This window comes from Massilia sp. CFBP9012 (assembly GCF_034045115.1).
In the GTDB taxonomy this organism is placed as follows: Bacteria; Pseudomonadota; Gammaproteobacteria; order Burkholderiales; family Burkholderiaceae_D; genus Telluria.
Window position 1 is genome coordinate 55,533 of the sequence record NZ_JAXCWM010000013.1, and the last position, 55,070, is coordinate 110,602.

Below are 55,070 nucleotides of genomic sequence, written 5' to 3' on the forward strand. Positions count from 1 at the left end.
CCTTCACGATCGAACTGCCGCTGCTGCGCGCCGCTTCCGGCGCGCCCGCGGCCGCGCCGCAGGAGGCTGCGGACAGCCACGAATCCGGCGGCATGCGCGTGCTGCTGGTGGACGACAACGTCGACGCCATGGAGATGATGGGCTTCCTGCTGGCCGAGATGGGCTACCAGCCGGTCACCACGGCCGACGCCAGCGAGCTCGAGGCGCTGGCGCTGCGCCACAAGCCGCAGGTGATCGTGCTCGACATCGGCCTGCCGGGCATGGACGGCTACCAGGTCGCGCGCCGCATCAAGGGCAATCCTGACCTGGCGCACATCCGCCTGGTGGCGCACACCGGCTACGGCTCGCCCGAAGACCGGCGCCGCGCGCAGGAAGCGGGTTTCGACGCGCACCTGGTCAAGCCGGCCGAGTTGTCCGATCTGGAAGCGGCGCTGCGGGGCTGATCGGCCCGTTGCGCGGGCGTTTGCCGCGCCGCTCGCACGTCGTTATCTCCACTGGAGATAACAACTTCCCGCGCCGCTTGCACGTCGTTCCCGCGAAGGCGGGAACCCAAGTGTGCTCGCGACGACGCTGCGCGCGACTTATCGACTACGCAGATTGACTTAGGTTCCCGCCTCCGCGGGAACGACGTGGTGGGCCGATCGCACGTGGTGGTTCGATCACGCCAGCAAGGCCACCGCCTTCACCTGCGCCCACAACGCAAGGCCCGGTTCCACCGCCAGCTCGCGCCGCGAGCGCTCGGTAATGCGCGCCAGCAGCGCGGTCTCGCCGACCTTCAAACGCACCAGCACCTGGCCCGGCGCCGCCGCCGGACCCACGGCATCGACGACGGCCGGCAGGATGTTGGTGATGCTGCTGCCGCGCGGGCGCTCGAGCGCCAGGCTGACGTCGCGCGCGTGGATGCGGCAGCGTACGCGGCTCTTGACGTCGGCGTCGCGCCGGCCGACCAGCAGCACGCCGCCGGGAAACGCCAGGTGCGACAGGCCGTCGTCATCTTGTTCGGCGAGCACGGTCTCGATCATCACGCCGGCGTCGTCCACGAAATTCGCCGCCAGGTCGAGCCGCGCGAGGGTGTCGGCCAGCGGACCGCTGGCCAGTACGCGTCCCTGTTCCAGCACCACCAGGTAGTCGGCCAGCCGCGCCACCTCGTCGGCCGAGTGGCTGACGTAGACCACCGGCAGCGCCAGCTCATCGTGCAGGCGCTCGAGATAGGGCAGGATTTCCTGCTTGCGCTTCATGTCGAGCGCGGCCAGCGGTTCGTCCATCAGCAGCAGGCGCGGCGAAGCGAGCAGGGTGCGCGCGATCGCGGCGCGCTGGCGTTCGCCGCCCGACAGCGTCGCCGGGCGCTGGTCCAGCAGGTGGCTGATGCCCAGTAACTCGGTCACGGGCCCGATCTCGAAGCGGCGCGCACCCGGCGGCAGGCGCTTGAGGCCGAATTCCAGGTTGGCGCGCACGTCGAGATGGTCGAACAGGCTCGCCTCCTGGAACACGTAGCCGATGCCGCGCCGGTGGGTCGGCACGTACACGCCGCGCGCATCGTCCTGCCAGGTTTCGTCGCCCACGGCGATGACGGCGCCGGGCGCCCGTTCGAGTCCGGCCAGGATGCGCAGCAGCGTGGTCTTGCCCGAGCCGGAATGGCCGAACAAGGCGCTCACGCCGTGGTCCGGCAGGTCGAGATCGGTGTCGAGGGCGAATGCGCCCCGATCGAGTCTTACCTTGATGCGTATGCCGCTCATCGGCGTGTCCCCCTGACCGATTGTGGATACAGCGTGTACAGCACCAGCAGCACCACGAACGAGAACACCAGCATGCCGCCGGCCAGCCAGTGGGCTTGCGCGTACTCCATCGCTTCCACGTGGTCGTAGATCTGGGTCGAGACCACGCGTGTCTTGTCGGGGATGTTCCCGCCGATCATGAGCACCACGCCGAACTCGCCGATGGTGTGGGCGAAGCCGAGGATGGCGCCGGTGACGAAGCCGGGCCGCGCCAGCGGTACCACCACCGACCAGAAGGTGTCCCAGGGACTGGCGCGCAGGGTGGCCGCCACTTCCAGCGGCCGCGTGCCGACCGCCTCGAAGGCGTTCTGCAGCGGCTGCACCACGAAGGGCAGCGAATAGAAGACCGAACCGATCACGAGACCCGTGAAGGTGAACGACAGCGTGCCCAGGCCCAGCGCCATGGTCAGCTGGCCGAGCGGGCCATTGGGCCCCATCGCCAGCAGCAGGTAGAAGCCGATCACGGTCGGCGGCAGCACCAGCGGCAGGGCCACCACCGCCCCGACCGCGTGCCGCAGGCGGGACTGGGTACGCGCCAGCCACCAGGCCAGCGGCGTGCCGAACACCAGCAACAGCAGGGTGACGACCGTGGCCAGCCTGAAGGTCAGCCAGATCGCGGCGAAGTCGGACGAATCGAGCACCCTCAGACTTCGTAGCCGAAGGTGCGGATCAGCGCTTTCGCCTTGTCGGTGCGCAGGTATTGCAGCAGCGCCTGGGCCGCCGGGTTCTTCGCGCCCTTGGCCAGCAGTGCGGCATCCTGGCGGATCGGTTCATGCATGGTGGCCGGGACGATCCAGCCCGAGCCCGAATTGAACTTGCCGTCGCGCCAGACCTGGGCCTGGGCCACGAAGCCCAGTTCGGCGTTGCCCGTACTGGCGAACTGCCAGGCCTGGGCGATGTTCTCGCCCTGGACGATGCGCGCCTGCACGGTCTCGTACAGGCCGAGCTTTTGCAGGGTGGCGACGGCGGCGGCGCCATACGGCGCGGTCTTCGGGTTGGCGATCGACAGATGCTTGTAGCTGCCGGTCTTGAGCACGTTGCCGTTGGCATCGACGACCCCATCCTTCGCCGACCACAGCACCAGGCGGCCGGTGGCATAGGTGAAGCGGCTGCCGGCCACGACATGGCCTTCAGTTTCCAGTCTGGCCGGGGTTTCGTCGTCGGCCGCCAGCAGCACCTCGAACGGCGCGCCGTTGCGGATCTGGGCGTAGAACTTGCCGGTGGCGCCAGTGGCGACGACGGCCTTGTGGCCGGTGTCGCGCTGGAACTGTGCCGCCAGTTTTTCCATCGGGCCGGCGAAATTGGCGGCGACCGCGACTTGCACCTCGTCGGCGTGCGCGGTCCCTGCGATGGTCAGTACGGCGAGCAGGCTGGCAAGGCGTTTCATGTGCTTTCTCCGGATAGGGATGGGACATCGTGGTAGCCTGCCGTATTGATGAGCAAGCGCTATGTATTAAAGTATATAACGAAACTTCGGACGGCAACAGATGAGTACGGAAGACAAGAGCATCGCCCTCGAGGGCAAGGTCTGGATGACGGTGGGCGGCGAGAACCTCGGCGGCGGCAACCGGGTCGAACTGCTGGCGGCGATCGGGCAGCTCGGCTCCATCACGGGCGCCGCCAAGGCGGTCGGCCTGAGCTACAAGGCGGCCTGGGATGCGATCGACACGATGAACAATCTCGCCGGTCAGGCGCTGGTGGAGCGCGTTACTGGCGGCAAGGGAGGCGGCGGCACGCGGCTCACGGCGCGTGGCCAGCAGCTGGTGGACAATTTCAGGACGATCGAACAGGTGCACAATGATTTTCTCGAACGACTCAACCGCCAGGCCGGCGACGTGGCCGACGACCTGGCACTCTTTACGAGGTTCAAGATGAGGACCAGTGCACGCAACCAGTTCTTCGGCACGGTGGCCCGGGTGGCGCGCGGCGCCGTCAACGACGAAGTCGAGCTCGAGATCGCGGGCGGGCAGACGATCGTCGCCATCGTCACGCGCGAAAGCGCCGAAAACCTCGGGCTGGCGCCGGGACGGCAGGCCTTTGCGCTGATCAAATCGTCGTCGGTGATCGTGATGACGGCCGGCGAAGGCGCGCGGCTGTCGGCGCGCAATCAACTGCAGGGCCAGGTCACGCGGCTGATGCGCGGGGCGGTCAACTCCGAAGTGGTGATCGAACTGGCGGGCGGCGGCAGCGTGGCGGCCACCATCACCAATGAAAGCGCTGATGCGCTCGAACTGGCCGAGGGCGTGGCGGCGACCGCGCTGTTCAAGGCGTCGAGCGTGATCCTGGGCGTGCCCGAGTAGGGGCGGCTACTGGCCGCACAGGTGCTGTACCGCGACCAGCCGCGGCGGCGGATCGCAGCGGCACAGGCACAGGTCGCCGTCAAGGGCATATTGCCGGCCGTCGTGGCGCGCCGGCAGGCGCGGGCCGTCGAGGCCGATGATGCCCGTCGTTCCGCAGACGGGGCAGGACACCTGGTCGCCTTCGAGCGCGACCTTGACGCCATCGAGCGCCAGCAGCGAACTGGCCGAGGTCACGGTGCCGCCGGCCGTCGTCGATGCGCCGAGCGTGATGTAGTAGCGCGTTGCCATGTCCTACTCCCTGTATGCAAGGATGCAGCATAAGGATGGACCGGGAAGCTGGTTTTGACAACTCATAAAAAAGCCCCGCCAAGGTCGCGGGGCTTTCAGGCAAGAATCTGCGGCCAGCTTACTTGTCCGTCACCTTGAAGTCGCCATACGGCTTGAGCTGCTCCTCGAGCTTGGACGGATCGCCGACCACCACGATCGACTGGTTATCCGGAGCGAAATACTTCTTCGCCACGGTGCGCACCTGTTCCGGCGTGACCTTCTGGATTTTCGGCACGTATTCGCCCAGGAATTCCGGCGGCAGGCCGACCAGCCAGTTGGCTGCCAGGGTGCTGGCGACCGAGCGCTGCAGCTGGTTGCTGAGCAGGTAGCCGCCCGCGACGTAGCGCTTGTTCATGTCCATCTCTTTGGCCGGCACCAGCTCGCTACCCAGACGCTTGTATTCCTTGAAGTACTCTTCCAGCGAAGCGCCGGTGACTTCGTTGCGCACGTCGGCGCCGCCCACCATCATGCCGCCCGCGCGGCTCATGCGCGCGCCGGCCGAAGCGCCGTAGGTATAGCCTTTTTCTTCGCGCAGATTGGTGTTGATGCGGCTCGAGAAACCGCCGCCCAGGATGGTGCTGGTCAGGCGCAGCGGGATCTGGTCGGCCGCGCTGGCCGCGATGCCGGGGCTGCCCAGGCGCAGGGTCGACTGCACGCTGCCGTCGCGCTTGAGCAGGATGCGGGCCGGCTTCACGCCGGTCGCCGCCGCCGGGGTGTCGGGCAGGGCTGGGCCGCTGGCCTTCCAGTCGCCGAAGGCGGCCTTGGCGAGCTTCATCGCCTCGGCCTCGGTGATGCGGCCGGTGACCACCAGCAGCGCGTGGTCGGGACGGAAGCGTTTCGCGTGCTCGGCGCGCAGCATCCCGGCGCTGACGGCATTGATCGATTCGACCGTCGGGTCGGTGCGGCCATAAGGGTGGTCGGCATACACCGCCTTCTTGATCGCGCGCTCGGCGCGAAAAGCCGGCTGGGTCTCGGACACGCGCAGCGACTGCAGCGCATTGGCCTTGGCCAGCGTCACTTCGTTCTCGGGGAAGGACGGCTGGCGCACGATCTCGGCCATCAGGTTCAGCATGCCGCTCGCCTGCGACGCCAGGGCGTTGCCCGAGACGATGATGCCGTCGGCGGCCGGGCTGGCCGCCACTTCGCCGCCCATGCCCTGGGCCGCTTCGGCGATCGCGCGCGAATCGCGCTTGGCCGTGCCTTCGTTGAGCATGCCGGCCAGCATGGCGGCAAAGCCGCTCTGGCTCGGCGCGTCGGCCGCGAAGCCGGCGCCGCGCAGCGCCAGCACGTAGTCCACGCGCGGTAATCCCTCGCGCGGCACGACCCACACGGTCAGGCCGTTGGACAGGGTCTGTTTGGCGATCTTGGGCGCCGGGATCGATTTTTCCTGGCCGTAGGCAGGCATGCCGGACGGCGTCCTGACGTCGGCGGAATGGGCCGCCGGCGCGAATGCGAGCGAGACGGCGAGAGGTAAGGTCAACTTCAGCATCAGTTTGTTCATGATGCGCTCCTTATTTGGTGTTGGTGACGGCCGAAGCGGTCTTGGCCGCCTCGATCATGGCGGCCGGCTTGCGGTCGATGACGGTGCGGTTGGCCGGCACCAGGTAGGTCTTGACCGCGCGCTGGATGTCGTTCGAGGTCACGCCCTCGATCCAGCCCGGGATCTTGTTGACCACATTGGCGTCGCCCCACAAGACCTGCAGCTTGGCCATCGTGTCGGCGCGGTTGACGAAGCTTTCCAGCTTGTTGTTCCAGTCGGCCAGCATGCGCGTCTTCACACGCTTGAGTGTCGCCTCGTCGACGCCGTCCTTCGCAATCTTCGCGATCTCTTCGTCCATCGCCTTGAGCACGGCGTCGGCGCTGCTGTCCGGCTTGTACAGCGCGAACACGGTCATCAGGGTCGGGCCGTTGTATTCCCAGGGGCTGGTCAGGCCGAACATGGTGTCGACGTTGAGGGCGATCTCGCGGCCCTTCACCAGGCCCTGGTAGAACAGCGAGGCGTCGCCGCCGCCCAGCAGCTCGGCCAGCACCGCGATCGGCGCCTGGTCGCGGCTGCCGCGTTCCGGCACCTTCCAGGCCGCCGCGATGGCTGGCACCTGGGCCAGGGCGTCGCTTTGCTCCAGCCGTTTTTCGGCGGTGCCCAGCGGCTCCGAGAAATCGGTGCCCTTCGGCACCGGGCGCGCCGCGATGCCGCCGAAGTATTTCTGGGCCAGCGCGAAGCCCTGCTGCGGCGTGATGTCGCCGGCGATCGCCAGCACCGCGTTGTTGGGGCCGTAGTAGTCGCGGTGGAAGGCGCGCACATCGTCCAGGCTGGCGTTTTCCAGGTCTTCGAAGCTGCCGTAGCCGTCGTGGTTGTTCTCCCATTTCTGGAAGGCGTGCTGGCTGATGTCGATCCACATGAAGCCGCCGTAGGGCTGGTTCTTGACGTTGACGCGGATCTCTTCCTTGACCACGTCCTGCTGGTTCTTCAGCGTGGTGGGGTTGAAATCGAGCGTCTTCATGCGGTCGGCTTCGAGCCACAGGATCGGCTCCAGGCTCGAGGCCGGGGCGGTCTCGATGTAGTTGGTGAAGTCGGGGCGGGTCGAACCGTTGTTCCAGCCGCCGCCCGCGGTGATGGTGGTGTCGAACACGCCCTTCGGCGCGTTCGGCGTGCCCTGGAACATCAGGTGTTCGAACAGGTGGGCGAAGCCGGTGCGGTTACGGGGCTCGAGGCGCATGCCGACGTGGTAGACCACCGAGACGCCGACGGTCGGCGAGCTGCGGTCTTCCGACACGATGACGGTCAGTCCGTTGTCGAGTTTCTTGGTATTGACCGGCAGGGTCCACTGGTCGCTCGGGGCCGCGAAGGCCGACATCGACAGGGTGAGCCCGGCCATCAGGACAGGTAATTGGCGCATGCGCATGGGGACCTCATGATGAATGATGGAGCGATGGCGCCAGGGCGCCACCGGCGGCTCATCTTAGCGCAATGGCATGTTGATAAGTGGTCTTTTTATTGTGCCATCGCACGGCTTATGCCTGTCCATGCCGATCTCATGCAGATGGCATCCATCCCCGGCGTGTGCATTTCGGGAGGCGATTCGTGCAGTTCGTCGCATGGGCCATCGACGCGCTTGGCTTTCAGGCTATAGTTGCAACATGACAAGTCCTGGCGCAATGCCGGCGCAAGAATTTACTGGAGAGAATGGATGAACCACCTGATCAAGCTGGGCGCAGCAATTGCCGTGCCGTGCGTCTTGTTCTGTGCGGCGATCGGCGTCGCCGAAGCCGCGCCGGAGATGAGCACCGAGACCCGCCCGATCGATGCGCGGGTGGTGCGCGTCAAGCTTGAAGGGCTGGGCGACCTCAAGATTCGGCAGGGGGCGACCCCGGCCCTGGTGCTCACGGGCGACGCGCGCCTGCTGTCGCGGACCACGACCTCGCAGAAAGGGGATACCCTGAACATCGAGACCGAGGGCCGCAATTCCGGCTTCAGCTTCGGCCGTTCGTCCGGCCTGCAGGCCGAACTGGTGCTGCCGAATCTGCAGGCGGTGTCGTCGGAAAGCCTTGGTTCCACCACCGTAAGCGGCTTTGCCGGCGAAACGCTGAACATCAACCTCGATGGTGCCGGCTCGATGTATGTATCATCGTCGGAATACCGCACCATCAAGGCCAGCCTGGGCGGCGTCGGCAACCTCAAGATCCAGGGGGTAAATAGCGAGCACGTCGACCTGAGCCTGGGCGGCGCCGGCTATGTGACCCTGAGCGGGCGCAGCAAGAACCTCAGGGCCGAGCTCGGCGGATTGGGCGGGCTGGACGCCCAGGCTTGCGCGGTCGACTCGGTCACGCTGGACTTGTCGGGCCTGGGCAACGCCACCGTCAACGCCCAGCGCAGTGTCAACGTCGCGCTGTCAGGCATGGGATCGGTGACGGTGTTCGGCAAGCCGGCCAATCGCAAGGTCGCCCTCGATGGCCTGGGCAAGGTCAACTGGAAATAACGATCCAGATTCTGTGCACGAGACATGAAAAAAATACTCCTTGTGACGCTGCTTGCCGTCGGCCTGCAATTGGGCCCGCAGTCGAGCGCCCGGGCCGGCTTTGCGGAGGGCGCGAGCGCCTACAACGCCCGCAACTATGCACTGGCACTGAAAGAAATCAATCCGCTGGCCAAGGCCGGTAATGCCGACGCCCAGCATCTGCTGGGCCTGATGTACTACATGGGCCGCGGCGTCACGCGCGACTACAAGCAGGCCTTCGCCTGGCACCTGAAGGCGGCCGGGCAGGGCAAGGCCGACGCCCAGTACGTGGTGGGCGCCATGTATTACACCGGCAACGCCGTGCCGCAAGACCAGAAGCATGCGGTGAGCTGGTTCCGCAAGGCGGCCGAGCAGGGCAATCCCGACGCCCAGCACGCGCTCGGGCTGATGTACCGCTACAGCGTGGCCGGCGTGCCGCAGGATGCGGTGCTGGCCTATATGCTGTACAACCTGGCCGCGGCCGGCGGCCACCGCAACGCGGTCGAACAGCGCGCCGCGATCGGCAAGAAAATGACGCCGGAACAGGTTGAAGAAGCGCAGGCCCTGGCGCGCACCTGGAAGGTGGGGACGGCCTTGCCGACCGCGTCGAAGACCGGCGCCAATCCGTAGGCGTTCAGCGGCGCGGCAGCGTCAGCGGCATCGCCTCGCCCAGCGCCTGGTAACCACGGTCGTTCGGGTGCAGGTGGTAGCCGCTGTCATAGGCCGGCAATAGCCGGCTGGGGCGCGCCGGGTCGCGCAGCACGCGGTCGGCGTCGAATACCGCGTCGAACTCGCCGCTGCTGCGGATCCAGGCGTTCACGGCCTGGCGCAGGGTTTCCTTCTCGTCCGAGTGCAGCGCCGCGCCTTCGAACGGCGCCAGCGTGCCGCCGATCACCGCGATGCGTGCGGCGCGGGCGCGCGCGATCAGCTGTCGATAGCCGGCCACCAAGTCGTCCAGTGTGACCGGATTGGCCGCCGAACTGTGGCCGATATCCTCGATGCCGATCATCAGCACCAACTGGCGCACGCCGCTCGTGGCCAGCACGTCGCGCTCGAAGCGCGCCAGGGCGCTGCGTCCGGCCAGCGGCTTGGCGGGGTCGTCGCCGAGCAGGCGGTTGCTGGCGATGCCGCGGTTGATCACAGCAGGGCGCGCAGCGGCGTCGCGACCGGTCTGCAGGCGCCGCACCAGCACGTCGGTCCAGCGCCGGTTGGCGTCCATCGTGCTGCGCGTGCCGTCGGTGAGGGCGTCGCCCAGCACCACGATGGCGCCATTCACGCCGTCGACTTCCAGCGCGGTCAGGAAAGGCCAGGCCGTGATCGTGCGCTGCACCGGCAGGCTGGCGCTGGCGGTATGGTCGCCGCTTGGCGAGACATAGCCGGTCTGGCGCGCCTGGACGTGCACGGTGGCCGCCGGCACCGCGCCAGGCAGGTACAGGCTGACGGCCACGCTCGCGAGCGGCGGCAGGTTCAGTTCGACCGGGTCGGACAGCGCTGGCGCGCCGGCCGGGATCGTCACGCCGGCGCGCCCGCCAAAGGTCAGGGCGCGGTCGGTGCCGGGCGCCAGGTCCGAACCCTGGGCGCGCAGGCCGATGCGCGCCGCGCCGATCCGCAGCGGCGTCGACCCCAGTTCGTTCGACAGGCGGATGCGCACGCGGTTGCCGCCCACGCTGGACTGGACGATCAGGCGCAGGGTCTGGTTGTTGAAGGCGTACAGGCTGGCGTCCGGCGGCGGTCCGGCCGGCGCCGCGCCCCAGTTCGCGGTCCAGTGGCTGTTGTCCCATGCTTGTGCCACGGCCGGCTGGCCGACCAGGGTGATGGCCGCGGCCAGCATGGCGCTGGCCAGCAGCAGGCGGCGCAGTGCGGGTGTGACATGGTGTGACGAGAAACTGAGCTGTGGCAACAACCAGCGCGCGGCCGCGGCCAGGGCGGACAGGAAACGGTTCATGTGCAGCTCCTTGGACGCTCATGCGATAAGCATGAGCTCGTAATTACAATCTAACGGCGATACGGGATGTGGAAAAGATGGCAAGCCGCCGGATCGTTGTGCAATATCGAAGCCCACTTTGATTGCGATTCCAATAAGAAAATTCTAGCCATCTAAAGTTTGCCGTAAGCGATCTGGCGAACTGAGCGGAGCGCCGATGCGGTCCAGCATGGTGCTTGGACACATCGATGAGGAGATGACGATGGCGGATGTTGAATTGACGATGACGACCCAGGTGCCGGTGTCTACCCAGGAAGCCTGGGCCTGGTCGACCTCGCTCCAGAGCGTGCGCGCCGAGATGCGGCCCTTGCTGAAGCTCGTCTTTCCGAAAGGGATGACGGATATCGGTGCCAATACGATGCTCGGCAAGTCGCTGGGCCGCTGCCAGTTCCTGCTGTTCGGCTTGTTTCCGGTCGATATGTCGAAGTTGACGTTTACCGAGATCGTGCCGGGCCATCGCTTTGTCGAGCAGTCGCAACTGCTTTCGATGCACGCCTGGCGGCATGAGCGCGTGATCACGCCGGCTGCCGACGGCCGCGGCGCCCTGATTACCGACCATCTCGCTTTCTCGCCCCGGTTCGCTACCCCGGTGGTGCGCGCCATGGTCAGGCTGCTGTTCGCGCACCGTCACAAGATGCTGGCGCGTGCGCTGGGCGCCCAAAGCCAGGAAATTGCCCGAAACAGCGATGGAAGGGCGCGTCGGGACAGGTCCGCGTGGTAGGCTTCGGCTTCGACTCACGCGCGCGCGCCTGTCAATACAGTGGCTATGGCGCGGCGACCATTTGGAGCATGTAGTATGTTGATTGCCACTCACGGCGGCAAATTCCACGCGGATGATGCGTGGGCGGTCGCCGTCCTGAAGGTGTTGTTCCCCGAGGCGGACATCGTCCGCACCCGCGAACAGGCCAGGATCGATGCCGCCGACTTCGCGATCGACGTCGGCGGGGTCTGGGACCCGGCCACCGGCCGCTTCGACCACCACCAGAAGGAATTCGACGCCACCCGCGTGTCCGGCGTGCCGTATGCCAGCGCCGGCCTGGTCTGGCGCGATTATGGCGCGCGCTGCGTCGCCGCCCTGGCCGAGCGCCAGACCGGCGAGCGGCTGACGGACGACACGGCCCAGCAGATCGCCTACGCGATCGATGCCGACATCGTGCAATATCTCGACCTGTCGGACGTCGGCGTGGCCAAGAATGCGCCGGGCAGCTACGGCTTGTCGGCGGTGGTGTCCGGCTTCAATCCCGGCTGGCTCGACGAGCAGCGCCTGGGCTATGGCGAGGCGGTGGAAGTCTACCGCATGGGCCAGTTCATGCGCGCGGTCGAGTTCCTGACCGACATCATGGGCAACGCCGTGCGCTACCGCGTCGGCGCGATGCTGGCCGTGACCCAGGTGCGCCAGGCCGAGGTGCTCGAGGACGGCAAGCTCCTGTTCCTGAAGAATGCCGCGCTGCCCTGGAGCAGTGTGGTGCGCAAGGAGATGCCGAAGATCCTGTTCGTCATCAGTCACAGCCTGACCGAGCAGCGCTACATGCTGCACACGGTGTCGGTCGACACCGAGAGCTTCGACGCCAGGGCCGACCTGCCGGAAGCCTGGGCCGGCCTGCGCGAAGCCGAGCTGGCGGCGGTCACCGGCGTCGAGGACGCCGTGTTCTGCCACACCGGCCGCTTCATCGCCGCCGCCCGCAGCTATGCCGGCGCGCTCACCATGGCGCGCCAGGCGCTGGCCGCGGTGGAGGCGGGCGCGTAACGCCCCGCGGCGCTTCATTTCACCCGCACCCTTCGCCCGTCGTTCCCGCGCAGGCGGGAACCCAAGGCCTCAGCGTTGCCGATACTGTTAAACGCAGCGTCAGTTCGTGCAACCTTGGGTTCCGCCTGCGCGGGAACGACGGGCGAAAAGGTAACACTGCCTTGACACGTACGATCCACACCCACACGCAGATCCGCCCCGACTCCCGTACAATTACGGTTTTGCTAACACGGGAGCAATCAACCATGCGCGCCATCGAAATCACCCAGCCCGGCAAGCCGGAAGTCCTGCAGCTGTGCGAGCGCCCGACGCCGGTCCTGAAGGCCGGCGAAGTGCTCATCAAGGTCCACGCCGCCGGTATCAACCGGCCCGATGTGCTGCAGCGCCTGGGTAAATACCCGGTGCCGCCCGGCGCCTCCGACCTGCCGGGCCTGGAAGTGGCGGGTGAGATCGTCGACGGCGACCTGGAAGGCAGTGACCTCAAAAAGGGCGATCTGGTGTGCGCGCTGGTGCAGGGGGGCGGCTATGCCGAATACTGCGCGGCGCCGCTCGAACAGTGCCTGCCGGTGCCGGAGGGCCTGAGCGCGCTGGAAGCGGCGACCTTGCCGGAAACCTATTTCACCGTGTGGAGCAATGTATTCGACCGCGCCCGCCTGTCCGAGGGCGAGAGCCTGCTGGTGCAGGGAGGCAGCTCGGGCATCGGTGTGACCGCGATCCAGTTGGCCAAAGCCCTGGGCCACCGTGTGTTCGCCACCGCCGGCAGCGCGGACAAATGCCGCGCCGTCGAAGCGCTGGGCGCCGAACGGGGCATCAATTACCGCGACGAGGATTTCGTCGCCGTGATCAAGGAACTCACGAACGGCAAAGGTGTCGACGTTATCCTGGACATGGTCGCGGGCGACTACGTGGCGCGCGAGATCGATTGCCTGGCCGACGACGGTCGCCTGGTCGTGATCGCGCTGCTGGGCGGCGCGCGCGCCAACGTCGACATGGGGCAGGTGCTGCGCCGCCGCCTGCACATCACCGGCTCGACCCTGCGGCCGCGTCCGGTGGAATTCAAGGCGGCGATCGCGCAACAGCTGCGCGAACATGCTTGGCCGCTGTTTGCCCAGGGCAAGATCAAACCGGTGATCCACCAGGTCTTCCCTCTGGAGCAGGCGGCAGAGGCCCATGCCCTGATGGAATCGAGCACCCACGTCGGCAAGATCGTGCTGCAGGTGCAGCCGGGCTGAAGGATACGAAAAGGAGCGTGCCGGCGGGGCCAGGACGGCCTCGCGGGCACGCAGTGGCGGCGGTTTCCAGGCAAAAAATCAACGAGCTGAGCAGCTCAGCCTGTGTTTGACCGCCATATGATCGACCGCTAGAATAGCGGGTTATTTGACATGGGGTAGTATGCGTCCCAAACTCGTCGTAGGTAACTGGAAGATGAACGGCAGCCGTGCAGCCAATGCACAGCTGCTGCAAGGTATTCTCGCTGGATTGACCGAGACAGGCGCCGCGAGCGCCGTCTGCGTCCCCGCTCCCTACCTCTTTCAGTGTGAACAACTTCTCGCAGGCAGTGCGATGGCCTGGGGCGCGCAAGACGTCGCGACCGAGCCGTGCGGCGCCTTCACCGGCGAAGTCTGTTCCTCGATGCTGCAGGATTTCGGTTGCCGCTACGTGATCGTCGGCCATTCCGAGCGCCGCGCCTACCATGGCGAATCGAATGCGCTGGTGGCGAGCAAGGCCAAGGCGGCGCTGGATGCAGGCCTGACCCCGATCGTGTGCGTCGGCGAAACGCTGGACCAGCGCGAGGCGGGCGCCACGCAGGACGTGGTCGGCGCCCAGCTGGATGCGGTGCTGGAAATGGTCGGCGCCGATGCCGTGCCGAAGCTGGTGCTGGCCTACGAGCCGGTATGGGCGATCGGCACCGGCAAGACGGCGACACCGGCGATGGCCCAGGAAGTGCACGCCTTCTTGCGCGAAAAACTGCGCAACTGCAACGCCGAGGCGGCGGAGGGCGTACAAATCCTTTACGGCGGCAGCATGAAGCCGGAGAATGCAGGCGATCTGATGGCGCAGCCGGATATCGATGGTGGCCTGATCGGCGGAGCTGCGTTAAAGTCGAGTGATTTTCTCGGGATTATTCAGGCCGCGTAGCCGGGCAGCATAAGATTTGGTCATAGGTATCACGAATTTTCGAATCTTTTGAAAATATAAGAAATTTAAAAACGTTGTTTTAAACTTGGAATGGAATTGCAATGATCTGGTTCAATTTGATTATCGTCGTGCAGGTTATTTCTGCCCTGAGCATTATCGGCCTGGTGCTCATGCAGCACGGCAAGGGCGCCGACATGGGCGCCGCCTTCGGTTCAGGCGCGTCGGGCAGCCTGTTCGGCGCCTCGGGTTCGTCGAACTTCCTGTCGAAATCGACTGCCGTCGCAGCCGCCATCTTCTTCGGTTCGACCCTGGCGCTGGCCTATATCGGCAACAGTGGCAGCGGCGGCGAGAGCGGTGGCGGCGTCATGGGTCGTGTGACCGTGCCGTCTAGCCAGGCGCCAGCTACCGGCATCCCTGGCGGCGCACCGGCCCAGACCGCACCGGCCGACGTGCCGACCCTGCCGGCCAACAACGCCGCACCGGCCGAAGCCATTCCAGCGACCCCGGCGCCAGCCGCGCCAGCGCCGGCCGCTCCAGCCAAGTAATGGGGTAGGGCGCGGCAACCGCGCCACACTTGTTGTTCATAAACGCGCCGTTCTACGGCGCGTTTGTGTTTTTAGGCGTAGAATGCTGCGGCGCGTGGCTAAAGTATCAAGTGGTACTTGACCCTGGAATATTGACGCGTACCGTGTTTAGCAGTGCGGTCTGTCGGCGCAAGTAATTGATGAGCCATCGATTATTCGGCGACATGATTCAAAGAATTCGCAAATATCCTTGTGATTGCGCAATTTGAGCATTGATAAGTAATGCTAAGGCAGGGTAAAATACTGGTCTCCAGCCGACGTGGTGAAATTGGTAGACACGCTATCTTGAGGGGGTAGTGGCGCAAGCTGTGCGAGTTCGAGTCTCGCCGTCGGCACCAAAATTTAGAAAGAAAGCCAGCAAGGGCGCACGAGTTTTTCCTCATGCCTGCGCTGGCTTTTTTACGAGGATCGTCGTCCGGTCCTGGTGGCAGGCTTGAAGCCAGGTTCGCACGATTCGGTGCTGCATCCCCGCAGCATTTCATTAACCGATCGTTCAGGAAGCTTCAGCTGTGAACCTCGAAAATTATCTCCCCGTTCTTCTCTTTATCCTGGTTGGCATCGGTGTCGGTGTTGCCCCGCAGGTGCTCGGCCGCCTGCTGGGGCCCCACAAGCCCGACGCTGCCAAGCTGTCCCCGTATGAATGCGGCTTCGAAGCGTTCGAAGACGCACGCATGAAGTTCGACGTCAGGTACTACCTGATCGCGATCTTGTTCATTTTGTTTGATCTGGAAACGGCATTCTTCTTCCCATGGGGCGTCTCGATGCGCGAGCTGGGTTGGACCGGTTTCATCACGATGATGGTGTTCATCGCCGAGTTCGTGGTCGGTTTCTGGTACATCTGGAAGAAAGGTGCCCTTGATTGGGAATAAGCCATGGCAATTGAAGGCGTATTAAACGAAGGTTTCATCACCACCACAGCCGACAAGCTGGTCAACTGGGCGCGCACGGGGTCGATGTTCCCGATGACGTTCGGTCTGGCCTGCTGCGCGGTCGAGATGATGCACGTGGGCGCGGCCCGCTACGACATGGACCGCTTCGGTATCGTGTTCCGTCCATCGCCACGTCAGTCCGACGTGATGATCGTCGCCGGCACCCTGTGCAACAAGATGGCGCCGGCGCTGCGCAAGGTCTATGACCAGATGGCGGAACCGCGCTGGGTGATCTCGATGGGTTCCTGTGCCAACGGCGGCGGCTACTACCACTACTCGTATTCGGTGGTGCGCGGGTGCGACCGCATCGTGCCGGTCGATGTGTACGTGCCAGGCTGCCCGCCGACTGCCGAAGCTCTGCTCTACGGCATCATGCAGCTCCAGAACAAGATCAAGCGCACCAATACCATCGCGCGCTAAAAACGGACGGCGTACTCCATGACGACAAAACTCGAGACCCTTGAACTCGCCCTGAAAAATGCATTGGGCGAGGGCGCTGCCATTTCGGCGGCGCTGGGCGAAGTGACCGTGGTGGTCAAGGCGGCTGATTACATCAAGACCATGACCACCCTGCGCGACGACGCCAGCCTGGCGTTCGAGCAGATGATCGACCTCTGCGGCGTCGACTACTCGACCTATGGCGAAGGCACCTACGAAGGTCCGCGCTTCGCGGTCGTGGTGCACCTGCTTTCCCTGGCGAAGAACTGGCGCGTCCGCGTGCGCGTGTTCTGCCCGGACGACGACATGCCGCTGGTCGAATCGATCACCGGTATCTGGCGCGCCGCCAACTGGTTCGAGCGTGAAGCGTTCGACATGTTCGGCATCCTGTTCGACGGCCACGGCGACCTGCGCCGCATCCTGACCGACTACGGCTTCATCGGCCACCCGTTCCGCAAGGACTTCCCGATCTCGGGCTATGTCGAAATGCGCTACGACCCGGAACAGAAACGCGTGATCTACCAACCCGTCACGATCGAGCCGCGCGAGAACATCCCGCGCGTGATTCGCGAAGAGACCTACGGGACGAAATAATGGCTGAGCTTAAGAACTACACCCTGAACTTTGGTCCGCAGCACCCGGCAGCGCACGGCGTGCTGCGCCTGGTGCTCGAACTCGACGGCGAGGTGATCCAGCGCGCCGACCCGCACATCGGCCTGCTGCACCGCGGTACCGAGAAGCTGGCGGAAACCCGCACCTATCTGCAGTCGGTTCCGTATATGGACCGCCTCGACTACGTGTCGATGATGTGCAACGAGCACGGCTATGTGCTGGCGATCGAAAAGCTGCTCGGCATCGAAGCGCCGATCCGCGCCCAGTACATCCGCACGATGTTCGACGAAGTCACCCGCATCCTGAATCACCTGATGTGGCTCGGCGCGCATGCGCTGGACATCGGCGCCATGGGCCCCTTCCTGTACTGCTTCCGCGACCGCGAAGACCTGTTCGACGTCTACGAGGCGGTGTCGGGCGCGCGCATGCACGCGGCCTATTATCGTCCGGGCGGCGTGTATCGCGACCTGCCGGACACCATGCCGCAGCACAAGCAATCGCCGATCCGCAGCGCCAAGGCGATCGCCGACCTGAACGAACACCGCCAGGGTTCGGTCATCGACTTCCTGGACGCGTTCACCAAGCGTTTCGACGGCTATGTCGACGAGTACGAGACCCTGCTGACCGATAACCGTATCTGGAAGCAAAGGACGGTCGGCATCGGCGTCGTGTCGCCGGAAGACGCGAAAGCCATGGGCTTCACCGGCGCCATGCTGCGCGGCTCGGGCATTGCCTGGGATCTGCGCAAGCACCAGCCTTACGCGGCCTACGACAAGGTCGAGTTCGACATCCCGGTCGGCACCAATGGCGACTCCTACGACCGCTACCTGGTGCGCGTGGAAGAAATGCGCCAGTCGAACCGCATCATCAAGCAGTGCCTGACCTGGCTGCGCGCCAATCCAGGCCCGGTGATGATCGACAATAACAAGATTGCGCCGCCGAACCGGATGGACATGAAGTCCAATATGGAATCGCTGATCCACCACTTCAAGCTGTTCACCGAAGGCTTCCACGTCCCAGAGGGCGAGGCGTATGCCGCGGTCGAGCACCCGAAGGGCGAGTTCGGCATCTATATCGTCTCCGACGGCGCCAACAAGCCATACCGCCTGAAAATCCGCACTCCGGACTATGTCCACCTGCAGAGCCTCGACGAGATGGCACGCGGCCATATGATCGCTGACGCGGTGGCCATCATCGGTACCCAGGACATCGTGTTCGGCAGTATCGACCGGTAAGAGGAAGGGCAGAGAAAAACTATGTTATCCGCGCAGTGCTATCAAAAAATCGATCGCGAGCTGGCCAAGTACCCAGCCGATCAACGCCAGTCGGCCGTGATGGCTTCGCTGGCCCACGCCCAGGTCGAACTGGGCTGGTTGTCGCCTGAAACCATGCAAGAGATTGCCGACTACATCGGCATGCCGGCCATCGCCGTGCAGGAAGTGGCGACTTTCTACAATATGTTCAACATCAAGCCGGTCGGCCAGCACAAGATCACCGTGTGCACCAACCTGCCATGCGCCCTTTCGGGCGGCGAACGCGCGGCCCAGCGCATCAAGGACGCGCTCGGCATCGACTTCCGCGACACCACTCTAGATGGCAAGTTCACGCTGATGGAAGGCGAGTGCATGGGCGCTTGCGGCGACGCACCGGTGATGCTGGTGAACAACCACCGCATGTGTTCGTTCATGAGCGACGCCAAGATCGACGCCCTGCTTGAGGACCTGAACAAATGACCAGTCTGCACGACCGTCACATCAAACCGCTGATCCTCGCCAACCTGAACGGCGAAAACTGGCACCTGGCCGACTACGTCAATCGTGGCGGCTATTCGGCGCTGCGCCGCATCATCGAAGAAAAGATCACGCCGGAACAGATCATTGCCGACATGAAGGCTTCGGGCCTGCGTGGCCGCGGCGGTGCGGGCTTCCCGACCGGCCTGAAGTGGAGCTTCATGCCGCGCCAGTTCCCGGGCCAGAAATACCTCGTCTGCAATACGGATGAGGGCGAACCGGGCACGTTCAAGGACCGCGACATCATCCGCTACAACCCGCATGCGCTGATCGAAGGCATGGCCATCGGCGCCTACGCGATGGGCATCACTGTGGGTTACAACTACATCCACGGCGAGATCTTCGAGGACTACCTGCGTTTCGAAGAAGCGCTGGAAGAAGCGCGCGCGGCCGGCTTCCTGGGCAATAACATCCTGGGTTCGGAGTTCAGCTTCCAGCTGCACGCCCACCACGGCTACGGCGCCTATATCTGCGGCGAAGAGACCGCGCTGCTCGAATCGCTGGAAGGCAAAAAAGGCCAGCCGCGCTTCAAGCCGCCTTTCCCGGCCTCGTTCGGCCTGTACGGCAAGCCGACCACGATCAACAACACCGAAACCTTCGCGGCCGTCCCGTTCATCCTGAACATCGGCGCCGAGAACTATATGGCGTTGGGCAAGCCGAACAACGGCGGCACCAAGATCTTCTCGATCTCGGGCGACGTCGAGCGTCCTGGCAACTACGAAGTCCCGCTGGGCACGCCATTCGCGACCCTGATGGAACTGGCTGGCGGCATGCGCGGCGGCAAGAAGATCAAGGCTGTCATCCCTGGCGGTTCGTCGGCGCCGGTCGTTCCTGGCGATCTGATGATGCAGACCGACCTCGACTACGATTCGATCGCGAAAGCCGGTTCGATGCTGGGTTCGGGCGCCGTCATCGTCATGGACGAGACGCGCTGCATGGTCAAGTCGCTGCTGCGCCTGTCGTACTTCTATTACGAAGAATCGTGCGGCCAGTGCACCCCGTGCCGTGAAGGCACCGGCTGGATGTACCGCATGGTCCATCGCATCGAGCACGGCCAGGGTCGTCCGGAAGACATGGATCTGCTGAACAACATCGCCGACAACATCAAGGGCCGCACCATCTGCGCGCTCGGCGATGCCGCCGCGATGCCCGTCCAGGCGATGATCAAGCACTTCCGCCAGGAATTTGAATATCACATCGAGCACAAGCACTGCCTCGTGCCCGCATACCTTTAAACCAGGTCAGGTAACGATCAAATGGTTGAAATCGAATTAGACGGCAAGAAAGTCGAAGTCCCACCGGGTTCCATGGTGATGGACGCCGCAAACAAACTCGGCACCTATATTCCGCACTTCTGCTATCACAAGAAATTGTCGATCGCAGCGAACTGCCGCATGTGCCTGGTCGAAGTGGAAAAGGCGCCGAAGCCGCTGCCAGCATGCGCCACGCCAGTGTCGCCAGGCATGATCGTGCGCAGCCACAGCGACAAGGCCGTGCAGGCCCAGAAGTCGGTGATGGAGTTCCTGCTCATTAACCACCCGCTCGATTGCCCGATCTGCGACCAGGGCGGCGAATGCCAGCTGCAGGATCTGGCCGTCGGCTACGGCAAGAGCGGCTCGCGCTACGAAGAAGAAAAACGCGTGGTGGCCCCGAAAGAAGCGGGCCCGCTGATCTCGATGGAAGAGATGTCGCGTTGCATCCAGTGCACCCGTTGCGTGCGTTTCGGCCAGGAAGTGGCCGGCGTCATGGAATTCGGCATGCTGGGCCGCGGCGAGCACTCCGAGATCACCACCTTCGTCGGCAAGACCGTCGACTCGGAAGTGTCCGGCAACATGATCGACCTGTGCCCGGTCGGCGCGCTGACCAGCAAGCCGTTCCGCTATTCGGCACGTCCTTGGGAACTGCAGCGCCGCAAATCGGTGTCGCCGCATGATTCGCTGGGCGCCAACCTGATCGTCCAGGTCAAGGGCGGCAAAGTCATGCGCGTGCTGCCGCTCGAGAACGAAGCGGTCAACGAGTGCTGGCTGTCGGATAAAGAGCGTTTCTCGTACGAGGCGCTGGACAATGCCGATCGCCTGACGAAACCGATGATCAAGCAGGACAACAAGTGGATCGAGACCGAGTGGTCGACGGCCCTTGAATATGTTGCTCACGGCCTGCGCAATATCCGCCACGAGCACGGCGCCGACACCCTCGCGGCCGTCGCCACCGCCCATTCGACGGTGGAAGAACTGTACCTGCTGAACAAGGCCTTCCGTGGCTTCGGTTCGGAGAACATCGACTTCCGCCTGCGCCAGAGCGATTTCGCGCTGGACGGCCAGGTGACCCCATGGCTGGGCATGCCGATCGCGCAACTGTCGACCCTGAAGCGCGCGCTCGTCATCGGCTCCTTCCTGCGCAAGGATCACCCGCTGGTCACCACCCGCCTGCGCGCCGCCACCAAGGCGGGCCTGCGCCTGTCGGTGCTGGGTGGCAGCGATGAAGAACTGCTGATGAAGGTCGCCCACAAGCTGGTCGCCGCACCGAGCGACTGGCTGGTCGCCCTGTCGGAAGTCGTGGTCGCCATCGCCGCCGACAAGAACATCGCCGTGCCAGCCGGTTTCGAAGGCATCGAAGCGTCGGACATCGCGAAAGCCATCGCCGCTTCGCTGGTCGTCGTCGGTGACGTCGACGTCCCAGGCGCTATCCTGCTGGGCAACGCCGCCGCACAACATCCGCAGGCTTCGCAGATCCACGCTTGCGCCCAGTGGATCGCCGAGCAGACCGGTTGCTCGTTCGGCTACCTGGTCGACGCCGCCAACACCGTCGGCGGCCACCTGGTGGGCGCTGTCTCGGGCAAGAAGGAATCGCTGTTCGCCGCGCCGAAGAAAGCCTATGTGCTGCTGAACGCGGAACCGGAACTGGATGCGGCCAACCCGCAGCAGGCCGTCGCCGCCCTGAAGGGCGCCGAGATGGTGGTCGCGATGTCGGCCTTCAAGCACGGCATGGATTACGCCGACGTGCTGCTGCCGATCGCGCCGTTCTCGGAAACCTCGGGCACCTTCGTCAACTGCGAAGGCCGTGCACAGAGCTTCAACGGCACCGTGCGTCCGCTGGGCGATGCGCGTCCGGCCTGGAAAGTGCTGCGCGTGCTGGGTAACCTCTTGGGCCTGACCGGCTTCGACTACGAGACCTCGGAAGCGATCCGCGACGAAGCCTTCGGCAAGGGCAATACCGATCTGTCGGCCAAGCTGAACAACAAGGCGAGCCTGGCGCCAACTGCGGGTTCGTATGCCCCGGCCGGCCAGCTCGAGCGCCTGACCGACGTGCCGGTGTACTTCACCGACGCGCTGGCCCGCCGTTCCGAGCCGCTGCAGCGCACCGCCGACGCGAATGCGCCGCTGGTCACGCTGTCGACGTCAGTCGCCGAATCGATCGGCGTTGCTGCCGGCGACAAGGTCAAGGTCACGCAAGGCAACGGTTCGGCCGTCCTGGTCGCCAACGTCGACAAGACCCTGCCGTCGAATGCGGTGCGTGTCGCCGCCGGCCATCCCGCCGTCGCCACGCTCGGCGCGATGTTCGGTTCCATCCAAGTTGAAAAAGCAGGGGAGGGCAAGTAATGGCAACGCCCGGTTACATCGATTCATTCAACGCCGGCGGCGCCGACCTGCTCGGCCCGGTCTGGCCCCTGGTCTGGACCATCATCAAGATCGTCGCGGTGGTCGCACCGCTGATGATCGCGATCGCCTACGCCACCCTGTGGGAACGTAAATTCATCGGCTGGATCCAGATCCGTATCGGCCCGAACCGCGTCGGTCCCGGCGGCCTGCTGCAGCCGATGGCCGATGGCCTGAAGCTCTTGATCAAGGAAATCGTGATCCCGGCCAAGGCGAACCGCAACCTGTTCATCATCGGCCCGATCATGACCATCATGCCGGCGCTGGCGGCCTGGTCGGTGGTGCCGTTCGGCCCGCAATTCGCGCTGGCCGACGTCAACGCCGGCGTGCTGCTGCTGCTGGCGATCACCTCGGTCGAAGTCTACGGCATCATCATCGCCGGCTGGGCCTCGAACTCGAAGTACTCGTTCATGGGCGCGATGCGCGCCTCGGCCCAGATGATCTCGTACGAAATCCCGATGGGCTTCGTGCTGGTGGTCGTGCTGATGGTCTCGGGCACCCTGAACCTGTCGGGCATCGTCGCCGGCCAGCAAGTGGGCATGTTCGCCGACATGGGGATCAACTTCCTGTCGTGGAACTGGCTGCCGCTGTTCCCGCTGTTCATCATCTACCTCGTGTCGGGCCTGGCCGAGTGCGGTCGTCACCCGTTCGACGTGATCGAAGGCGAATCGGAAATCGTGGCCGGCCACATGGTCGAGTACTCGGGCATGTCCTACGCGATGTTCATGCTGGCCGAGTACGGCAACATGATCCTGATCGGTACCCTGGCTTCGCTGTTCTTCATGGGCGGCTGGTCGGCGCCGTTCGCCTTCCTGGAAGTGGGCGGCACCATTGGCGGCTTCATCGGCTTCTTCTGGCTGTTCCTGAAAGCCTTCCTGTTCGTGACCTTCTTCATCTGGGTCCGCGGTACCTTCCCACGCTACCGCTACGACCAGATCATGCGCCTGGGCTGGAAAGTGTTCATCCCGCTGACCCTGATCTGGCTGGTTGTCGTTGCCGTCTGGATGCAGACGCCGTGGAATATTTGGAAGTAAGGAACGGACATGTCTCGAATGAAAGAAATCCTCGGCAGCTTGATGCTGACCGAGTTGATCAAGGGCCTTGCCCTGACCGGGAAATATGCGCTGTCGCGCAAGATCACGGTCCAGTACCCGGAAGAAAAGACTCCCATGTCGAACCGCTTCCGCGGCCTGCACGCGCTGCGTCGCTACCCCAACGGGGAAGAGCGCTGCATCGCCTGCAAGCTGTGCGAAGCAGTGTGCCCGGCCATGGCCATCACGATCGAATCGTCGCAGCGCGATGACGGCACCCGCCGCACCACGCGCTACGACATCGACCTGACCAAGTGCATCTTCTGCGGCTTCTGCGAAGAATCGTGCCCGGTCGACTCGATCGTGGAAACCAGCATCTTCGAGTATCACGGCGAAAAACGCGGCGATCTCTACTACACCAAAGAGATGCTGCTCGCCGTGGGCGACCGCTACGAAGCCGACATCGCCGCCGCCCGCGAGGCGGACGCGAAGTACCGCTAACCATAAGGGTCCTGGGTAAGTCATGACATTTACAACTGTTCTGTTCTACGTGTTTGCGGCCATCATGGTGCTGGCAAGCTTGCGCGTCATCACCGCCAAGAATCCGGTCCACGCCGCGCTGTTCCTGGTGCTGGCCTTCTTCAACGCGGCCGGCATCTGGCTGCTGCTGAAGGCCGAATTCCTCGCCATCGTGCTGGTGCTGGTCTATGTGGGCGCCGTCATGGTGCTGTTCCTCTTCGTCGTCATGATGCTCGACATTAATATCGACCGCATGCGCGAAGGCTTCTGGGGCTACCTGCCCGTGGCGGCCGGCGTCGGCGGCCTGATCGTGCTCGAGATGGGCGCTGTCCTGTGGCACGGCTACAGCAACTTCCAGCAAACGCCGGAAGCTGCCGCCCTGAACATCGGCGGCACCAAGGAGCTGGGCCTGCAGATCTACACCCGCTATATCTACGGCTTCGAAATCGCCGCCGTGGTGCTGCTGGTGGCGATCATCGCCGCCGTCGCCCTGACCCTGCGCCGCCGCAAGGACACCAAAGCCATCGACCCGGGCCAAGCGGTTCGCGTCAAGCGTAACGACCGCCTCAAGATCGTCAAGGTCGAGACGGTCAACCAGCGCGCCATCGACGCAGCGAACGTCGAGAAGGCCGCCGCCGCAGCTGCCGCAAGTGCAGCCGCTGCAGCCGCCGCCGCAGAACCGAAGGAGCCAAAATGACGTTGACGCTCGCACACTACCTGATCCTGGGCGCGATCCTGTTCGCGATCTCGGTGGTCGGTATCTTCCTGAACCGGAAGAACATCATCATCCTGCTGATGGCCATCGAACTGATGCTGCTGGCAGTGAACCTGAACTTCATCGCGTTCTCGCATTACCTGGGCGACGCGGCGGGGCAAATCTTCGTGTTCTTCATTTTGACCGTCGCGGCCGCCGAATCTGCAATCGGCCTGGCGATCCTGGTGGTCCTGTTCCGTAACCTGGACACGATCAACGTGGAAGACCTCGACAGCCTCAAAGGCTGATGAGCTCGGCTCGATAACTAATAACGAATAAGGTTCAACATGGCGGGGCAAATTTCAACCTCACTCTTACTGGCGGTGCCTCTGGCGCCGTTGGCAGGCTCGGCGATCGCCGGCCTGCTCGGTACCAAGTTCCTGGGCAATGTGGTCGGTCGCAAGGTGTCGCATACCGCGACCATCCTGGGCGTGCTGATCGCGCTGATCATCTCGGTGCAAACCCTGATGGCCACGCTCGACGGCTTCAAGCTCAATGAAGATCTCTACACCTGGATGACGGTCGGCACGCTCAAGCTGGCCGTTGGCTTCCAGATCGATACCCTGACCGCGATGATGATGTGCGTCGTGACCTCGGTGTCGCTGATGGTCCACATCTACACGATCGGCTATATGGCCGAAGACGACGGCTACAACCGCTTCTTCTCGTACATCTCGCTGTTCACCTTCGCGATGCTGATGCTGGTCATGTCCAACAACTTCCTGCAGCTGTTCTTCGGCTGGGAAGCGGTGGGCCTGGTTTCGTATCTGCTGATCGGTTTCTGGTACACCCGTCCGACCGCGATCTTCGCGAACATGAAGGCTTTCCTGGTCAACCGCGTGGGCGACTTCGGCTTCATCCTCGGTATCGGCCTGATCCTGGCCAGTGCCGGCACGATGAACTATGCGGAAGTGTTCGAGAAGGCCGACCAGCTGGCCTTGATGACCGTGCCTGGCACCGACTGGCCGCTGCTGACCGCTGCCTGTATCTGCCTGTTCATCGGCGCGATGGGTAAATCGGCGCAGTTCCCGCTGCACGTCTGGCTGCCTGACTCGATGGAAGGCCCAACCCCGATCTCGGCACTGATCCACGCCGCGACGATGGTTACCGCCGGCATCTTCATGGTGTCGCGCATGTCGCCGCTGTTCGAGCTGTCGGATGGCGCACTCTCCTTCATCATTGTCATCGGTTCGATCACCGCGCTGTTCATGGGCTTTTTGGGCATCATCCAGAACGACATCAAGCGCGTGGTCGCTTACTCGACGCTGTCGCAGCTGGGTTACATGACGATTGCGCTGGGCGTGTCGGCCTACTCGGTCGCCGCCTTCCACCTGATGACCCACGCCTTCTTCAAGGCGCTGCTGTTCCTTGGCGCGGGTTCCGTCATCATCGGCATGCACCACGACCAGGACATGCGCAATATGGGCGGCCTGCGCAAGTACATGCCGATCACCTGGATCACTTCGCTGATCGGTTCGCTGGCCCTGATCGGTACCCCATTGTTCTCGGGTTTCTACTCGAAGGATTCGATCATCGAAGCGGTGCACGCAAGCACGCTGCCGGGTTCGGGCTTCGCCAACTTCGCGGTGCTGGCCGGCGTGTTCGTCACGGCGTTCTACTCGTTCCGTATGTATTTCCTGGTGTTCCATGGCGAAGAGCGTTTTGGTAAAGCACATGCACACGATCATCATGACGATCACGCGCATACCAAAGCTGCTGCGCACGACCACGCCGATCCGCACGCGCACCATGATTCGGACGCGCACCACGAAGAAGAACATGACGACCACGGCCACCACGGCCTGGCCCCGGGCCAGAAGCCGCACGAGTCGCCATGGGTCGTGACGCTGCCGCTGATCCTGCTGGCAATCCCGTCGGTCGTCATTGGCTACCTGGCGATTGGTCCTATGTTGCACGGTACCTTCTTCGATGGCGTGATCACCGTCAATCCGGCTCACCCTGCGATGGCTGAACTGGGCGAGATGTTCCATGGCGCCGGCGCGATGGCCCTGCACGGCCTGCAGACCGCACCGTTCTGGCTGGCACTGGCAGGCGTCGTTGCCGCCTACTACTGCTATATGGTCAACCCGCGCGTGCCGGCCTGGTTCTACGCCAAGTTCAAGCCGCTGCACACCCTGCTGGACAACAAGTACTACATGGATGCGTTCAACCAGAAGGTCTTCGCTGGCGGCGCACTCGGCGTGGGCAAGGGCCTGTGGAATGTCGGCGACCGCAGCCTGATCGACGGCCTGGTCGTCAATGGCAGCGCCAAGCTGGTGGGCTGGTTCTCGACCGTCACCAAGCGCGCGCAGACCGGTTACATCTACCACTATGCGTTCGTGATGATCGTCGGCGTACTGGCAGCGATGCTGTACTTCTTCCCGTTCTGGCGCGGTTAATCACAGGCAGAGATAAAGAAAAATGATGCAGTCAACAATTTCTACGTTTCCACCGTACCTGAGCCTGGCAATCTGGCTCCCGATCCTGTTCGGCGTGCTGGTCCTGGCCATCGGCCGCGACAAGAACGCCGGGATGGTGCGCTTGATGTCGCTCGCCGGCGCCGTCGTCAGCCTGCTGCCGACGATCCCGCTGATCGCCAACTTCGACAACGCCGCTCACGGCATGCAGTTCTTTGAACAGGCAGCCTGGATCGAGCGCTTCAACATCTTCTACCGCCTCGGCGTGGACGGCCTGTCGCTGTGGTTCGTGCCGCTGACCGCCTTCATCACCATCATCGTGGTGCTGGCGGCGTGGGAAGTGATCGAAGAGCGCGTGGCCCAGTACATGGGCTCGTTCCTGATCCTGTCGGGCCTGATGATCGGCGTGTTCTGCGCGCTGGACGGCCTGCTGTTCTACTTCTTCTTCGAAGCCACGCTGATCCCGATGTTCATCATCATCGGCGTGTTCGGCGGCCCGAACCGCGTGTACGCAGCATTCAAGTTCTTCCTGTACACCTTCTTCGGTTCGCTGCTGACCCTGGTCGCGATCGTCTACCTGTACAACAAGTCGGGTTCGTTCGACATCCTGGCCTGGCATGACCTGCCGCTGACGATGAAAGAACAGATCCTGATCTTCATCGCCTTCTTCATGGCCTTCGCCGTGAAAGTGCCGATGTGGCCGGTGCACACCTGGCTGCCGGACGCCCACGTCGAAGCGCCAACCGGCGGTTCGGTCGTGCTGGCGGCGATCATGCTCAAGCTGGGCGCCTATGGTTTCCTGCGTTTCTCGCTGCCGATCACCCCGGACGCGAGTCAGTACCTGGCGCCGGTCGTCATCGGCCTGTCGCTCGTGGCCGTGATCTACATCGGCCTGGTGGCCCTGGTGCAGAAAGACATGAAGAAACTGGTCGCCTATTCGTCGATCGCGCACATGGGCTTCGTGACCCTGGGCTTCTTCATGTTCAACGACCTGGGCGTGCAGGGCGGCCTGATGCAGGCGATCTCGCACGGCTTCGTGTCGGGCGCGATGTTCCTGTGTATCGGCGTGCTGTACGACCGTGTGCACTCGCGTGAAATCGCCGACTACGGTGGCGTCGTGAACACGATGCCGAAGTTCGCCGCCTTTGTCGTGCTGTTCTCGATGGCCAATGCCGGCCTGCCGGCGACCTCGGGCTTCATCGGCGAGTTCATGGTGATCCTGGGCGCGGTCGAGTTCAACTTCTGGACCGGTGTCGCATCGGGTACCGCCCTGATCCTGGGCGCGGCCTACTCGCTGTGGATGGTCAAGCGCGTCATCTTCGGGCCAGTGGCCAACAAAAAAGTCGCCGCGTTGACCGACCTGAACGGCCGTGAGTTCGCCATCCTGTCGGTGCTGGCAATCGCCACCCTGGCGATGGGCCTGTATCCGGCGCCGATCGCCGAGACGCTGCAAGTCTCGGTCACCGACCTGCTTCAGCACGTCGCAGTCAGCAAAGTGCCTCAATAAAACGCCATGAATGAAATGAACTCGACCCTGTTATCGGCTGCCGACACCAATCTGGCGCCGGTCTATGCCGAAATCTTCCTGCTGATCGCGACGTCGGCGATCCTGCTGATCGACCTGTTCCTGAAAGAGGGCAAGCGCAACCTGACCTATGGCCTGTCGCTGCTGGCGATCGGCGGCTGCGCGATCTTCTCCTTCATGGACTTCGACTCGGGCGCGACCGTGTACACCTTCAGTGGCATGTACGTGTCGGATCCGATGTCGAACCTGCTCAAGATGTTCACCTACCTGGCCACGGCCATGACCATCGTCTACTCGCGCCAGTACGCCGGCGAGCGCGGCATGATGTCGGGCAACCTGGGCGGCGAGTTCTATACGCTCGCGCTGTTCTCTATGCTGGGCCAGATGATCATGATCTCGGGTAACAGCATGCTGTCGATCTACCTGGGCCTGGAACTGATGTCGCTGTCGCTGTACGCGCTGGTGGCGCTGCGCCGCGACCACGCGATCTCGACCGAAGCCGCGATGAAGTACTTCATCCTGGGCGCCCTGGCCTCGGGCTTCCTGCTGTATGGCATCTCGATGATCTACGGCGCGACCGGTTCGCTCGACATCACCACCATCGCGCAAGTCACTGCCGCCGAAGGCGCCAACCGCACCATCCTGGTGTTCGGCCTGGTGTTCGTCGTGGCCGGCCTGGCCTTCAAGCTGGGCGTGGTGCCGTTCCACATGTGGGTGCCGGACGTGGTGCAGGGCGCGCCGACCGCCGTGACCCTGCTGCTGGGCGGCGCGCCGAAGATCGCCACCTTCGCCATCGTGATCCGCCTGCTGGCCGAAGCGCTGCCGTCGATGGCCTTCGACTGGCAGCAGATGCTGCTGGTGGTCGCCGTGCTGTCGCTGGCCTTCGGTAACGTCACCGCGATCGCGCAGACCAATATCAAGCGCATGCTGGCTTACTCGACGATCGCCCAGATGGGCTTCGTGGTGCTGGCCCTGGTGGTCGGCAACGTCGATGGCGATACCACCAATGCCGCAGCCGCCTACAGCGCCGCGATGTACTACACCATCATCTACGTGTTGACCACGGTGGGTACCTTCGGCCTGATCATGATGCTGGCGCGCGCCGGCCATGAGGCGGAGCTGATCAGCGACTTCAAGGGTCTCGGCAAGCGCAGCCCATGGTTCGCGATCGTCGCCACGATCCTGATGTTCTCGCTGGCCGGCGTGCCGCCGATGGTGGGCTTCATCGCCAAGTACGCCGTGATCCAGGCCGTCGCCAACGCCGGCATGGTGTGGCTGGCCGTCGTGGCCGTGATGTTCTCGCTGATCGGCGCGTTCTACTACCTGCGCATCGTCAAGACCATCTGGTTCGACGAAGCAGTCGATACCGCGCCGATCGCGACCCCGGTCGATATGCGCGTGATCATGTCGCTCAACGGCGTCGCCATTTTCGTGCTGGGCGTGGTCCCTGGCGGCCTGCTGGCGATCTGCTACAGCGCCATGCAGGCGACCCTGGCGAATTAAGCCATGGATAGCTCGCTGGCCGCATTGCTGGTGATTGCCCTCGCGCTGGCGGGGGCCAATCTGCCGTTCGTGAACGAGCGCCTGTTCGGGTTCGTGCCGGTCCCGGCCGGTAAAGCGCCAGCGGGGGAGCCGCGCAACAAGGCGTTAGCGCTGCGCCTGCTCGAGCTGGTGGTCTTGTACTTGGTCGTCGGACTGGTTGCGAAGCTGCTGGAATCGCGTATCGGTTCGGTGTTCGTGCAGACCTGGGAGTTTTATGCGGTCACCGGCTGCATGTTCCTGGTGCTGGCGTTTCCGGGTTTCGTGATGCGGTATATGCGCAAGCGTCGTTAAGTTCAGCCAGTACAGCCAACCCGTCGTTCCCGCGCAGGCGGGAACCTAAGTTTTTAGCGTTATCGATACGCGAGCAACTTAGGTTCCCGCCTCCGCGGGAAGTTTTTTTGGCAGTGCCAAAAAAGACGTTTTTGGGCCAACGATATCTCGTGCGGCGCGGGTTTCGCTTATGATTCTTACCATTGCAGTCTCAACTAACTGGAGTGAAAAGTGCCGGATCTGAAAGAAACCCGCATCGACGGCGGCGTCGTCTACGACGGCCATTTTTTGAAAGTCGAGAAAGACCGCATCCGCCTGCCGGACGGCTCGGAGAGCCAGCGCGAGTTTTTCCGCCATCCCGGCGCCGTCGTGATCCTGCCGCTGCTACCCGATGGCCGCGTGCTGCTCGAGCGCCAGTTCCGCTATCCGAACGGGCAGGTCTTTATCGAATTCCCGGCCGGGAAGATCGACCCGGGCGAAGACCACCTCGAATGCGCCAAGCGCGAGCTCAGGGAAGAAACCGGCTACACGGCGGGACGCTGGCGCTTCGTCTGCACCATCCATAATGCGATCGCCTATTCGGACGAGCACCTCGAGATCTTCCTGGCCGAAGACATGACCGCGGGCGAACAGCAGCTCGACGCCGGCGAATTCCTGGAGATCTTCAGCGCCACCGTGCCCGAGCTGCTCGAGATGGTGCGCAAGGGCGAGATCACCGACGTCAAGACCATCATCGGCACCTTCTGGCTCGAGAAGATCCTGGCCGGCGACTGGACGCCTGCCTGACCATCATGCGGCCGTGTCGGAGCCTGGCCGCGCTGTCGGCCGCGTGTGCGATGGTCGCCGCCGCCCCAGCCGCAGCCCAGGCCCGCACTCCGTTCCAGGCGCAATGCGAGGACACCATCGGCGAGACGATCTCGGTGCTGTCCAGCCGCGGCGAAGGCTATCGCATCGACAACACGCGTTCCTACCATGACCTGACGCGCCTGAAAGGCAGCGTGCGCCGCGGTTCCTGGGTGCTGGGCCTGACGCACACCGAGGCGCGGGTGAGCATCAAGGTCGGCGGACGCATGTTGACGGACCGGTCCAGCGGCCATGAATGCGTGGCGCCGCGCATCGACGTCAACCTGTATTACGCGCCCATCGTGATCTATGTCAGCCGCGAATTCACGCCGGGATCGTGTTCCTACCGGGAAGTGCTGGCCCACGAGATGCGCCACCTGCAGACCTACCAGGATTTCCTGCCCAAGGCCGAAGCCATCGTCCGCACCCGGCTGGCGGCGCGCTTCGCCGGCAGGCCGCTGTATGCGCCGATCGGGCAAGCGCGATCCCTGCTCCAGCGCGAAGTGGACCGCAGCTGGATGCCCTACATTAAACGTGAGATGGAAAAGGTCGAAGTATTGCAGGCGGCCATTGATACGCCGCAGGAATACGCTCGCCTGGGCAAGGTTTGCGCAGGTGAGGTACAGTCTTTGCTTAGACAGGCAACACGAAGCAGTTCATGAACACCGAGCAAGCAAACGAAACGAACACGGCAGCGCGGCAGCATGTCGCCCTCATTCCGGCGGCCGGCGTCGGCGCCCGCATGGCGGCCGGCAGCCCCAAGCAATACCTTGCCATCGGCGCCAAGCCCATGCTGCGCCACACGGTCGACGCCTTCCTTTCCAGCCCGCTGATCGCCCACACCTATGTGGTGGTGAGCGCGGACGATCCCTTCATCGACGGCGTGCTGCCCGACGCGCGGGAGGCGGGCAAGCGCGTCACCGTGTTGCGCTGCGGCGGCGCGACCCGCATGGAATCGATCCGCAACGGCCTGCATGCGCTGGCCGACGTGCTCGGCGCACAAGACCGCGTGCTGGTCCACGACGCCGCCCGGCCGGGCCTGAACGCCGCGCTGATCGAACGCCTGATCGTTGAAACAGGCGACCATGCGGCCGGCGGCCTGCTGGCGCTGCCCGTGGTCGATACCGTCAAGCGCCGGGACGCTGGCCATGTCGCGACCGTCCCGCGCGACGGCCTGTGGCTGGCCCAGACCCCGCAGATGTTTTCCTACGCGCTGCTGTGCCGCGCACTCGACGCGGCCACCGACCCGGCCGCGATCACCGACGACGCCAGCGCCATCGAGGCGCTGGGCCTGGCCCCGAAACTGGTCGAAGGCCATCCGCGCAACCTGAAAGTCACGCTGCCATCCGACATCCGCATCGCCGAGATGTACCTGGCGCTCGATTCCACCATTTGAACGACACGAACCACACACCATGGCACTCGCATCCTACAATCCTCATCCTCCGTTTCGCATCGGCACCGGCTACGACAACCACGCGCTGGTCGAAGGCCGCAAGCTGATCGTCGGCGGCGTCACCATCCCGCATCGCCTGGGCCTGTTGGGCCATTCCGACGCCGACGTGCTGCTGCATGCGATCATCGATTCGCTGCTGGGCGCGGCCGCGCTGGGCGACATCGGCAAGCACTTCCCGGACACCGACCCGATGTTCGCCGGCGCCGATTCGCGCACCCTGCTGCGCGAAGTCGCGCACCGCGTGCTGAACTCGGGCTACACCATCGGCAATATCGACGCCACCATCATCGCCCAGCAGCCGAAGATGGCGCCGCACATCCCGCTGATGGTCTCGCGCATCGCCGAAGACCTGGGCGTGTCGCCGCAGCAGGTGAACATCAAGGCCAAGACCAACGAGAAGCTGGGCTACCTGGGCCGTGAAGAGGGCATGGCGGCGCACTCGACCGCGCTCTTGATCCGGGCCGCTACGCAGTAGTGTTGAAGCAGTATTGACTGGCTTCGGCAAAGGTCGAAAAGGCAATCTATAATTGCCTGATGACCAACGCCCATCCAACACTGTCACCGCGCGCAGCCTGGACCCTGATCCTGGTCGCCAGCGCCATCATGATGATCACGATGGGCGCGCGGCTGACCAGCGGCCTGTTCCTGTCGCCGCTGAACACCGCGACCGGGCTCGGCGTGGCCAGCATCAGCTTCGTGATGGCGGTGGCCCAGCTGATGTGGGGTGCGGCCCAGCCGGTGTTCGGCGCCGTCGCCGACAAGTACGGGCCGGGCAGGGTGATCGCCCTTGGCGGCCTGATGCTGGCGGCTGGCACTGCCGCCACGCCCTTCGTCGATTCGCAGTGGGCGCTGCTGCTCACGATGGGCTTTCTGTCGGCGGCCGGGGCCGGCGCCGGCAGCTTCTCGATCCTGATTGGCGCCACTGCCCAGCGCCTGCCCGCCGAGCGGCGCGCCTTTGCTTCGGGCTTCATCAACGCCGGCGGTTCCTTCGGCCAGTTCGTGTTCGCGCCGCTGATGGGCGCCATCATCGCCGGCGCAGGCTGGATCTGGGCCATGCTCACCATGGCCGCCGCCACCTTGCTGACCATTCCGCTGGCCTGGCCGCTGCGCGGCAGGAAAGCCGCCGCCGTCCCTGTTACTACTCCTGCCGCTGCGCCTGCAGCGCCCCTGCCGGACGCGCCCACGATCTCGCTCGGCCAGCAGCTGCGCCAAGCCATGCGCGACCGCAGTTACATCTGCCTGCACCTGGGCTTCTTCACCTGCGGCTTCCACATCGCCTTCCTGGTCACCCACCTGCCGGGAGAAGTCGCAATGTGCGGCCTGCCGGCCAGCGTCTCGGCCACGGCCCTGGCCCTGATCGGCCTGTTCAACATCGCCGGCAGCCTGGGTGCAGGGATGCTGGCCTCGCGCTACCGCATGAAGTCGCTGCTGTTCTGGATCTATGCCAGCCGCGCCGTGCTGGTGGGCATCTATCTGCTGGCGCCGAAGACCGAGTGGACCTTCTACCTGTTCGCCGCCGCGCTCGGCGCCACCTGGCTGGCCACCGTCCCGCCGACGGCCGGTCTGGTAGGCAAGCTGTTCGGGGTACGCTACCTGGCCACCTTGTTCGGCATGACCCTGCTGTCGCACCAGATCGGCGGCTTCTTCGGCGCCTGGCTGGGCGGCCTGGCCGTGGTGCACACGGGCGACTATAGCTGGATGTGGTATGCAGACATGGCGCTCGCGCTGGCGGCGGCGCTGGTGAACCTGCCGATCCGCGAAGCGGCGGTGGTGCGTTCGCCCAAGCTGGCGGGAGCCTGATCATGGCGCGCGACGCCTGGGCCTACCGCGAACTCGTCGTCGAATCGGCGCTGGATGCGCGCAGCGGCAAGCCGCGCATCCAGCCGGTGTCGGGACAGGCATTTGCGACCGATATGCGGGTGCAGTGTTCGCGCCGCCTGCTCGACACCGAACGGTATCCGATCGGCACGCGCTTTTTGCTGTCGGCGCGGATCTCTGACCGCCAGGGTGGCGAGCCTTTCCTGTATGCCTGGCATGGCGACCCGGTGACAGTCATGAGCAAGGCAAAGGTGGCGGGCTTCCTGCAGATGTACCGGCGTTTGCGGCTGTAAACGGGACAAGAAAAAGGCCGCGAATTGCAGCCTTGGATATTCAGTCGACGCTGGGAGGAGGGACGCCGACCCCGGTGGCGAGCACGAACAGGCTCAGGGCGATCCCGGTGCCGGCGATGGTCGCCAGCAGCGCTGCTGTTCGCGGCTTGGCGTTCTTGTGTGAGCGCCAGGCGGCATCGAGCAGGCCGATGCCGATCACCAGGTTCACGAACAGCATGGCGTCCATTGTCACTCCGTCGTGTGGGCCAGCATCAATCCCAATCCAGCGCGCCTTTTTTCCACTCGTAGGCCAGGCCGATGGTCAAGAGGCCCAGGAACACCATCATGGCCCAGAAGCCGGTCGAACCGATGTCGGTCACGACAACCGCCCATGGCACCAGGAAGGCGACTTCCAGGTCGAACAGGATGAACAGGATCGCGACCAGGTAGAAGCGCACGTCGAATTGCATGCGCGCATCGCCGAAGGCTTCGAAACCGCACTCGTACTGCGATAGCTTCTCGGGATCGGGACGGTGCGGGCCCAGTACGCGGCCCAGCACCTGGGGCGCGACGCCGACCAGGATGCCGATGATGATGAACATGAGTACGGGGAAGTATTCTTCGAGATTCATGGTTCTACTGCGCGGTGATGCGCGTGGGTTGATAAAGGAATGGTGCGGCCTCGACAGGCAAAGTTAGGCTCGATTCTAACCGCATATAACCCTGTTGCCAACCAGGCATTTTGCGTGCAATTACTGTGTTTACGTCGGTATTTACGCGTAACTGCCATCGATCCGCTCCGTGCGGGACGCAAACTGGTTATCATCAGGGGTTGGTAAATTGACCTCATCCAAACCCAAAGGAGCACCATGGCCTCGAAAAAAATCGCCGTCCTCGTCGGCAGCCTGCGCAAGGATTCGTACACCCGCCGCGTCGCCCACAGCCTGATCGAGTCGGCGCCGGAAGGATTCGAACTGGCGATCGTCGAGCTGCGCGACCTGCCCCTGTATAACGAGGACGACGAGACCGATCCACCCCCTGGCGTGTTCGCGGCCTTTCGCGACGCTATCGGCCAGGCCGACGGCGTCCTGTTCTGCACCCCGGAATACAACCGCTCGGTGCCGGGTGCGCTCAAGAACGCGATCGACGTCGGCTCGCGCCCCTACGGCAAGGCGGCCTTCGCCGACAAGCCCTGCGCCATCGTCAGCGTCTCGCCGGGCGCGCTGGGCGGCTTCGGCGCCAATCACCACCTGCGCCAGATGCTGCCGTTCCTGAACATGCCGACCATGCCGGCGCCGGAAGCCTATGTCGGCGGCGTCGCCAGCAAGTACGAGGGAGACAAGCTGGTCGACGAATCGTCGCGCGCCTTCTTCCAGAAATTCATGGCCGCCTTTGGCGCCTGGGTGGAGCAGCATGCCAAATAATGGTTTGCCTTCGCTGGCGCCGGTGGGACCCCGCTACGGATGATCCGCGCGACCGACAGCAAGATCGATAGCAAGTTGGTGCCGACGCCGCCGCGCGACCTGCCCACGCTGCTGGGCCGTCCGCCGGACGGCTGGCGCGCGCGCATGTTCGACGTCATCTTCGGCAACGACACGCCGGCCGGTCGTCGCTTCGACATCGTGCTGGTGATCCTGATCCTGCTCAGCATCCTGGTGGTGATCCTCGACAGCGTGCCCTCGATCTACAGCGAGTATTCCGGCGTGACCTCGGTGCTCGAATGGGGCTTCACGATCCTGTTTACAATCGAATACATCGCGCGCCTGGTGTGCATCCAGCGCCCGGTGCGCTATGCGCGCAGCTTCTACGGGATCATCGACCTGGTGTCGGTGCTGCCGACCTACCTGTCGCTGCTGCTGCCCGGCAGCCAGGTATTCCTGGACGTGCGCATCCTGCGCCTGCTGCGGGTGTTCCGCATCTTCAAGCTGACCTTGTACATCGAGGAATACACGCGCCTGGGCGAAGCCCTGGTCGCCAGCCGGCGCAAGATCATGGTGTTCCTGTCGGTGGTGCTGATGCTGATCCTGATCCTCGGCACCGTGATGTATGTGGTCGAGGGACCGGACAACGGCTTCACCAGCATCCCGATGTCGATGTACTGGGCCACGGTGACCATCACCACGGTGGGCTATGGCGACATGGTGCCGCACACGCCGGTGGGCAAGGCGATCGCCTCGTTCATGGTGCTGCTGGGCTGGGGCATCCTGGCGGTGCCGACGGGGATCGTTTCGGCCGAGATGACGTCGCAGAAGATGTCGCGCCACGCCCCGCGCGGCACGCCGCGCCAGTGCGGCGCCTGCGGCAGCGGCGACCATGATCCGCGCGCCCACTTCTGCAAGGATTGCGGCGCGCCGCTGGCGCCGGCGGAAGGGCAGTACTAGGTTACCGCACGCGCACCGCGCACCATGATGGCGAGCGGTGCACCGCGATCGCTCAGGCCATTGCGGCGTGCATCGTGTACCGAGAAGGTGCATGTATTGGTGCATGCACCGGCGTGCGCGGCGGCGCCGGACGCGCCAGCGTGACCGGCGGCGGGACGGTGGCGTCGCGCTCGAGCCAGTAATTGAACTGGCCGAAGCTGGGCTGCGCGCCGGCGTCGACATCCTGGAAGAAATCCTCGAGCATCTGGCGATAGGCGGCGCGGCGCGAAAACCCGTCGTTGCTGGCCGCATAGCGCGCGGCGGCGGCGCGGAAGATCGCGCGCATCCGCTCGTCGGCATTGGTGCCGGTGCCCGCGCCCTTGCGCGGACGCCCGCGCTTGATGCCGGCCGTGACTGCGCGGGTGCGGCCCGGCGCACCCGAATTGCCGTAGTCCGGCAGCAGGGCGTCGGGCGTCTGGCCGCGCTCCCAGTAGCGGCGCAGGTAGCGCAGGATGCTCGATTTCGACATGCCGTGGGCGGCGGCGTAGCCGGCCATCAGCGTGGCGCGCTGGCGCGGATCGTACAGCGCGTGGCGGTCGGTGTGCAGGGCGCGCACGGCTGACCAGGCCTTGGCCTGCAGGTTCAGGTAGCCCTGCGGCACCGGTTCGCGCGGCGGCGCCGCAGCGAACGGGTCGACCAGCAGGCGGCGCGCACGGCCGGATGCCAGCGCTTCTTCCAGCGCCGCCACCGGTGTCGGCTCGGGCATGGCAGCGTGGCTGCCCAGTTGATAGGTCCAGGCCAGCGCCTGCGGCTGCGCGATCCACAGCACGCGGACGGTGCGCCCGGGCGTGCCCGCGAATTCGACTACATCGTTCTGTCCAATCATCTTTACCTCCCACAAAGCCCTTGGAATCCAGGGTGTTTTCTTACATGCAAGGATCGGGCCAGGCCGAATTGTGAGGGATCCTGCACATTTGGTGCACCTCAACTGTGCAGGAGTGGGAGGGATGTAGTCTCGTTGTTCGTGCCCGGGCACGCCATTTCATCTTCGATCTCATCTGGCCACCGATGCCCAGGTCGAGCTGGCGCGCGTGACCGGGCAGCACGTGCAGAACACCACCCGCACCGCGCGCGCCGTGGTCGACGAAGTGGCGCGACCCGCGGCCGAGGAAGCCGAGCGCGGCATCCGTTGCCAGCAGAAGGCGCTGCGCACCATGACCGACCCGTTTACGCGCGCCGATGGTGCGCTGCAGCCGGCCCAGTCGCCACAGCAGGCCAGCCAGCAAGCGGCCCAGCAACCAGTCCAGGCCAGCCAGCAGGTGCGTCAGGCGGGCGCGACGCACTAGGAAGCTATCCCGGGAGGTTCAGTGGCGCAGCGGCGCGGCGCGTGACGTCGTGGCCGCCACGGCCGCGGTGCTTGCCGCGCCCGCCCGCGGCGCCAGGCCGAACAGCGGGCGCAACGGGCGCAGGCGGCGCACGGCTTCGTACAGCGCGAAGCTGCCGGTCGCGGTCAGGACCATCAGCAGCAGCGCCTCGACGCCGGGCGCCAGGTTCAGCGGTTTGAAGGCATGCGCCATGAGCACGATCAGGGTCTGGTGCGCGATATAGACCGGGAATACCGCATCGGTGAGGTAGCGCCGCGCCGGCCCGTCGCGGTCCAGGTGGCGGCGCGCGAAACCGCAGGCCGCGACGATGGCGCCCCAGGCGCACAGCGTGTACACGCAGCGCATGATGGGAACCCAGATCGCCATCATCTGCGCGCTGTGCTCATGGTGGGGCGCGGCGTACCAGGCCACGATGGCGGCCCATGCGGCCAGTGCGATGCCAAGCGCGATCCAGCGCACGCTCTCCATGCGTTCCCACACGGGGCGGCTGCGCGCCACCAGGGCGCCCAGCAAGAATATCGGCAGGTAGGTGGCGTGGTTGAACCAGTCATCGACCAGGGCGTGGGTGGACGGGAAGCGGTCGGCCAGCAGGATGCGCACGATCGCCAGGAACAGCGCCGGCAGCACCAGCAGCTTCCAGCCTTTCAATATGGCTGCGGTACGCGCGGCCAGCGCGTCGATGCGGGCATGGCCCAGCAATGCCGTGCAGGCGGCGAGCACCAGCGTGTACACCCACAGGTAGGCGACGAACCATAAATGGTTCCAGGTCGGCAGGACCAGGCAGCCGTCCTGGCAGAAGCCGCCGTAGCCGACGAGGTAGAGGCGCATGAAGGCCACGAAGCCGTCGGCATAGCCGAGCTTTTCGACCACTTCGAGCCAGGGCTGCGGCGGCACGATGACCAGCATGCCGAACAGCAGCGGCAGCAGCAGGCGCAGGCTGCGCCGGCGCACGAAGGTCCCCGGCGCCATCTTGCGCAGCAAGAAATGCGAGGCCGCGCCGGCCACGAAGAACAGCAGGCCGAGGCGCCACGGCGAGGACAGCAGCATGAACGGCTCCGGGCCGGTCCCGGCGTGCGGACTTTTCACGTGCCAGTCCCAGCTCACGTAGTACATGCCCACGTGATAGGCGATCAGCACGAAGAAGGCCAGGATGCGGACCCAGTCGAGGAAATACAGGCGGTGATTGCCCACGGAAGTATTTGGCTGCATGGCACGCTCTTGTGATGATGGAAGCGCCAGCATTGCGCGCAGGCGGGATAGATGCCAGCGCCAGGGGGCGAACCGGGCCTTATCTGGGGCGAGCCGGGTCCAGGCGTTCGACCAGGGCGGGACGGTACTGGCGGCTGCACGGCACCCGCGCGCCACTGCGCAGCACCAGTTCGCAATCGCCCTTGTCGAGCGGAGCGATGCGCGCGATGGCGGAAAGGCGCACCGCCGCGCGCCGGTGGCAGCGCACGAAGGCCGGGCCGAGCTGGCCGAGCAGGGCGCCAAGGGTCTGGCGCAGCAGTGGCGCGCCGACGGACGTGTGCAGCGCCACGTAGTTATCGGCCGTCTCGAGCCACTCGATATCGGCCACCTGCACCACGCGTGTCGCACCGCGTTCGCTCACCAGCAGCTGGCGCGGCGCACTGGGTGGTGGCGGCGCCGCCTGCATTGGCGCCGCCAGGCGCGCGCGCAGCCGCTCGAGCGCCCGGTGCAGGCGGGCCTGGTCGAAGGGCTTGAGCAGATAGTCGACCGCTTCGCTGTCGAAGGCGCGCAGCGCATGATCCTCGTGGGCGGTGACGAACACCACCAGCGGTGCCGGCGCCGGCAGCGAGGCGGCCAGGTCGATGCCCGACAGTTCGGGCATCTCGATATCGAGCAGCAGCGCATCCGGCCGTTCGCTCTCCACCATGCGCAAGGCCTCGACGCCATCGACCGCTTCGCGGACCGACCCGATGCCAGCTTCCAGTGCCAGCATGCGGCGCAGCCGGTCGCGCGCCGGGCGTTCGTCGTCGACGATCAGCAGGTGCATGGTAGCCTCATCTCTGCACGTACGCCGGCGGGCTCCAGGGCGATCAAGGCCAGGCCCGCGTTCTCTCCGTGCAGGGCCGCCAGCCGCGTGCGCAGATTGGCCACCGTGATGCCGGGCGTGCCCGACTCGTCCAGCACGCCGCCATCGTCCTCGACCCGCACCACCATGGCGTCGCCGTCGATATGGGCCGCGACCCGGATCGCGGTCGCCTCGCGGCGCCGTCCGACCGTGTGCTTGAACACGTTTTCGAGCAGCGGTTGCAGGCTGATGGCGGGCAGCATGACGTCCAGCGCGGCCGGGTCGACGTCCCAGGCCAGCGTCACCCGTCCCTCGAAGCGCTCGGCCATCACCGCCGCATAGCCCTGGGCCAGGCGCAGCTCGTCGCGCAGGCGCGCCTGCGGCCGTTCGCCCAGCGCCAGGGTGGCGCGCAGCACGTCGGCCAGCCGCACCAGCGTGGCGTCGGCACGCGCGACATCGGTATGCATGAGGGAGGAAATCGTATTCAGCGCATTGAACAGGAAGTGCGGCTGCATCTGGCGCGTCAGGCGTTCGAGCTGGGCTTCGCGCAGCAGGGCGCCGGCCTGCTCGGCGCGCACCCTTTCCTTCATCATCTCGCGATAGGACAGGAGGCCGAAGCCGATCGTCGTGAACAGGCCGAAGAACACCGAGATCTTGAGCGCCTCGTAGACAAAGACGTCGGACCAGGGCTGGTGCCGGTAGTGAAGGCCGGCCAGCGCATAGATGCCGTGGCGGATCGCGAACACGACCGGCGTGAAGCCGACCCAGTACAGCGGCAGCCAGCGCAATTGCCTGCCGAACCAGCGCCGGGGCGTGGCGACCAGCGCGTCGTCGCCGGCGCTGAAGCGGCGCTGGACCAGGAACAGCATGGTCGCCACCACCGCGGACGAGGTCTCCCACAACACCGGCTGCCACAGCGCGGTGCCGCCGTCGCGCCGGTAATCCTCGAGCGCCACCAGCACCATCAGACTCCAGAACAGGGCCCAGGCGATGCCGGCGACGACGAGGTTGCGGTTTGCGCGCGGTGGAAAAGGGGGCACGGACGACGCTCCGGATGAGAAAGGCCCGATCATCGTGCATCGGTCCGCGCTTGTCAAAACGGCGTTTCGTGGCAAATGTGACAATTGGTGACGATTGCCGTTCCTGCCAACTCATCGTGCGACAATGGGCCATGAACATTCCTGGTCACCACAGCGACGATTCCGATGACCGGCAGCGCATGCGGGCGCTGCTGGCCGCACACGACTGGACGTGCAGCCCCATGGGCGAGCCGGGCGCCTGGCCGGTCGAGCTGCGGGTGGCGCTCGACCTGATGCTCGATGCGCCTTATCCGACGCTGGTGTGCTGGACCGGACAATACCTGATGCTCTACAACGACGCCTATGCGCGGTTGCTGGGCGCGGCCCACCCGGCCGCGCTGGGCAAGCCGCTGAGCGAAGTGATGCCCACTCTGTGGCCGGACGTCGCGCCGCTGGCCGACGCCGCCATGGCGGGGCGTTCCGGCCAGGTCGAGGACTTGTCCGTCGTGCTTCCGCCGGGCGACGACGAGTGCCAGCGTTGGTTCACCGCATCGTATATTCCCTTGCGCAGCCTGGCCGGCGAGGTCAAGGGCTTCGTGCATACCGCCGTCGAGACCACCGGCCGCGTGCTCGAGGCGCGCCGTGCCGAGGCGGCGCGGCGGGCGAGCGATGCGCGCCTGTCGGCGGTGTTCGACAGCCTGCCGGTCGGCGTGGCCGTGACCGACACGGCTGGTGCGGTGGTGCTGGCCAACGATGCGATGCGGCGCTATGTGCCGGCCCGCTTCATGCCTTCGCGCGATGCGCAGCGCCTGGCGCGCTGGACGGTGCTGGATGGCGCCGGCAAGCCGGTGGCGGCCGAGGACTTCCCTGGTGCGCGCGCCCTGCGCGGCGAGCGCGTGGTGCCGGGGATGGAGGCCTTGTATCGCGCCGATGACGGCCGCGAAATCTGGACCCATATCAGCTCGGTGCCTATCCTCGATGCCGACGGCAGGATCGACGGCCAGGTCTCGGTGGTCACCGACATCGACCGCGTCAAGCGCACCGAGGCGGCCCTGCGCGAATCCGAAGAAAAATACCGCAAGCTGTTCGAGGAAGTCGACGAAGCCTTCTGCATCCTGGAAGTGACGTTCGATGCCGGCGGCGCGCCCATCGACCTGGTGTTCCTCGAGGTGAATCCGATGTTCGCGATCCAGAGCGGCATTCCCGATGCCCGCGGACGCTCGGTGCACGAGCTGGCGCCCGGCCTCGAATCGGTCTGGCTGGAGCGCTACGGCGCGGTGGCGCGCAGCGGCGAATCGATCCTGTTCGAGGAATATTCGCCGAAGCTCGAGCGCTGGTTCGAGGTCAATGCCTCGCGCATCGGCGCGCCCGAGGCGCGCCAGGTGGCGCTGGTGTTCCGCGACACCAGCGAACGCAAGCGCATCGAGGAAGACATGCGGCGCCTGGCCCGCGAGGCCTCGGAAGCGAGCCGGCGCAAGAGCGAATTCCTGGCGGTGCTGGCGCACGAACTGCGCAACCCGATGGCGACCATCCGCACCGGCCTCGAGATCATGCGCCTGCGCGCCGACAGTCCCGACACCATGGCGCGCGTACGCGAGATGCTCGAGCGCCAGACCCACCAGCTGTCGCACCTGGTCGACGACCTGCTCGACGTCGCCCGCGTCAGCAGCGGCAAGATCGAGATCCGCAAGCAGCTGGTCGACCTCAACCGGGTGGCGACGAGCGCGGTGGAGACCAGCACGGCGGTCATCCAGGGCGCGCGCCACCGGCTCGAGGTCATCCTGTGGCCGGAAGCGCTGTTGCTGGACGTCGATCCGACCCGCATCGCCCAGGTGGTGAGCAACCTGCTGACGAACGCCGCCAAGTACAGCGCGCCCGGCGGCGACATCCGCCTGGAAGTGCGCAAGGACGCGGGCGAGGCCGCGGGTTGGGCCACAATCGCGGTAAGCGACAGCGGCGTCGGCATCCTGCCCGAGCACCAGGAGGCGATCTTCGAGATGTTCAGCCAGGTCGGCGACCATGGCGGCCTGGCCCAGGGCGGGCTGGGCATCGGTCTGTCGCTGGTGCGCCAGCTGGTGACCCTGCACGGCGGCGCCATCGCGGTGCACAGCGCCGGCGCCGGCCAGGGCAGCACCTTCACCGTGCGCCTGCCGCTCGGCGCGCGGCCAGACGCCGGGCCGCGCGAGGCCGTGCAGGAGCTGCGGCACGAGCAGCGCGCGCTCCCGCGCCGCAGCTTCCGCATCCTGGTGGTGGACGACAATACCGATGCCGCCGAGAGCCTGTCGCTGCTGCTGCAGATGAACGCCCACGAGATCCGTACCGCGACCAATGGCCGCGACGCGCTGGCGCTGGTCAGCGGCTTTACGCCCGACATCGCCTTCCTCGACATCGGCATGCCGGGCATGACCGGCTACGAGCTGGCGGCGCGGCTGCGCGCGATGCCGGCGCTGGCGCACACGACCCTCGTCGCCGTCACCGGCTGGGGTTCGGAAGAAGACCAGGCGCGCTCGCGCGAAGCCGGTTTCGACCACCACTTCACCAAGCCGATCGCGGCCGATTCGGTGAGCCGCCTGCTGGGCCGGCTGGGCTGGCGCGCTCAGTAGCGGCTTGGTTGACGCTCAGTTGACGCTCAGTTGCCGCTACTGCGCTCGGCGTCGATCTCTTTCTTCATCGCCCCGACCTGGTCGATGTAATCGGCCACCGGCACGTCCGGGCTGGCGCGCAGCTCGGGCGGCAGCAGCACCGGCATGTACAGCTCGTCGGCGGTGCGGCCGTGGCGCTGCATATTCCCGGCCAGGATCAGCCCCGACACCAGGAGCGCCAGCGCACCGCAGGCCAGGCGCAGGCGGCGTCGGTATTGCGGCGTGACGGTGGCGAGGTGGAAGTAGACCGCCACCGCCACCGTCGCCACCGCCGCGTGCGAGGCATAGGCGGTCAGCCATTCGAGCGACCAGGCATAGGCTATGACGCTGGCCAACAGGCGCAGGCCCACCAGCGCCGCCAGCGCGCAGCCATAGATGAACAGGTGGCGTCCGAGGCGCGCGCGGCGCCCGAACAGGCGATTGCCGAAGGCCCACAGGCCGGCCCAGGCCAGGCCGATGCCGCTGGCCGCAGCCGGGAACAGGGCATAGCGCTCCAGGTCGTTGCTGTCGTCGGTCAGCCAGGCCACCAGCAGCGCCGCCAGCACGGCCAGCACGATGCCGGCGCCGCCCGGCAGCATGCCCTCCCAGCCGTGCATGGTGCGGTCGACCAGTTCCGGCGAGACCCGGTGCGCGGCGCCGCGGATGCGCAGCGAGGTGTGGCCCATGCGCACCACGGTGTCGCCGTCGATCGCCAGTTCGTCCTTGATGCGGCGGGCCTTGTGCACGATGCCGTTGCGGCTGCCCAGGTCGCGCAGCCGCAGCCGTCCGTCAGGCCCGGCTTCGACCACGGCGTGGTGGGCGGCCGCATAATCGTCGTCGACGATGAAGTCGTTGTCGTAGGCGCGGCCCATGCGGATCGGCAGCGCCGCCACGCGATGGCGGTGCAGCACCTCGCCGTTGCGGGCCAGGGTCTCGATGGTCCACGGACCGCGCAGCGACTCGGTGCGCGCCGGTACGTCGGTCGGCGCGCTGGTCAGCCCGCTGGTCAGTCCAGTGAATGGCTGGCTCGTGTGCTCGCTCATCGCCGTCCACTACGCCCGAAGGCGCCCAGGTAGGCGCGCGTGACGCGCAGGCCGTTTTCGTAGGAGACGCCGGACACGTCCAGGCGGCTCTGCAGGCTCGATTGCGAGGCGTCGGTGCTGGCCGTGAGCAGGGTGAAGTTGTACAGGCCCTCGAACTTGCGGTAGGCGCGCACGCAGGTGACGGCGCGCAGCGGCAGGGTGCGGGTGTGCACGAAGCGCTCGGTGCAGAACGGCTTGGTCAGGCGCGGGTCGCCCGTGCTGCCCAGATTGTTGACCTGAAAGGTGTCGCTGGCCAGCGTCGCGAAGCGCATCGGCTCCATGGTGCCGCTGCGGATGTACTGGTGGGTCATGGCCACGTTGCCGGTCTGCTGGACGTCCGACACGAACACCGCCGACTGCATCACGCAGCTCATCGAATCGGTGCTGTAGACCGCGCCGCGGGCATTCGAACGTCCCCAGCAGCGCACCTCGCCCGATTCGCGCACCGGCACCAGGTACTGGCCCATGCCCTTGAGCGTGAGGGGTTCCTCGAGCAGCTTGTCGACCATGCTGCCCTGGTGCGCCAGCAGCTGCTTGCCGATCAGGGGATTGAAATCGGCCGGCGGGGCGGCCTGCTCGGCCACCTTGCGCAGCAGCTCCTGCGCATGCTTGACCGGCACCAGGAAGCTGACCGATTCGCCGTCGCGCCGGCGCGAGACGTTGATGCCGGCCACGGTGCCGCTGGCGGTCACGCTCGGCCCGCCGCTCATGCCCGAGTTGATCGGGCCGGAAAAGATCAGCCGGTCGTAGAAGCTGCGCGTGAGAACGCCGTTATAGGCGCCTTCAGAGATCGCGAAGCCGAGGTCGAGCGGATTGCCGAGCGAGTACAGGCGCTGCCCCTGGCGCAGCCGCACCGGCTGCTCGGGCACCTTGAAGAAGCCGCTGCCGTTGCGGTTGATGCGCACCACGGCCAGGTCGTGCAGCACGTCGACCGCCATCAGCTCGACCGGGCCGGTATTGCCGTCGGTATCGATGTATTCGGCCGTATAGATGCCAGGGTCGAGCGCCATCTGCGACACCACGTGGTAATTGGTCAGCGCCAGGTTGCTGGTGCCGACCAGGAAGCCCGAGCCGACCGTCGACTGGGTGCGGCCGTTCTTGAGCAACATGCGGATCTGCAGCAGGTCGCCGCGCGCCGAGTCGTACAGGTCCTGGGCCGCCAGCGAAGGTTCGGGCAGGGCGTCCTGGGCCTCGGTCTCGCCAGGGAGCGGCGCGTTCGGGGTGGCCGCAGGCGCAGTATCGACCGGCATCTGGGGCGCGCCAACGGCGGCGCCGGCGCCGGCCGTGTTCTGGGTCGCGCGCGGCGTGGATTGTGCGAGGTTCTGCGGCTGGGGCTGGGCAGCGGCCGGCGGCGACGTCGCCTCGAGGGCGACGCCGATGGCGGTGCAGGTCAGCAGGAGTGCCAGGACAGCTCGTTTCATGCAATAGTTTGATGGCAGTATGAGATGCTATCTTGCCACCGGATCAACGCGCGTTGCGCGCGTTAGCGCACGTTCGGGGGCAATTATGAGGACTGTTCACCCTGTTCGACGGCGGTCAGCGGCGCCATCATGTGGCCCAGCTTGGCCTGCTTGGTGTTCAGGTAGCTGTTGTTGTAGGCATTGCGGTTGACCAGCAGCGGCACCCGCTCGGCGACCGCGATGCCGATGCGGTTCAGGGCGTCGATCTTGCGCGGGTTGTTGGTCATCAGGCGCACCGACTTGATGCCGAACTGCTCCAGCATGGGCCGGCACAGCTCGTAGTTGCGGGCATCGGCATGAAAGCCCAGCTGCAGATTGGCCTCGACCGTGTCGGCGCCGGCTTCCTGCAGGCGGTAGGCGCGGATCTTGTTGACCAGGCCGATGCCGCGGCCTTCTTGACGCAGGTAGAGCAGGATGCCGCGGCCTTCCTCGGCGATGCGCTGCAGCGCGCCTTCGAGCTGGGCGCCGCAGTCGCAACGCTGCGAGAACATCACGTCGCCGGTGAGGCATTCGGAGTGCACCCGCGCCAGCACCGGCTCGCCGGTCGACAGGTCGCCCAGGGCCATCGCCAGGTGTTCCTTGCCGGTGGCCGGTTCGACCCAGGCGTGCAGCGTGAACTGGGCCCACGGCGTCGGCAGCGCGCACGAGGTGGCATAGTCCAGCAGGGAAGGCGGGGTAAGTGCGGCGGCGGCGGTGGCTTGCATGACGGTGTTTCCAATCGATGTACTTATAGCCTTCAAGTTTACCGGAAATCGGGCATGGCCGTGCGGAATCACCCGCTTTTCGGCCGGCGCCGCCGGGCACTCTACCGTTAGGCGGAACCAACACTGCTTATGCGCGCTGGATGGAATCCGGTCGTGACGCACGATTGACCAAGTCTCCTCTTGCAGGAGGCCCCGATGCACGTGATACGCTGGCAAAAAAATAATTCCATATGCCGCATGCCAAATCTCCCCCGCTTTCCCACCAGCCTGACCCCGCGCGGCCTCGGCGCCTGGCTGGCGCTCGCATTCTCGGCGCTGACCGTGGTCCTGACCCTGTTGCTGGTCGAGGTGGTCGAGCGCGCAGCCACTGGCCAGGTCAAGAGCAGTATCGGCAATGGGTTGGGCGAGATGGCGATGCAGACCGCCGACAAGCTCGATCGCGGCATGTATCAGCGCTATCGTGAGGTGCTGCTGATGGCGCGTCGCGGCGACCTCGTTGCGGCCGGCGCCTCGAGCGCCGAACGCCGCCGTATTCTGGCCGATATCCAGTCGACCTATGGTTACTACGAGTGGATCGGGATGGCGGCCCTCGACGGCACCGTGCTGGTCGAGGCGCGCGGCCTGCTGGAAGGGAAGAACGTCGCCAAGCGTCCCTGGTTCATCAACGCCCTCCAGGGCACCTATGTCGGCGACGTGCACGAAGCGGTGCTGCTGGCCAAGCTGCTGCCGGTGCAGGAGGGCGAGCCGCGCCGCTTCGTCGACGTCGCCTTCCCCTGGATGGACGCGAACGGCAAGCCGGCCGGGGTGCTGGGCACTCACTTGTCGTGGGAATGGGCGCGCGACATCGAGCGCTCGATCATCGCGCCGGTGCAGTCGCGCAACCGGGTGCAGGCCCTGATCGTCAGCGCCGAAGGCGTGGTGCTGCTGGGCCCCGAGGGCCTGCAGGACAGCAAGGTTGACCTGGCCAGCCTGGGCCAGGCGCGCCAGGGGCGCACCGGCTACGCCGTCGAGCGTTGGCCCGACGGACGCGATTACCTGGTTGGCTACGCCGCCACGCGTGCGGTGGGCGACTATCCGGGACTGGGCTGGCACGTGCTGGTACGCCAGGATCTCGAGGATGCCTACCGCCCGCTGCGCGAGCTGCGTGCGCGCGCGCTATGGAGCGGCGCCGCGCTGGCGCTGCTGTTCTCGCTGGCCGGCCTGCTGCTGGCGCGCCGCATCACGCGCCCTTTGCAGTCCCTGGCCGCGTCGGCCGACCGCCTGCGCCGCGGCGACAGCCAGGAGCTGGTGCCGGCGCGGCGCGGCTATACCGAGGTGCGCCAGCTGTCGGGCGCGCTCAATGCGCTGGTGACGGCGCTGGTGGACCGGCGCGCCGAACTGCAGGCGCTGAACGACACCCTCGAACAGCGGGTCGAGCAGCGCACCCTGGAACTGGAGCGCGCGCTGGCCGCGGTGCGCGCCAGCGAGCAGCGCATGGCCACCATCGTCGGGGCGGCGCAGGACGCCTTCATCGCGGCCGACCAGCGCGGCATGATCCTCGACTGGAATCCGGCCGCCGAACGCATGTTCGGTTGGAGCCGTCACGACGCGGTGGGCTGGCCACTGGCCGAGATGATCCTGCCGGAGCGCCACCGCGCCAGCATCGCCAAGGCGCTGCGGGGCTTCCACCAGGGCGGCGAGTTTGCGTATGACCGGCGCCTGGAACGGATCGTGGTCAACCGCCAGGGCACGGAATTCACGGTCGAGACCACGGTGGCGCTGGCGGGCGAGGGCGCCGACGCCTTCTTCAGCATCTTCCTGCACGATATCTCCGAGCGCAAGAAGGTCGACCGCATGAAGAGCGAATTCGTGTCCACCGTCTCGCACGAGCTGCGCACGCCCCTCACCTCGGTCCACGCCTCGCTGTCGCTGCTCGACACCGGCATGGCCGGCGAATTGCCGCCGGACGTGGCCAAGCTGATCCGCATCGCCAGCCAGAGCTGCGAGCGCCTGATGCGGATGGTGAACGACCTGCTCGACATCCAGAAGATCGAGGCGGGCCAGATGGAATACCGGCGCAGCGTGCAGCCGCTGGCGCCGGTGCTGCGGCACGCGGCCGAGGCGATGGAGGGCCAGGCGCGCCAGGCCGGCGTCGCGCTGCGCCTCGACCTGCCGCCGGGCGCCGAAGGGGTACAGGCCGCGATCGACCACGACCGCCTGGTGCAGGTGCTGAGCAACCTGCTGTCGAACGCGGTCAAGTTCACGCCGACCGGCAAGACGGTGACGGTGGGGCTGGCGCAGCGGACGGGCTGGGCGCGCCTGAGCGTGACCGACGAGGGACCGGGCATCCCGCCCGCGTTCCAGGCGCGCGTGTTCGAGCGCTTCGCCCAGGCCGACGGCCACGACACGCGCCAGCGCGGCGGCACCGGGCTGGGGCTGAGCATCAGCAAGGCGATCGTCGAGGAGCACGGCGGCACGATCGGATTCGAGACCCGAACCGGGATGGGGACGCGGTTTACGGTGGAGTTGCCACTGGGCTAGATCTAGCGCAGCTCGTGCAAAGCGGGGGCAGGTCTGACATTCGGACACGGCCTCTGCAATGGTCCTCGGTAGCACAGTTCAGGTCGTGTCCAAATGTCAGACCCCGATTTTTGACCTGTCGAACGGTGAGCTCAGCGGCGACCATTCAGCGCAGCTCGTGCACCGCCATCCCGCCAAAGCTCTTCCACGCGCCAAAGGACTGTTCCAGCTGCGGCAGCAGGCGCATCAGCGCGGGCTTGTCGAAGTGGAAGGTGGTGGCCGAGCCGGCGATGCCGCGCCGGTCGGCCAGCGCGTAGGCTTGGGCCTCGTCCTGGGCCGCGGGCACCTTCAGCAGCATCAGCACCTTCTGCCCGGCCAGGTCGAACATCAGGAGGTCGCCCTTGGCGCCCGGTTCCACGCGCCGGTAGTGGCGTTCCACGCCGGTGCCGGCCGGTCCGGCTTCGAGCGCGATGCGCACCCGCTTGCCATGCCTGACGCCCCAATCGAGGAAGGGCGCCGCATGGCGCCGTATTTCATCGGGGTCGGTGCGGTAGTTACGCACCGTCAGCGCGTCCACATGGCGCGCCAGGCCGCGCAGCAGCGCGTCCTCGCTGCTCCAGGCGGCCGGCGCCACGGCCTCGAGCCGCATCTTGCCGGCGGCCTTGCGCAGCGCGGCGAGCAGGTCGAGGTAGTGGCCGTCGTGCGCCGCCTCCGGCAGCTTGTCCGGGGCGAGCAGCTGAGGCTGGACGTCGAGCTGGACGCCCTTCAGGCGTTCTTTTGCGCCCGCCTGCGCGTTGTAGGCGGCATACGCGCGCATGCGGCCGACGGCGTCGGCGCGCGCGGTCGGCAGGATCAGGTCGGGCCCGTCCTCGAAGGCGGTCACCGCCATGCCGCGGCTGTCCGCCTGGCGCACGAAGGCCGCCAATGCCTGCGGCTCGGCGACCTGGCCGGCGCGCACCGGAACATTGATGAACAACTCGCCCATGCCTTCGCCGGCGGCCCACTCGAGCATGGCGTCGGCGCGTTCGCGCCAGGCGTTCGGGCTCCAGGCCCAGGTGGCGCGCGGCGCGCGCCGGCGTACCTCGGCCGCGTCCTCGGGGTCTTGCGTGGCCAGGCCCGGCTGTGGCGCGGGAGGCGGCTCCTCCGCGCCCAGCGTGTGGCCGGTGACGGTGAATTCCTTGTCCCGTTGTTCGCCGCGCAGCAGGATCGTGTCGCCGGGCGCCGCGTCCCGTGGCAAAAGGTGCAGGGCCTGGACGCCGCTGGCGGCCACCCTGAGCGGCACGGCGCGGCAGCCGGGATCGGGCTTGCCTGGCGCCTCGGTGACGATGGCGCGCATGCGCGCGCCCATGGCGGTGGTGTGGTCCTCGGTCACTGCGCCGGGAGACGCGAGCGGGGTGCCGGGGCACAGCAGCAAGGTGGCTGCCTGGGCCGGCAAGGTCAGCGATGACAGCAGAAGCGGAAGCAGGAAAATAGTGCGCGACATGCCCCGAGTGTAAGCGAGCCGGGCGATTCGCAGCGCCCGCTTCGGGGCGCGTCGGGGATTCTCAGGCTGACGGCAACAGCAGGCGCCGCACGCGCGCCAGCAATTCGTTGGGCTGGAAGGGCTTGCTGACGAAGTCGGTGGCGCCGGCGTCGAGCGCACGCACGGTGTCGCGCTCGGTGTTCTTGGCGGTGAGCATGAGGATCGGCACCGCCGCCCACGCGGCGCGCGCGCGGGCCAGGGCGACGATCTCGAAGCCATCGAGATGGGGCAGCATCACGTCCAGCAGCACCAGGTCGGGGATATCGGGACTGGCGGCGACGTACTCGCCCGCGGCGCGGCCGTCGGCCAGGTGCGTGACGCGGTAGCCCTGGCGTTCGAGCATGAAGCGCAATACCTGGGCTATGTGGTCGTCATCCTCGACCACCAGTACCAGGGGCGCGGGAGCGTGTTCGTTGAGCATGGTGGATTCTTCGTTGAATGTTCGATTATACCGATGCCCAGCAGGATTTTGGCGGGTGTATTGCTAGAGGGAATCAACTAGTTGACGGCCGGCGCAACGGATCGAGCAGACCGCGCAAATCATTGTGGTCGAGTTCGTACATCAGGGCCAGCAATTGGCCCAGCTCGCCGCGTGGAAAGCCTTCGCGCGCGAACCAGCCCAGGTAGTGGCCCGGCAGGTCGGCCAGCTTGCGGCCTTTATATTTCCCGTAGGGCATTTCGCGGACGAGGAGGAGGGAGAGGTGTTCAGCGTTCATCGTGCGGCACTTTAGCAAACAACGACGGCGTTGTAGCATTTCGATGACAAGGGGAGGGAAATGCCATGGATGACTTCAACCTGACGCGCTTCGTCGAGGCGCAGGAGCCGGTCTACGCCGGCGTGGTGGCCGAATTGCAGGCCGGGCACAAGCGTAGCCACTGGATGTGGTTTGTCTTTCCGCAGTTCAAGGGGCTGGGCAGCAGCGAGATGGCGCAGCGTTTTGCCATCGGCTCCGAGGACGAGGCGGCCGCCTACCTGGCCCATCCGGTGCTGGGCCGGCGCTTGCGCGAATGCGCCGGCATCGTCGCCGCGCTCGATGGGCCCTCGGCGCACGAGATCTTCGGCCATCCGGACGAGCTGAAATTCCGCTCGTCGATGACCCTGTTCGCCGACGTGGCGCCGGACGAGGCCGTGTTCCAGGCCTGCATCGACAAGTATTTCGACGGCGAGGCCGATCCGGAGACGCTGGCGCGCGTGTAGCGGGCCGGTGCGGTTCAGGCGTCCGCGAACTGCGCCAGCAATTCGTCGGGCCGGCCGCGCACGGCCACGTGCAGGATCACCGCGGTGGAAAAGCGCAGCGCCGGGTGGCTGGCGCGGTGGCGGGCGAACCAGAATACTTCGTCCAGATCGTCATCCTCGTGCGCCGTCGTCAGCACGGTCTGTTCCGGCGCGACGTCTTCGTAGTCGAACGCTTCCAGGGCGGCATCCTCGACCGCCTCGTTCCAGCTCGCGCACTCCTTGCCCCAGGCCAGCATGTAGCGGCAGCCGGAATCGACCAGCCAGCGCGCGACGTCCCAGCGCCACATCTCGTCGCTGTCGTCGTCAATCACGACCACGGCCATGAACGGCGCCAGGTGCGTCAGGTCGGGCAGGGCGTCATGGGGACGCAGCTGCAGGTAATGGGCTTTGTGTGCTTGCATGATGTCGATGCCGGAAAAGGTTGGCGGCATTATCGCCGCCCGGAGCCGATCATGCTAGTCGGCGGCGGTTCCGGCCAGCATGGCGCGCAGGCGCGCGCGCCGCCGTTCGAGTTCGCCCATCTCGGCTTCGATGGCGGCCAGCAGCTTGTGCTGGGTTGGCGCCGTCTCGGCGCACATGGCGGCGCCCTCGACCGCCAGCATGCAGTTGGGGAAGCCCCGTATCTCGGCCAGGGTGAAGCCGGCCGCGATCAGGCGCTGGATCTGGCGCACCCGGGTCACGGCGCCCGGCGGGAACACACGGTAGCCGTTGGCGGCGCGGCGCGCGTCGAGCAGGCCCTGTTGGTCGTAGTGGCGCAGCGAGCGCACGCTGGCGCCGGTCTGGCGCGCCAGCTCGCCGATCGACAGCGCTGCAGGGGAAGAATCGGATTGCATGAGATGTGCGCTTGACCCTCACATTAATGTCAGGCTTCAGGATAGCACTTCACCGACCCTGGAGCACACCATGAACCCGATTCATCCATTTCATCCATTCCTGCGGGCGCGCGCCCGCATCCTCTTGCTGGTCGCGATCCTGTTCGCCGCCAGTTCCCTGGCGCAGGCCGCCACCCGGCACACCACCGTCACCGCGCCCGACGGCGTGACCCTGGCGGTGCAGGAGTCGGGCAACCCGGACGGCCCGGCCATCCTGTTCATCCACGGCCTGCTGGGCAGCCACCTGAACTGGGAAGCCCAGCGCGCCAGCCCGGCGCTGCGGGGCTATCGCCTGATCAGCTACGACTTGCGCGGCCATGGCCTGTCCGGCAAGCCGGGCGGCCCGGCGGCCTACCGCGAGGGACGGCGCTGGGCCGACGATCTGGCGGCCGTGATCGCGGCCACGAAGGCGCACAAGCCGGTGCTGGTCGGCTGGTCGCTGGGTGCGGCGGTGATCTCGAACTACCTGGCGATTCATGGCGACGCCGCGATCGGAGGCGCGGTCTATGTCAACGGCGTCGTCGAATTGACGGATGCGCGGCAGATCGTCGCGCATCCCGAGGTGTACCGCGACCTGAATGCGTCCGACCTGGGCACGCGCCTCGATGCCCAGCGCGCCTTCCTGGCCCTGTGCTTCCACACCAGGCCCGATCAGGCCGGCTTCGAGCGCCTGCTGGGCGCCGCCGCCATGGCTTCCTGGGACATGCAGGCCGCGGTGCATTCGATGGACGTGTCCTTGCGCGGATTGGCGGCCGCGCGGGCGCCGGTCCTGCTGCTGTACGGCGCGCGCGATGCGTTGATCCATGCGGCGCCGGCGATGGCAAGGGCGCGCCAGCTCAATCCGCGCATGGAACAGGCGGTCTATGCGGAGTCGGGCCACGCGCCGTTCGCCGAAGAACCGGAACGCTTTGCACGGGATCTGGCGCGCTTCGTGCACGGCGCGTCGCGCCAGCTTGCGCCGGGCCGTTAGGCTGGCGCGTGACTGCACGCGCCGAGCAGCGCGTACAGCCGCGCGGTATCGATCGGCTTGACCAGGTGATGGTCGAAGCCGGCCGCGAGGATCTGGTCACGGTCGCGCGCCTGGCCGTAGCCGGTGACCGCGACCAGCATCGCCTCCGCCGTTTCCGGCAGCGCGCGCAGGCGGCGCGCGAGCTCCAGTCCGTCGATCCCGGGCAGGCCGATGTCGAGCAGGCAGGCCTGGGGCCTGAACTGGCGCGCGCACTCCAGCGCCCGCAGTGCATCGTGCTCCACCGCGATCCGGTGACCGCCCGACTCCAGCAGCATCGACAGGGTGACGGCCGCATCGACGTTGTCGTCCACGACCATCACGCGCAGCGGTTCCGGCTGCGCGGGGCTGCGCAGCTCCGCGCGGGGCGGCGTGGCGCTGGCGGTCTGCGGCTCCAGCAGCGGCAGGCAGACCGAGAAACGGCTGCCGCGGCCCGGGCCGGCGCTGTCGCAGGACACCGCGCCGCCATGCAGCTCGACCAGGCTTTTCACCAGTGCCAGGCCCAGTCCCAGGCCGCCCGAGGAGCGGTCGGACGAGCGCTCGGCCTG

Annotated in this window: 59 protein-coding genes and 1 tRNA gene (2 of these 60 cut by a window edge); 38 read left to right on the top strand and 22 right to left on the bottom strand. The window is 65.9% G+C overall.

What is annotated here, in order from left to right:
- Positions 1–443 carry the end of a hybrid sensor histidine kinase/response regulator gene (locus tag SOM61_RS20570; RefSeq protein ID WP_320475801.1) on the top strand. It extends 1,474 nt beyond the left edge of the window, so only the last 443 of its 1,917 coding nucleotides appear in the window; its start codon lies off the left edge, out of view; the stop codon is at positions 441–443.
- A gap of 216 nt (positions 444–659) precedes the next feature.
- Here SOM61_RS20570 and modC read toward each other — a convergent pair whose 3' ends face one another.
- The 3 genes from modC to modA are packed head-to-tail and all read right to left on the bottom strand — an operon-like array spanning position 660 to position 3,162.
- Positions 660–1,736: a molybdenum ABC transporter ATP-binding protein gene (gene modC / locus SOM61_RS20575; RefSeq protein WP_320475802.1), complete on the bottom strand. Its 1,077-nt coding sequence runs from the start codon at positions 1,734–1,736 to the stop codon at positions 660–662.
- The gene (gene modB, locus SOM61_RS20580; protein WP_320475803.1) at positions 1,733–2,416 is read right to left on the bottom strand and encodes a molybdate ABC transporter permease subunit; all 684 of its coding nucleotides are present in this window, start codon (positions 2,414–2,416) and stop codon (positions 1,733–1,735) included. Before modB ends, modC begins: the two co-directional genes overlap by 4 nt.
- Positions 2,417–2,418: 2 nt before the next feature.
- Entirely contained in the window at positions 2,419–3,162 is a 744-nt protein-coding gene (modA, locus tag SOM61_RS20585; protein WP_320475804.1) for a molybdate ABC transporter substrate-binding protein, read from the bottom strand.
- Positions 3,163–3,262: 100 nt separating this feature from the next.
- Here modA and SOM61_RS20590 point away from each other — a divergent pair, with 100 nt between their 5' ends.
- Positions 3,263–4,075, top strand: a complete 813-nt coding sequence (locus SOM61_RS20590; protein ID WP_320475805.1) for a TOBE domain-containing protein — start codon at positions 3,263–3,265, stop codon at positions 4,073–4,075.
- A gap of 6 nt (positions 4,076–4,081) precedes the next feature.
- Here SOM61_RS20590 and SOM61_RS20595 read toward each other — a convergent pair whose 3' ends face one another.
- From SOM61_RS20595 to SOM61_RS20605, 3 genes are all read right to left on the bottom strand, one after another.
- Entirely contained in the window at positions 4,082–4,363 is a 282-nt protein-coding gene (locus tag SOM61_RS20595) for a PAAR domain-containing protein (protein ID WP_005666401.1), read from the bottom strand.
- A gap of 118 nt (positions 4,364–4,481) precedes the next feature.
- Complete coding sequence (locus SOM61_RS20600) at positions 4,482–5,903, bottom strand: M16 family metallopeptidase (RefSeq protein WP_320475806.1); 1,422 nt, start codon at positions 5,901–5,903, stop codon at positions 4,482–4,484.
- A 10-nt stretch (positions 5,904–5,913) separates the two neighbouring features.
- Positions 5,914–7,299 (bottom strand): M16 family metallopeptidase, encoded by a 1,386-nt coding sequence (locus SOM61_RS20605; protein WP_320475807.1) that lies wholly within the window; start codon positions 7,297–7,299, stop codon positions 5,914–5,916.
- Between the two features lie 291 nt (positions 7,300–7,590).
- Between SOM61_RS20605 and SOM61_RS20610 the strand changes: the two genes are divergently transcribed.
- Positions 7,591–8,379, top strand: coding sequence for a GIN domain-containing protein (locus SOM61_RS20610; protein WP_320475808.1), 789 nt, complete (start codon positions 7,591–7,593; stop codon positions 8,377–8,379).
- 24 nt (positions 8,380–8,403) lie between these two features.
- On the top strand, positions 8,404–9,027 hold the full coding sequence (locus SOM61_RS20615) for a tetratricopeptide repeat protein (RefSeq protein WP_320475809.1): 624 nt from the start codon (positions 8,404–8,406) through the stop codon (positions 9,025–9,027).
- Between the two features lie 4 nt (positions 9,028–9,031).
- Here the strand turns inward: SOM61_RS20615 and SOM61_RS20620 are convergent, their stop codons facing one another.
- The gene (locus tag SOM61_RS20620) at positions 9,032–10,342 is read right to left on the bottom strand and encodes an SGNH/GDSL hydrolase family protein (RefSeq protein WP_320475810.1); all 1,311 of its coding nucleotides are present in this window, start codon (positions 10,340–10,342) and stop codon (positions 9,032–9,034) included.
- Between the two features lie 196 nt (positions 10,343–10,538).
- On the opposite strand from SOM61_RS20620, the gene SOM61_RS20625 reads away from it, so the two are divergent.
- From SOM61_RS20625 to SOM61_RS20755, 27 genes are all read left to right on the top strand, one after another.
- Positions 10,539–11,102, top strand: coding sequence for a hypothetical protein (locus tag SOM61_RS20625; RefSeq protein WP_320475811.1), 564 nt, complete (start codon positions 10,539–10,541; stop codon positions 11,100–11,102).
- A gap of 75 nt (positions 11,103–11,177) precedes the next feature.
- Positions 11,178–12,128, top strand: coding sequence for an MYG1 family protein (locus tag SOM61_RS20630; protein ID WP_320475812.1), 951 nt, complete (start codon positions 11,178–11,180; stop codon positions 12,126–12,128).
- Positions 12,129–12,373: 245 nt separating this feature from the next.
- Positions 12,374–13,360 (top strand): NAD(P)H-quinone oxidoreductase, encoded by a 987-nt coding sequence (locus SOM61_RS20635; protein WP_320475813.1) that lies wholly within the window; start codon positions 12,374–12,376, stop codon positions 13,358–13,360.
- Positions 13,361–13,520: 160 nt separating this feature from the next.
- Positions 13,521–14,267: a triose-phosphate isomerase gene (gene tpiA / locus SOM61_RS20640; protein ID WP_320475814.1), complete on the top strand. Its 747-nt coding sequence runs from the start codon at positions 13,521–13,523 to the stop codon at positions 14,265–14,267.
- A 101-nt stretch (positions 14,268–14,368) separates the two neighbouring features.
- Positions 14,369–14,812: a preprotein translocase subunit SecG gene (gene secG / locus SOM61_RS20645; protein ID WP_320475815.1), complete on the top strand. Its 444-nt coding sequence runs from the start codon at positions 14,369–14,371 to the stop codon at positions 14,810–14,812.
- A gap of 292 nt (positions 14,813–15,104) precedes the next feature.
- Positions 15,105–15,189: transfer RNA gene (locus tag SOM61_RS20650), tRNA-Leu, on the top strand.
- A 171-nt stretch (positions 15,190–15,360) separates the two neighbouring features.
- Positions 15,361–15,720: an NADH-quinone oxidoreductase subunit A gene (locus SOM61_RS20655; RefSeq protein ID WP_147933131.1), complete on the top strand. Its 360-nt coding sequence runs from the start codon at positions 15,361–15,363 to the stop codon at positions 15,718–15,720.
- A gap of 3 nt (positions 15,721–15,723) precedes the next feature.
- Positions 15,724–16,200 carry a NuoB/complex I 20 kDa subunit family protein gene (locus SOM61_RS20660; RefSeq protein ID WP_147933132.1) on the top strand — a complete coding sequence of 159 codons (477 nt, stop codon included), beginning with the start codon at positions 15,724–15,726 and terminating at the stop codon, positions 16,198–16,200.
- Positions 16,201–16,218: 18 nt separating this feature from the next.
- Positions 16,219–16,812: an NADH-quinone oxidoreductase subunit C gene (locus SOM61_RS20665; protein ID WP_320475816.1), complete on the top strand. Its 594-nt coding sequence runs from the start codon at positions 16,219–16,221 to the stop codon at positions 16,810–16,812.
- Entirely contained in the window at positions 16,812–18,065 is a 1,254-nt protein-coding gene (locus tag SOM61_RS20670) for an NADH-quinone oxidoreductase subunit D (protein ID WP_147933133.1), read from the top strand. Before SOM61_RS20665 ends, SOM61_RS20670 begins: the two co-directional genes overlap by 1 nt.
- Before the next feature lie 21 nt (positions 18,066–18,086).
- The gene (nuoE, locus tag SOM61_RS20675; RefSeq protein ID WP_320475817.1) at positions 18,087–18,563 is read left to right on the top strand and encodes an NADH-quinone oxidoreductase subunit NuoE; all 477 of its coding nucleotides are present in this window, start codon (positions 18,087–18,089) and stop codon (positions 18,561–18,563) included.
- Positions 18,560–19,855 (top strand): NADH-quinone oxidoreductase subunit NuoF, encoded by a 1,296-nt coding sequence (nuoF, locus tag SOM61_RS20680; protein WP_320475818.1) that lies wholly within the window; start codon positions 18,560–18,562, stop codon positions 19,853–19,855. The genes nuoE and nuoF overlap by 4 nt, the downstream gene beginning before the upstream one ends.
- Before the next feature lie 21 nt (positions 19,856–19,876).
- Entirely contained in the window at positions 19,877–22,219 is a 2,343-nt protein-coding gene (gene nuoG, locus SOM61_RS20685; RefSeq protein ID WP_320475819.1) for an NADH-quinone oxidoreductase subunit NuoG, read from the top strand.
- Complete coding sequence (nuoH, locus tag SOM61_RS20690) at positions 22,219–23,310, top strand: NADH-quinone oxidoreductase subunit NuoH (RefSeq protein WP_123067875.1); 1,092 nt, start codon at positions 22,219–22,221, stop codon at positions 23,308–23,310. Before nuoG ends, nuoH begins: the two co-directional genes overlap by 1 nt.
- Before the next feature lie 9 nt (positions 23,311–23,319).
- Entirely contained in the window at positions 23,320–23,808 is a 489-nt protein-coding gene (nuoI, locus tag SOM61_RS20695) for an NADH-quinone oxidoreductase subunit NuoI (protein ID WP_123067876.1), read from the top strand.
- Between the two features lie 22 nt (positions 23,809–23,830).
- Positions 23,831–24,523: an NADH-quinone oxidoreductase subunit J gene (locus SOM61_RS20700; protein ID WP_320475820.1), complete on the top strand. Its 693-nt coding sequence runs from the start codon at positions 23,831–23,833 to the stop codon at positions 24,521–24,523.
- Positions 24,520–24,828, top strand: a complete 309-nt coding sequence (nuoK, locus tag SOM61_RS20705; protein WP_123067878.1) for an NADH-quinone oxidoreductase subunit NuoK — start codon at positions 24,520–24,522, stop codon at positions 24,826–24,828. The genes SOM61_RS20700 and nuoK overlap by 4 nt, the downstream gene beginning before the upstream one ends.
- Before the next feature lie 39 nt (positions 24,829–24,867).
- On the top strand, positions 24,868–26,979 hold the full coding sequence (nuoL, locus tag SOM61_RS20710; RefSeq protein WP_320475821.1) for an NADH-quinone oxidoreductase subunit L: 2,112 nt from the start codon (positions 24,868–24,870) through the stop codon (positions 26,977–26,979).
- A gap of 22 nt (positions 26,980–27,001) precedes the next feature.
- Entirely contained in the window at positions 27,002–28,504 is a 1,503-nt protein-coding gene (locus SOM61_RS20715) for an NADH-quinone oxidoreductase subunit M (protein WP_320475822.1), read from the top strand.
- Positions 28,505–28,510: 6 nt separating this feature from the next.
- On the top strand, positions 28,511–30,025 hold the full coding sequence (gene nuoN / locus SOM61_RS20720) for an NADH-quinone oxidoreductase subunit NuoN (protein ID WP_320475823.1): 1,515 nt from the start codon (positions 28,511–28,513) through the stop codon (positions 30,023–30,025).
- Between the two features lie 3 nt (positions 30,026–30,028).
- Complete coding sequence (locus SOM61_RS20725; protein WP_320475824.1) at positions 30,029–30,355, top strand: DUF2818 family protein; 327 nt, start codon at positions 30,029–30,031, stop codon at positions 30,353–30,355.
- A gap of 210 nt (positions 30,356–30,565) precedes the next feature.
- Positions 30,566–31,120 carry an NUDIX hydrolase gene (locus tag SOM61_RS20730; protein WP_320475825.1) on the top strand — a complete coding sequence of 185 codons (555 nt, stop codon included), beginning with the start codon at positions 30,566–30,568 and terminating at the stop codon, positions 31,118–31,120.
- Positions 31,121–31,170: 50 nt separating this feature from the next.
- Positions 31,171–31,839 carry a hypothetical protein gene (locus SOM61_RS20735; protein WP_320475826.1) on the top strand — a complete coding sequence of 223 codons (669 nt, stop codon included), beginning with the start codon at positions 31,171–31,173 and terminating at the stop codon, positions 31,837–31,839.
- Entirely contained in the window at positions 31,836–32,573 is a 738-nt protein-coding gene (gene ispD / locus SOM61_RS20740) for a 2-C-methyl-D-erythritol 4-phosphate cytidylyltransferase (protein ID WP_320475827.1), read from the top strand. Before SOM61_RS20735 ends, ispD begins: the two co-directional genes overlap by 4 nt.
- A 19-nt stretch (positions 32,574–32,592) precedes the next feature.
- A complete protein-coding gene (gene ispF / locus SOM61_RS20745; protein ID WP_320475828.1) occupies positions 32,593–33,108 on the top strand; it encodes a 2-C-methyl-D-erythritol 2,4-cyclodiphosphate synthase in 516 nt (171 codons plus the stop codon).
- Positions 33,109–33,167: 59 nt separating this feature from the next.
- Positions 33,168–34,433 (top strand): MFS transporter, encoded by a 1,266-nt coding sequence (locus SOM61_RS20750; RefSeq protein ID WP_320475829.1) that lies wholly within the window; start codon positions 33,168–33,170, stop codon positions 34,431–34,433.
- Positions 34,434–34,435: 2 nt separating this feature from the next.
- Positions 34,436–34,744: a hypothetical protein gene (locus tag SOM61_RS20755; RefSeq protein ID WP_320475830.1), complete on the top strand. Its 309-nt coding sequence runs from the start codon at positions 34,436–34,438 to the stop codon at positions 34,742–34,744.
- A gap of 40 nt (positions 34,745–34,784) precedes the next feature.
- On the opposite strand, the gene SOM61_RS20760 is transcribed toward SOM61_RS20755, so the two are convergent.
- Both SOM61_RS20760 and SOM61_RS20765 read right to left on the bottom strand, forming a co-directional pair.
- Positions 34,785–34,970: a hypothetical protein gene (locus SOM61_RS20760; RefSeq protein WP_320475831.1), complete on the bottom strand. Its 186-nt coding sequence runs from the start codon at positions 34,968–34,970 to the stop codon at positions 34,785–34,787.
- A gap of 25 nt (positions 34,971–34,995) precedes the next feature.
- Complete coding sequence (locus tag SOM61_RS20765; protein WP_109347086.1) at positions 34,996–35,355, bottom strand: NADH-quinone oxidoreductase subunit A; 360 nt, start codon at positions 35,353–35,355, stop codon at positions 34,996–34,998.
- Positions 35,356–35,592: 237 nt separating this feature from the next.
- Here SOM61_RS20765 and SOM61_RS20770 point away from each other — a divergent pair, with 237 nt between their 5' ends.
- Both SOM61_RS20770 and SOM61_RS20775 read left to right on the top strand, forming a co-directional pair.
- Positions 35,593–36,147: an NADPH-dependent FMN reductase gene (locus SOM61_RS20770; protein ID WP_320475832.1), complete on the top strand. Its 555-nt coding sequence runs from the start codon at positions 35,593–35,595 to the stop codon at positions 36,145–36,147.
- Between the two features lie 39 nt (positions 36,148–36,186).
- Positions 36,187–37,104, top strand: coding sequence for an ion transporter (locus SOM61_RS20775; RefSeq protein ID WP_320475833.1), 918 nt, complete (start codon positions 36,187–36,189; stop codon positions 37,102–37,104).
- A 52-nt stretch (positions 37,105–37,156) separates the two neighbouring features.
- Here SOM61_RS20775 and SOM61_RS20780 read toward each other — a convergent pair whose 3' ends face one another.
- Positions 37,157–37,969, bottom strand: coding sequence for a hypothetical protein (locus tag SOM61_RS20780; RefSeq protein ID WP_320475834.1), 813 nt, complete (start codon positions 37,967–37,969; stop codon positions 37,157–37,159).
- A 205-nt stretch (positions 37,970–38,174) separates the two neighbouring features.
- On the opposite strand from SOM61_RS20780, the gene SOM61_RS20785 reads away from it, so the two are divergent.
- Positions 38,175–38,429: a hypothetical protein gene (locus SOM61_RS20785; protein ID WP_320475835.1), complete on the top strand. Its 255-nt coding sequence runs from the start codon at positions 38,175–38,177 to the stop codon at positions 38,427–38,429.
- An 18-nt stretch (positions 38,430–38,447) separates the two neighbouring features.
- Here the strand turns inward: SOM61_RS20785 and SOM61_RS20790 are convergent, their stop codons facing one another.
- The 3 genes from SOM61_RS20790 to SOM61_RS20800 all read right to left on the bottom strand — a co-directional run bounded on the left by SOM61_RS20790 (position 38,448) and on the right by SOM61_RS20800 (position 41,540).
- Positions 38,448–39,677 carry an acyltransferase family protein gene (locus SOM61_RS20790; RefSeq protein WP_320475836.1) on the bottom strand — a complete coding sequence of 410 codons (1,230 nt, stop codon included), beginning with the start codon at positions 39,675–39,677 and terminating at the stop codon, positions 38,448–38,450.
- Between the two features lie 79 nt (positions 39,678–39,756).
- Positions 39,757–40,482, bottom strand: a complete 726-nt coding sequence (locus tag SOM61_RS20795; protein WP_320475837.1) for a LytR/AlgR family response regulator transcription factor — start codon at positions 40,480–40,482, stop codon at positions 39,757–39,759.
- Positions 40,470–41,540: a sensor histidine kinase gene (locus SOM61_RS20800; protein WP_320475838.1), complete on the bottom strand. Its 1,071-nt coding sequence runs from the start codon at positions 41,538–41,540 to the stop codon at positions 40,470–40,472. The genes SOM61_RS20795 and SOM61_RS20800 overlap by 13 nt, the downstream gene beginning before the upstream one ends.
- A gap of 131 nt (positions 41,541–41,671) precedes the next feature.
- Between SOM61_RS20800 and SOM61_RS20805 the strand changes: the two genes are divergently transcribed.
- On the top strand, positions 41,672–44,122 hold the full coding sequence (locus SOM61_RS20805; RefSeq protein ID WP_320475839.1) for a hybrid sensor histidine kinase/response regulator: 2,451 nt from the start codon (positions 41,672–41,674) through the stop codon (positions 44,120–44,122).
- A gap of 26 nt (positions 44,123–44,148) precedes the next feature.
- Here SOM61_RS20805 and SOM61_RS20810 read toward each other — a convergent pair whose 3' ends face one another.
- The 3 genes from SOM61_RS20810 to ribA all read right to left on the bottom strand — a co-directional run bounded on the left by SOM61_RS20810 (position 44,149) and on the right by ribA (position 47,386).
- Positions 44,149–45,183: an FHA domain-containing protein gene (locus SOM61_RS20810; protein ID WP_320475840.1), complete on the bottom strand. Its 1,035-nt coding sequence runs from the start codon at positions 45,181–45,183 to the stop codon at positions 44,149–44,151.
- Entirely contained in the window at positions 45,180–46,643 is a 1,464-nt protein-coding gene (locus SOM61_RS20815) for a S1 family peptidase (RefSeq protein WP_320475841.1), read from the bottom strand. The genes SOM61_RS20810 and SOM61_RS20815 overlap by 4 nt, the downstream gene beginning before the upstream one ends.
- 83 nt (positions 46,644–46,726) lie before the next feature.
- Positions 46,727–47,386 carry a GTP cyclohydrolase II gene (gene ribA, locus SOM61_RS20820; RefSeq protein ID WP_320475842.1) on the bottom strand — a complete coding sequence of 220 codons (660 nt, stop codon included), beginning with the start codon at positions 47,384–47,386 and terminating at the stop codon, positions 46,727–46,729.
- 237 nt (positions 47,387–47,623) lie between these two features.
- Here ribA and SOM61_RS20825 point away from each other — a divergent pair, with 237 nt between their 5' ends.
- A complete protein-coding gene (locus SOM61_RS20825) occupies positions 47,624–49,906 on the top strand; it encodes an ATP-binding protein (protein ID WP_320475843.1) in 2,283 nt (760 codons plus the stop codon).
- 145 nt (positions 49,907–50,051) lie between these two features.
- On the opposite strand, the gene SOM61_RS20830 is transcribed toward SOM61_RS20825, so the two are convergent.
- The 3 genes from SOM61_RS20830 to SOM61_RS20840 form a co-directional block, all read right to left on the bottom strand.
- Positions 50,052–51,368: a hypothetical protein gene (locus tag SOM61_RS20830; protein ID WP_320475844.1), complete on the bottom strand. Its 1,317-nt coding sequence runs from the start codon at positions 51,366–51,368 to the stop codon at positions 50,052–50,054.
- 61 nt (positions 51,369–51,429) lie between these two features.
- A complete protein-coding gene (locus SOM61_RS20835; protein ID WP_320475845.1) occupies positions 51,430–51,828 on the bottom strand; it encodes a response regulator transcription factor in 399 nt (132 codons plus the stop codon).
- Between the two features lie 73 nt (positions 51,829–51,901).
- On the bottom strand, positions 51,902–52,123 hold the full coding sequence (locus SOM61_RS20840; RefSeq protein WP_320475846.1) for a DUF3820 family protein: 222 nt from the start codon (positions 52,121–52,123) through the stop codon (positions 51,902–51,904).
- Between the two features lie 65 nt (positions 52,124–52,188).
- Between SOM61_RS20840 and SOM61_RS20845 the strand changes: the two genes are divergently transcribed.
- On the top strand, positions 52,189–52,605 hold the full coding sequence (locus SOM61_RS20845) for a DUF1810 domain-containing protein (protein WP_320475847.1): 417 nt from the start codon (positions 52,189–52,191) through the stop codon (positions 52,603–52,605).
- Positions 52,606–52,619: 14 nt separating this feature from the next.
- On the opposite strand, the gene SOM61_RS20850 is transcribed toward SOM61_RS20845, so the two are convergent.
- Together SOM61_RS20850 and SOM61_RS20855 are read right to left on the bottom strand one after the other, a co-directional pair.
- Complete coding sequence (locus tag SOM61_RS20850; protein WP_320475848.1) at positions 52,620–53,045, bottom strand: DUF7684 family protein; 426 nt, start codon at positions 53,043–53,045, stop codon at positions 52,620–52,622.
- Between the two features lie 54 nt (positions 53,046–53,099).
- Positions 53,100–53,477, bottom strand: a complete 378-nt coding sequence (locus SOM61_RS20855) for a MerR family transcriptional regulator (RefSeq protein WP_320475849.1) — start codon at positions 53,475–53,477, stop codon at positions 53,100–53,102.
- A gap of 70 nt (positions 53,478–53,547) precedes the next feature.
- Between SOM61_RS20855 and SOM61_RS20860 the strand changes: the two genes are divergently transcribed.
- Entirely contained in the window at positions 53,548–54,486 is a 939-nt protein-coding gene (locus SOM61_RS20860) for an alpha/beta fold hydrolase (RefSeq protein ID WP_320475850.1), read from the top strand.
- Here SOM61_RS20860 and SOM61_RS20865 read toward each other — a convergent pair.
- Positions 54,483–55,070, bottom strand: partial view of a PAS domain-containing hybrid sensor histidine kinase/response regulator gene (locus tag SOM61_RS20865; RefSeq protein ID WP_320475851.1) — the final stretch only. 1,344 nt of this gene lie beyond the right edge of the window; the window shows 588 of its 1,932 coding nt (coding positions 1,345–1,932); its start codon lies off the right edge, out of view — the gene reads right to left on this strand; the stop codon is at positions 54,483–54,485. The two genes, SOM61_RS20860 and SOM61_RS20865, sit on opposite strands and share 4 nt — an antisense overlap.

Coding starts and splice junctions, on each gene's coding strand:
- modC (WP_320475802.1), bottom strand. CDS start 1,736: ATGAGCGGCATACGCATCAAGGTAAGACTCGATCGGGGCGCATTCGCC.
- modA (WP_320475804.1), bottom strand. CDS start 3,162: ATGAAACGCCTTGCCAGCCTGCTCGCCGTACTGACCATCGCAGGGACC.
- SOM61_RS20590 (WP_320475805.1), top strand. CDS start 3,263: ATGAGTACGGAAGACAAGAGCATCGCCCTCGAGGGCAAGGTCTGGATG.
- SOM61_RS20595 (WP_005666401.1), bottom strand. CDS start 4,363: ATGGCAACGCGCTACTACATCACGCTCGGCGCATCGACGACGGCCGGC.
- SOM61_RS20600 (WP_320475806.1), bottom strand. CDS start 5,903: ATGAACAAACTGATGCTGAAGTTGACCTTACCTCTCGCCGTCTCGCTC.
- SOM61_RS20605 (WP_320475807.1), bottom strand. CDS start 7,299: ATGCGCCAATTACCTGTCCTGATGGCCGGGCTCACCCTGTCGATGTCG.
- SOM61_RS20610 (WP_320475808.1), top strand. CDS start 7,591: ATGAACCACCTGATCAAGCTGGGCGCAGCAATTGCCGTGCCGTGCGTC.
- SOM61_RS20615 (WP_320475809.1), top strand. CDS start 8,404: ATGAAAAAAATACTCCTTGTGACGCTGCTTGCCGTCGGCCTGCAATTG.
- SOM61_RS20620 (WP_320475810.1), bottom strand. CDS start 10,342: ATGAACCGTTTCCTGTCCGCCCTGGCCGCGGCCGCGCGCTGGTTGTTG.
- SOM61_RS20625 (WP_320475811.1), top strand. CDS start 10,539: ATGCGGTCCAGCATGGTGCTTGGACACATCGATGAGGAGATGACGATG.
- SOM61_RS20630 (WP_320475812.1), top strand. CDS start 11,178: ATGTTGATTGCCACTCACGGCGGCAAATTCCACGCGGATGATGCGTGG.
- SOM61_RS20635 (WP_320475813.1), top strand. CDS start 12,374: ATGCGCGCCATCGAAATCACCCAGCCCGGCAAGCCGGAAGTCCTGCAG.
- tpiA (WP_320475814.1), top strand. CDS start 13,521: ATGCGTCCCAAACTCGTCGTAGGTAACTGGAAGATGAACGGCAGCCGT.
- secG (WP_320475815.1), top strand. CDS start 14,369: ATGATCTGGTTCAATTTGATTATCGTCGTGCAGGTTATTTCTGCCCTG.
- SOM61_RS20660 (WP_147933132.1), top strand. CDS start 15,724: ATGGCAATTGAAGGCGTATTAAACGAAGGTTTCATCACCACCACAGCC.
- SOM61_RS20665 (WP_320475816.1), top strand. CDS start 16,219: ATGACGACAAAACTCGAGACCCTTGAACTCGCCCTGAAAAATGCATTG.
- SOM61_RS20670 (WP_147933133.1), top strand. CDS start 16,812: ATGGCTGAGCTTAAGAACTACACCCTGAACTTTGGTCCGCAGCACCCG.
- nuoE (WP_320475817.1), top strand. CDS start 18,087: ATGTTATCCGCGCAGTGCTATCAAAAAATCGATCGCGAGCTGGCCAAG.
- nuoF (WP_320475818.1), top strand. CDS start 18,560: ATGACCAGTCTGCACGACCGTCACATCAAACCGCTGATCCTCGCCAAC.
- nuoG (WP_320475819.1), top strand. CDS start 19,877: ATGGTTGAAATCGAATTAGACGGCAAGAAAGTCGAAGTCCCACCGGGT.
- nuoH (WP_123067875.1), top strand. CDS start 22,219: ATGGCAACGCCCGGTTACATCGATTCATTCAACGCCGGCGGCGCCGAC.
- nuoI (WP_123067876.1), top strand. CDS start 23,320: ATGTCTCGAATGAAAGAAATCCTCGGCAGCTTGATGCTGACCGAGTTG.
- SOM61_RS20700 (WP_320475820.1), top strand. CDS start 23,831: ATGACATTTACAACTGTTCTGTTCTACGTGTTTGCGGCCATCATGGTG.
- nuoK (WP_123067878.1), top strand. CDS start 24,520: ATGACGTTGACGCTCGCACACTACCTGATCCTGGGCGCGATCCTGTTC.
- nuoL (WP_320475821.1), top strand. CDS start 24,868: ATGGCGGGGCAAATTTCAACCTCACTCTTACTGGCGGTGCCTCTGGCG.
- SOM61_RS20715 (WP_320475822.1), top strand. CDS start 27,002: ATGATGCAGTCAACAATTTCTACGTTTCCACCGTACCTGAGCCTGGCA.
- nuoN (WP_320475823.1), top strand. CDS start 28,511: ATGAATGAAATGAACTCGACCCTGTTATCGGCTGCCGACACCAATCTG.
- SOM61_RS20725 (WP_320475824.1), top strand. CDS start 30,029: ATGGATAGCTCGCTGGCCGCATTGCTGGTGATTGCCCTCGCGCTGGCG.
- SOM61_RS20735 (WP_320475826.1), top strand. CDS start 31,171: ATGGTCGCCGCCGCCCCAGCCGCAGCCCAGGCCCGCACTCCGTTCCAG.
- ispD (WP_320475827.1), top strand. CDS start 31,836: ATGAACACCGAGCAAGCAAACGAAACGAACACGGCAGCGCGGCAGCAT.
- ispF (WP_320475828.1), top strand. CDS start 32,593: ATGGCACTCGCATCCTACAATCCTCATCCTCCGTTTCGCATCGGCACC.
- SOM61_RS20750 (WP_320475829.1), top strand. CDS start 33,168: ATGACCAACGCCCATCCAACACTGTCACCGCGCGCAGCCTGGACCCTG.
- SOM61_RS20755 (WP_320475830.1), top strand. CDS start 34,436: ATGGCGCGCGACGCCTGGGCCTACCGCGAACTCGTCGTCGAATCGGCG.
- SOM61_RS20760 (WP_320475831.1), bottom strand. CDS start 34,970: ATGGACGCCATGCTGTTCGTGAACCTGGTGATCGGCATCGGCCTGCTC.
- SOM61_RS20765 (WP_109347086.1), bottom strand. CDS start 35,355: ATGAATCTCGAAGAATACTTCCCCGTACTCATGTTCATCATCATCGGC.
- SOM61_RS20770 (WP_320475832.1), top strand. CDS start 35,593: ATGGCCTCGAAAAAAATCGCCGTCCTCGTCGGCAGCCTGCGCAAGGAT.
- SOM61_RS20775 (WP_320475833.1), top strand. CDS start 36,187: ATGATCCGCGCGACCGACAGCAAGATCGATAGCAAGTTGGTGCCGACG.
- SOM61_RS20780 (WP_320475834.1), bottom strand. CDS start 37,969: ATGATTGGACAGAACGATGTAGTCGAATTCGCGGGCACGCCCGGGCGC.
- SOM61_RS20790 (WP_320475836.1), bottom strand. CDS start 39,677: ATGCAGCCAAATACTTCCGTGGGCAATCACCGCCTGTATTTCCTCGAC.
- SOM61_RS20795 (WP_320475837.1), bottom strand. CDS start 40,482: ATGCACCTGCTGATCGTCGACGACGAACGCCCGGCGCGCGACCGGCTG.
- SOM61_RS20805 (WP_320475839.1), top strand. CDS start 41,672: ATGAACATTCCTGGTCACCACAGCGACGATTCCGATGACCGGCAGCGC.
- SOM61_RS20810 (WP_320475840.1), bottom strand. CDS start 45,183: ATGAGCGAGCACACGAGCCAGCCATTCACTGGACTGACCAGCGGGCTG.
- SOM61_RS20815 (WP_320475841.1), bottom strand. CDS start 46,643: ATGAAACGAGCTGTCCTGGCACTCCTGCTGACCTGCACCGCCATCGGC.
- ribA (WP_320475842.1), bottom strand. CDS start 47,386: ATGCAAGCCACCGCCGCCGCCGCACTTACCCCGCCTTCCCTGCTGGAC.
- SOM61_RS20825 (WP_320475843.1), top strand. CDS start 47,624: ATGCCAAATCTCCCCCGCTTTCCCACCAGCCTGACCCCGCGCGGCCTC.
- SOM61_RS20830 (WP_320475844.1), bottom strand. CDS start 51,368: ATGTCGCGCACTATTTTCCTGCTTCCGCTTCTGCTGTCATCGCTGACC.
- SOM61_RS20835 (WP_320475845.1), bottom strand. CDS start 51,828: ATGCTCAACGAACACGCTCCCGCGCCCCTGGTACTGGTGGTCGAGGAT.
- SOM61_RS20840 (WP_320475846.1), bottom strand. CDS start 52,123: ATGAACGCTGAACACCTCTCCCTCCTCCTCGTCCGCGAAATGCCCTAC.
- SOM61_RS20845 (WP_320475847.1), top strand. CDS start 52,189: ATGGATGACTTCAACCTGACGCGCTTCGTCGAGGCGCAGGAGCCGGTC.
- SOM61_RS20850 (WP_320475848.1), bottom strand. CDS start 53,045: ATGCAAGCACACAAAGCCCATTACCTGCAGCTGCGTCCCCATGACGCC.
- SOM61_RS20855 (WP_320475849.1), bottom strand. CDS start 53,477: ATGCAATCCGATTCTTCCCCTGCAGCGCTGTCGATCGGCGAGCTGGCG.
- SOM61_RS20860 (WP_320475850.1), top strand. CDS start 53,548: ATGAACCCGATTCATCCATTTCATCCATTCCTGCGGGCGCGCGCCCGC.